Genomic DNA, 57,671 nt, shown 5'->3' on the forward strand with positions numbered 1-57,671 from the left:
CGCAGGGCACCGGCGATGTCACCTGGGAAGACCCGTCGACCAGCAGCGCGTTTCCCGACGGCAGCAACCGGTAGCGCTGATCCAGCCGGTTGCAGTTCTTCCCCTCGGCACCGTGCGCATCCGACGAGAACAACGTCACGTAGTTGATCCGGACGTTCACCCCACCGGCGGACTGCGTGATCTCGGTGATGACCGCACCGAAGAAGTACGTCGTCAGGTGCGCCCGCCGGTCCGTGTCCATCGGGAGTGCCTTGGCCAGCCGCGGTGTGTAGTACTTCCGGACCCCGGCGAAATCGTGCCGGTTCTGCAAGGTCAGGTAGTTGGTCAGCGTGCGCTGGGCCTGCAATGCCAGCGGCGTCGCGGCGACCTGCAGCACCGGTGTCATCGCACTCTGCGGACCGCGCGACTCCGTGCAGGTGCCACCGGAGTTCGGGGTCACGCTGGCCGCGTTCCGGACGGCGAGCGGTCGCAGCGTGGCGGCCGGAACGATCCGGCTGGCCGCGAGGCTGTCGCCGGTCACCATCCCGATCACCTGGTTGGACTTGTCGAACACCGGCCCGCCGAGCTTCGCGGCGTTCATCACCTCGCCGAGCGGGCGTGGACGATGGATCGAGCCGACGGTCTGCCCGGTCAGGTTGCCGGAGGCGGTGTAGCCGAGCAGCGCGCGGCCGGCCTCCGCATCCGGTTCGTGGGTGGCGATCTGGAGGGCCGGCACCTGCAGTTGGCCGACCACCTGCAGTACGGCGACGCCGTCCGGTCCGGTCCCCAGCACGTTCGCGCGGCGGATCACCCCGTCGCGGGTGACGACCGCAGCAGCCAACGGCTCCCGTACGGCGATGTCCGCGGTCAGCACGAGTCCGTCGCCGACGTACACGCCGGTGCCTTCACGGGTCCCGGCACAGGCGGTCGAGAGGACCCGGACCACGCTCGACCCGGCAGCGGCCAGCACCTTGACCGAGTCGATCGACGTCCGGTCCTGGCGGATGAACCAGCCCGCGGTGGCACCACCGGCAACGACGAGCAGGAACGCCATCAGGCCGGCCAGGAAGCGGCCGTAGAGCCAGGGACGGCGCTGGGGCGGCGGAGTACGTCGTACCGGGGGTTGTAACTGGGTCAGCGGCGGCGCGCCGGCGGGCACCCGTCGGGGCGGCCTCGGCCCCGGCCTGCCGTCGTGCACCACCGCATTGCCTCCTCGTCACGCACCGGAACCGATCGCTGCCGATTGTGCCAGTTCGGACGGGCGAGGGCCCGGAACCATCCACCTGAACGGTTCCGGGCCCTCGTGACTACCGGGTCAGCGGGCGGCCGAGCCCTCGACGTAGTCGTCGTCGTGCGACTTGACCCACGCCATCAGGCCGCGCAGTTCCTTGCCCACGGCCTCGATCGGGTGCTCCTGGCTCTTCTTGCGGAACTCCGCGAACTCCGGCGCACCGGCGTCCTGGTCGGCGATGAAGCGGGCCGCGAAGGTGCCGTCGGTGATGTCGTTGAGGACATCCTTCATCCGCGCCTTCACCGACGCGTCGATGATCCGCGGGCCGGAGACGTAGTCGCCGTACTCGGCGGTGTCGGAGACCGACCAGCGCTGCTTGGCGATGCCGCCTTCGTAGATCAGGTCGACGATCAGCTTGAGCTCGTGCAGGCACTCGAAGTACGCGACCTCCGGCTGGTAGCCGGCCTCGGTCAGCGTCTCGAACCCGGCCTGGATCAGCGCGGAGACGCCACCACACAGGACGGCCTGCTCACCGAACAGGTCGGTCTCGGTCTCCTCGGTGAAGGTGGTCTTGATACCGCCGGCGCGCAGGCCGCCGATGCCCTTGGCGTACGACAGCGCCAGGTCCCAGGCCTTGCCGGAGGCGTCCTGCTCGACCGCGACGAGCACCGGGACGCCACGGCCCTCGGTGTACTCGCGCCGGACCAGGTGTCCGGGGCCCTTCGGAGCGACCATGAAGACGTCGACACCGGCCGGGGGCTTGATGTAGCCGAAGCGGATGTTGAAGCCGTGCCCGAAGACGAGCGCGTCGCCGTCGGCCAGGTTCGGCTCGATCGCCTCGGCGTACAGCTTGCGCTGCGCGGGGTCCGGCGCCAGGACGACGATGACGTTGGCCTCTTCGACGGCCTCGGCCGGGGTGACGACGCGCAGGCCCTCGGCCTCGGCCTTGGCGCGGCTCTTCGAGCCCTCGAGCAGGCCGACGCGGACGTCGACGCCGGAGTCACGCAGCGAGAGCGCGTGCGCGTGGCCCTGCGAGCCGTAGCCGAGCACGGCCACGCTCTTGCCCTGGATCACCGACAGGTCGGCGTTGTCGTCGTAGAACATTTCTGCTGCCACTTGGAGCGTTCTCCTCTTGATGGTTGGTACGGCGTCAGCCGTGTCGGGCCGGAGCCACGGGGCGGCCCGGCGGCGGCGCCGGCACCGGGTGATGACGTTCGGGGGGCTGGGCCTGGATCGTCGGGGTTCCCGACTGCACGTGCGGCGGGGGCACCGGGACCGGCCGGAGCGTGCGGTCGGAGATGGAGCGGCTGCCCCGTCCGATCGCCACCATGCCGGACTGCACCAGCTCGCGGACGCCGAAGGGTTCCAGCACCCGGAGCATGGCCTCGAGTTTCTCGGGATTGCCGGTCGCCTCGATCGTGATCGCGTCCGGTGCCACGTCCACCACCTTCGCACGGAACAGCTGGACGGTCTCCAGCACCTGTCCCCTGGTCAGGGTGTCGGCCTTCACCTTCACCAGCAGCAGTTCGCGCTGAACCGTCTGCGTGGGCTCGAGTTCGACGATCTTGATCACGTTCACCAGCTTGTTCAGCTGCTTGGTGATCTGCTCCAAAGGCTGCTCGTCCACGCTGACCGCGATGGTCATCCGGGACACCTCCGGGTGCTCGGTCGGGCCGACCGCGAGGGAGTCGATGTTGAAGCCCCGCCGCGAGATCAGCGCCGCCACCCGGGCCAGCACACCATGCTTGTTCTCGACCAGGATGCTCAACGTGTGCTTCGACATCACAGCTCCTCCGTGTCCCACTTGGGCGCCATGTCACGCGCGATCCGGATCTCGTCGTTGCTGACGCCGGCGGCGACCATCGGCCAGACCATCGCGTCGCGGTGCACGACGAAGTCGACGACTACCGGCTGGTCGGTCACCGACATCGCCTTGTCGATGGTTGCGTCCACCGACGCCTTGTCGGAGCAGCGCAGCCCGACCCCGCCCATCGCCTCGGCCAGCTTGGCGAAGTCCGGGATCCGGTTCGAGTGCAGGTCGGTGTTGGAGTACCGCTTGTCGTAGAACAGCGTCTGCCACTGCCGGACCATGCCCAGCGACTGGTTGTTGATCACGGCAACCTTGATCGGGATGCCCTCGAGCGCACAGGTGACCAGCTCCTGGTTGGTCATCTGGAAGCAGCCGTCACCGTCGATCGCCCACACGGTCTTGTCCGGCCGGGCCACCTTGGCGCCCATCGCGGCCGGCACCGAGTAGCCCATGGTGCCGAGGCCGCCGGAGTTCAGCCAGTGCCGCGGCTTCTCGAACGGCAGGTAGTGCGCGGACCACATCTGGTGCTGCCCGACACCCGCGGTGTAGATCGTGTCCGGGCCGGCGATCTGGCCGATCCGCTGGATCACGTACTGCGGGGACAGGCTGCCGTCCTCAGGCTCGTCGTACCCGAGCGGGTACTTCTCCCGCACCGACACCAGCTGGTTGCGCCAGGTGTCGTACGACGGGGTCCGGCCACTGTTCGCGATCTCGGTCCGCAGGGCGGCGAGCAGGTCGGTGATGACCTCCTTGCAGTCGCCCACGATCGGCACGTCGGCGGCGCGGTTCTTGCCGATCTCGGCCGGGTCGATGTCGGCGTGGATGACCTTCGCCTCAGGCGCGAACGAGTCCAGCTTGCCGGTCACCCGGTCGTCGAAGCGCGCGCCCAGCGTGATCAGCAGATCGGAACGCTGCAGAGCGCCGACCGCGGAGACCGAACCGTGCATACCCGGCATGCCGAAGTGCAGCTCGTGGGTGTCGGGCAGTGCGCCGCGGGCCATCAGCGTGGTGACGACCGGGATGCCGAGCAGCTCGGCGAGCTCCTTCAGCTCCACCTCCGCCTGCGCGCGGATCACCCCGCCACCGACGTACAGGACCGGCTTCTCGGCGGCGACGATCAGCCGCGCCGCCTCACGCACCTGCTTGGGGTGCGGGCGGGTGACCGGGCGGTACCCGGGCAGCGACAGCTCGGTCGGCCACTGGAAGTCGACCTTGGCCTGCATCGCGTCCTTGGTCACGTCCACCAGGACCGGACCGGGCCGGCCGGTGGAGGCGATGTGGAACGCCTCGGCGATCGTGGTCGCGATGTCGTTCGGGTCGTTGACCAGGAAGTTGTGCTTGGTGATCGGCATCGTGATGCCGCGGATGTCGGCCTCCTGGAAAGCGTCCGTCCCGATCGCGGCACTGGCCACCTGACCGGTGATCGCGACCAGCGGGACCGAGTCCATGTAGGCGTCGGCGATCGGCGTGACCAGGTTGGTCGCGCCCGGGCCGGAGGTCGCCATACAGACCCCCACCTTGCCCGACGCGGCGGCGTACCCCTGCGCGGCGTGGCCGGCGCCCTGCTCGTGACGTACCAGGATGTGGCGGATCTGGGTCGAGTCGAGCATCGGGTCGTACGCCGGGAGGATCGCCCCGCCCGGGATGCCGAAGACGGTGTCCACTCCGGCATGTTCCAGTGCGCGGATCAGAGCCTGTGCCCCGGTCAGCTGCTCACTCATGAGTGCCTTCCCTCAATCCAGTCACGTTGATTGGCCTTGCTTTTCGCGACCGATCCATCCTCGCTCGTGGCCGCTGTCCGGGCGCTACTGGGTCTCAGATAGTCGCCCTGGCAACAAAAAACCCCTTCCGCCGGGTTGGCTGAAGGGGCGCGCTCGACTCGGAGGTCGCGTCAGTCGGCGCGCCGCACAAGTACGAGGAGAATCGATCGCATGTAGGCATTATTCGCCCGCCGACAACCCCCAGGTCAAGTTCAGCCCCGGTCCATCCCACCATCCGAGACGTCCGTCCCATCCCCTGGCACCTCGCCGCCCGGCCCTCGGCGCGGCGCATGTGAACGGATATCCCCTGAAATGGTCCCTTCTCCCCTGAAATAACGAGCAGAGAAGGGGCACTTTGAAGGGTTATCCCCTCAAATTGCCGTGGGGCGGGCAGGGCGGGAGCGGTGGCAGGGCGGGAGCGGGGCGGAGCGGTGGCAGGGCGGGAGCGGGGCGGAGCGGTGGCAGGGCGGGAGCGGGGCGGAGCGGTGGCAGGGCGGTGCGGGGCGGGGTTCGGTCAGCCGCAGGTGGCGCCCTGGGAGGCCGAACCGACCAGGCGGACGTACTTGCCGAGGACGCCCTTGGTGATCGCGGGCTGCTGGGGCGACCAGCCTTCGGTACGGCGGGTCAGTTCGTCGGCGTCGACGTGGAGTTCGAGCGTGCGGTTGGCGACGTCGAGGGTGATCCGGTCGCCGTCGCGGACGAACGCGATCGGCCCGCCGTCGACGGCTTCGGGCGCGACATGGCCGACGCACAACCCCGTCGTACCGCCGGAGAACCGGCCGTCGGTGAGCAGCAGCACGTCCTTGCCGAGGCCGGCGCCCTTGATCGCGCCGGTGACCGCGAGCATCTCGCGCATCCCCGGCCCGCCCTTCGGGCCTTCGTAGCGGATCACGACGACGTCGCCCGGGTTCAGTTCCGGTACGGCGTCCATCGCGGCCCGCTCGCCGTCGAAGACGCGCGCCGTACCCTCGAACACGTCGGAGTCGAACCCGGCGCTCTTCACGACCGCACCTTCGGGCGCGAGCGAGCCGTGCAGGATCGTGATCCCGCCGGTCGGGTGGATCGGCTTGTCCAGCGCGCGGATGATCGCCCCGTCGACGTCCGGCGGCGCGATGTCGGCGAGGTTCTCCGCCATCGTCCTGCCGGTCACGGTGAGGCAGTCGCCGTGCAGGAGACCCGCGTCGAGCAGCGCCCGCATGATCACCGGGATCCCGCCGACGCGGTCGACGTCCGTCATCACATAGCGGCCGAACGGCTTCAGGTCACCCAGGTGCGGGACCTTCTCGCCGACCCGGTTGAAGTCGGCCAGGGTCAGCTCGACCTCGGCCTCGCGCGCGATCGCGAGCAGGTGCAGTACGGCGTTGGTCGAGCCACCGAGCGCCATCACGACGGCGATCGCGTTCTCGAAGGCTTCCTTGGTGAGGATCTGCCGGGCCGTGATCCCCTTCTGCAGAAGGCCGACCACGGCCTCGCCGGACTTGCGCGCGTACCCGTCACGCCGGCGATCCACCGCGGGCGGCGCGGCCGATCCGGGCAGCGACATCCCGAGAGCCTCGGCGGATGCGGCCATCGTGTTGGCGGTGTACATACCACCGCACGCACCTTCACCCGGGCAGATCGCCCGCTCGACCGCGTCGACCTCCTCGCGAGTGATCAGCCCGCGAACACACGCACCGACCGCCTCGAAGGCGTCGATGATCGTCACGTCCTTGTCGCCCAAACGGCCAGGCATGATCGAACCGGCGTACAGGAAGACGGACGCCAGGTCGAGCCGGGCCGCGGCCATCAGCATGCCGGGCAAGGATTTGTCGCAGCCGGCCAGCAGGACCGAGCCGTCGAGACGCTCGGCCTCCATCACGGTCTCGACCGAGTCGGCGATGATCTCGCGGCTGACGAGTGAGTAGTGCATGCCGACATGGCCCATCGAGATGCCGTCGGAGACGCTGATCGTGCCGAACTCCAGCGGGTACCCACCGGCCGCGTGCACGCCCTCCTTGACCGCCTTCGCGAGCCGGTCCAGCGAGAGGTTGCACGGGGTGATCTCGTTCCAGCTCGACGCGACCCCGACCTGTGGCTTCACCCAGTCGTCGTCCCCCATGCCGACCGCTCGGAGCATCCCTCGGCTCGCGGTAGCTTCCAGTCCATCGGTGACAGTGCGGCTGCGGGGCTTCACATCAACCATGGGCCCCACTGTAAACACTTTGCGCCCACGCTTTGGCCTCTCTAGCGTTCGCCGGGTGGATGATCCTTACGGTGACGAGCAACTGGTCGAGCTGTACGACCTCGACAACCCTCCCGGCGACGACACGGGCTACTTCCATGCGGTGGCCGACTCGCTGAAGGCCGCGAAGATCATCGATCTCGGCTGCGGTACCGGGCTGCTCGCGCGCGCACTGGCGGTGGAGGGGCGCGAGGTGATCGGCATCGATCCGAGCCCGACGATGCTCAACTACGCCCGCCGTACGCCGTCGTCCGTCACCTGGATCGACGGTGACGCCGGCGTGATCGAGCCGACCGGCGATGTCGATGTCGTGTTCTGCACCGGGAACACGCTGATGCACATCCCGTCACTCGCCCCGACGTTCGCCGCGATCGCGGGCGCGCTCCGCAAGGGCGGCGTACTGGTCTTCGAGTCGCGGAACCCCGCGGCCCGGGCGTGGGAGTCGTGGACCCGCGAAGCGACGTACGGGGATCGCGACACCCCGATCGGGCACCTCACCGAATGGCTCGACCTCATCGAGGTCAGTGACGACGGGCGCGTCGTCTTCGACGCACACAACCTGTACGACGACGGCCGCGACGACGTCTATCGCAGCGAGCTGTTCTTCCGGTCGGTCGAGGAGATCTCGAAGGCGCTGGAGGAGGCCGGGTTCACCGTCAATGTGTATGCCGGCTGGCACGAGCAGCCGTTCGAGCCGGACTCCCGCCTGATGGTCTTCCGCGCCGAGAAGGCCTAGTCCATCTGCCTCGTGAGGGCGTCGGCGAAACCCGTCAGGCCGCCGACGTAACCCCACGGGACACTCTCGATCCGGCCCTCGGTGCGGGTGGCGTGCTCCATCGCCTCCCGCTTCGCACTCGCCCACTTGAGCGCGAACGCCATCGCCCCGTTGGCCGAGACGTCCGCGGGGTCCGGCGTACGGCCGTCGTTCCACCACTTGCCGCGGGCGGCGAGCAACTGCGGTCGCCGAGCGGTGACGCCGCTCGCGTAGCGCTTCATTCGCTCGACTTTCGTCCGCTCCTTGTCGGAAGCGATCTCGAGCCAGACCTCGTTGAACACGTTGGCCGCGATCGTGCACAGCACGCTGCCCGGCCGCGCCCGCTCGACGACACCGTCGCCGAACTCGATCAGCTCAGCCAACTCGAGACCGGACCACTTCTTCGCCAGCACCTGAACCCGACCGGTGTGCGCTGCGTAGCTGCCTGGGTGACGGACGAGAGCGGCGTGAAAGATCTCCGCCTTGTCCTCCAACTCCGCTTGCAGTCCCAAGGCCGCCCACTGCAGCACCTCCCACGGGACCGCGTCGTCGGCCGCCGAGACGATCGCGCCCTGCAACACCTCGGCCGCCGTACGGAGAATGTCGTGGAACATCGTGAACCGCTGCGCCGACACGTCCTTGGCCCGCTGCGCGGTCCGCACCGCCCACGCCTCGAAGACCAGCGTCTGCCCGTACCAGAGCAGCAGATCCGGATCCTTCGGGTAGGCCTCCAGCCGCAGCTCCAACTGTTCGCTCCGCCCCACCGCCGCCTTGGCGAGGCCGGTGGCGCGGATCGACCGCAGGTTCGTGTTGGCCGGCGTGACCTTGAGCAACGCCAGTCCGGTGGACAGATCTCCCCGCCGTACCGCCGCGTACGCCGCGTCGAGGTCAGCGTCGAGCCAGGCCTGGTCCAGCGTCAGGCCGGACACGTCGACGCCCGGCGCCGCCTTCCGCGAGAAGATCCCCATTCGCGGATGGTAAGACCGTTCCGGCGGCTCTGGACCCCAATTGCACGTTCCTGCAATAAGCTTGACCTACCGCGACTGGCGCGGGTGGGTCACCACCGGGGAGCGGCCGACTACGTGGCGTCGACCGCCTGGGCGCCTCCAGCTTCTGGAGGCCCCTCATGCGCTACGGAATGAACCCCCACCAGCCCGCCACGCTCGCCGTGATCGGAGCCCGCGCTCCGTTCACGGTCGTCGCCGGAAACCCGTCGTACCTCAACGTTCTCGACGCCCTGACCGGCTGGCAACTCGTCCGCGAAGCCGCTGCCGCTTTCGGGGTGCCGGCAGCGGCGTCGTACAAGCACGTCTCCCCCGCCGGCGCCGCCCTCGGTACGTCGGTCGCCGACGCGTACCGCCGCGCCCGCGACGCCGACCCCAAGTCGTCGTACGGCGATTTCGTCGCGGTCTCGCACCCGGTGGATCTTGAACTGGCTGGGGTGCTGCGTCGTGTCGTGAGCGACGGGATCATCGCGCCGGGCTTCGAGCCCGGTGTGGTGGAGATCCTGGCCGCGAAGAAGCGCGGCACGTATCTGGTCCTGGAAGCGGACCCTGCCTTCGAGCCGCCGTTTGAGGAGGTGCGCGAGCTTTACGGTCTCCGGCTGACTCAGCACCGCGACGACCTCCCGCTGACTCGAGACCTCCTGAGCCCAGAGGTCCCATCGGCGGCTGCCGACGACCTCCTGCTCGGCCTGATCGTCGTCCGCTACGCCCAGTCCAACACCGTCGCCCTCTTGAAGGACGGCATGGCCATCGGCATCGGCGCCGGTCAACAATCCCGCGTCGACTGCACCCACCTAGCCGGCCTCAAAGCCGCCTCCTGGCAGTCCCGCCACTCAACCGAGCCCTTGACCGGCGTCTCCATGGTCTCCGACGGCGCCCTCCCCTTCCCCGACAACGTGGAAGAAGCGGCCCACTTCGGCGTAGCCCACATCGCCGAACCCGCCAACTCCATCCGCTCCGACGAAATCGCCGCCGCCTGCCGTGCAGCCAGCATCACCTGGTCTCCCACGGGAGTCCGCCTCTTCCGCCACTGACACGTTCCACTGCGGACCGCCACCACTCACTAACCTTCCCGGCACCTGGTCCCGCACGCTCACGCAGCAGGCGAGAACTCCCCGTCAGAGGCACTTGATGAGTGGGGGCGGTCCGCCTCCGCGCGGCTCAGCCGCCGGCGACGCTGGGGAGGATCAGGAGGTGGTCGCCGTCGGTGAGGGGGGTGTCGGGGCCGGCTAGGTCGCGGACGTTGTCCTGGCCGAGGAAGAGGTTGACGTGCCGCCGGACGGCGCCTTGCTCGTCGATGAGGCGGCGGCGCAGTGGGGCGTCGAGGGCGGTGAGGACGCTGCGGACTGTTGGGTCCGGGCCGGGGTCGACGGTGACGCGCTCGGCGCCGGCCGCGAACGGGCGCAGTACGGGTGGGAGGTCGAGGGTGATCACAGGACCGCGGCCCGCAGGGTGAGTACGTCGGGGAGGTGGCGAGCGACCTCGGTCCAGGTGTCGCCCGCGTCGGCGCTGGCGTAGACGCAGCCGTCGCGGGTGCCGACGTACACGCCGGCCGGGTCGGCGGTGTCGGTGGTCAGCGCGTCGCGCAGGACGGGGACGTAGGAGACGTCGGGCAGGCCGTTGGCCAACGGCTCCCAGGTTGCACCCGCGTCGCGCGAGCGGTAGACGCGGCAGGTGGCGTCGGGAGGAATTCGGTTGCCGTCAGCAACCAGCGGGAACACGTACACGGTGTCGGGTTCGTGCGGGTGCACGGCGATCGGGAAGCCGAAGTCCGACGGCAGTCCGTCCGCGATCGACTTCCAGATCTGACCACCGTCGTCGGACCGGTAGACCCCGTGATGGTTCTGCGCGAACAGCCGCTCCGGTACGGCGGGGTGCCCCGCGAGCTTGTGGACACACTGACCGAACTCCGGATCCGGGTCGGGCAGGAAGTACGCCTTGATCCCGTGATTGGCCGGCGACCACGTCGTACCGCCGTCGGTCGTCTGATAGACCCCGCCGGTCGACATCGCGACGCTCATCCGCGCGGGGTCGGTCGGATGCGGCAGCACCGTGTGGACAGCCTGACCGCCGAAGCCCGCACCCCACTGCTCACGATGCGGGTGGTCCCACAGCCCGCGGACAAGCTCGAACCTCACTCCCCCGTCGGTCGACTTCCACAACGCCGACGGCTGGCTCCCGGCGTACACGACACCAGGCTCGACGCCCGGCTGGATCTGCCACACCCGCTCCAGCGACGCATCCGTCCCCTCGGGGAACCCGATCGCGCCCTCCGGCGGTTCGTCCCAGGTCGCACCGAGGTCGTCGGAGTGGAAGACCGCCGGCCCCCAGTGTTCGCTCGTCCCACCCACGAACAGCCGCGGCCGTTCACCGCGAATGTCGATGCCCACGGCGTACACGCCCTGCATCTCGAACGCGGGCCCGTCGAGCCGCCACTCCCGGCGCGCAGCGTCGCTGCGGCCGATCCAGAGCCCCTTCTTGGTCCCGATCAGCAGTACCGCCTCGGACATCCTTGTCCTCCTACCGTGGCGGCCCGGCCACCACATTGACGAGTGCTTCGCCGCGCACGTAGCGCTCCAGCTGCGCCCGCACCAACCGGGCGACCCGCGGCTCGAACGCCGTCGAGGCACCCCCACGATGCGGGTTGATCAGCACATTCGGAGCAGACCACAGCGGATGCCCCGACGGCAACGGCTCGGGGTCGGTGACGTCGAGCGCCGCGGAGATGCGGCCCGTCGCGAGCTCGGCGATGAGCGCCTCGGTGTTGACGATGACTCCGCGGGCCACGTTCACCAGCAGCGCACCGTCCTTCAGCTGGCTGAGGAACTTCGCGTCGACCATGCCACGCGTCTCGTCAGTCGCCGGAGTCAGCAGTACGACGACATCCGCGCGCGGCAGCAGGTCCGGGAGCTCGCTCACCGGGTGCACGCCCTCACGGGGTCGCCGCGCGACCCGAACCACCTCACACTCGAACCCGGCCAGCCGCCGTTCCAGCGCCTCACCGATCGACCCGTACCCGACGATCAGCACGGTCCGGTCCGCCAGCGAGTCATCCATCTCGCCGTAGTTGTCACCGGGCCACACCCCAAGGTCCTGGTTGCGCACCGCGCGCGGGATCCGCCGGTACGACGCCAGGATCAGCCCGACCGCCAGTTCGGCCGTCGACGCGTCGTGCACACCCCGCGCGTTGCACAAGGTGACGCCCTCCGGCAGATGCGGCAGCACCCCCTCGAACCCGGCGGTCTGCAACTGCACCACCTTCAAGGCCGGCATCGTCGCGAACACCGCAGGGAAGTCCACCGTGCCCATGTACTCGGGCACATAGAACTCAGCCCCATCAGCCTGCGCCGCCACCCCCTCAGGCACCCCACGCAGCACCCGCTCCGGATCCGCCCACGGCAACGACGCCTTCACCACATCACCCATGGGTCCGAACCTACCCCGGCCCACCGGCCGTGACAGAAGTCCCATGCGCCCTCCGAATCACCGTCGTACTCTGATTAGGTGCCTTCGACATCGGAAGCGGCCGCCACGCTCGATCACGATCAGGCGGTAGGGCGGCTGCGGGCGTCGTACCAGCGCATCCCCGTGGGCGAACCGGTCCGGCTGGCGAAGAAGAGTTCGAACCTGTTCCGCCCCCGTACGGCGGTGGAGCGACCGGGGCTGGACGTGTCCGGGCTGACCGGCGTGATCAATGTCGACCCGGTTGCGCGGACGGCCGACGTACAGGGCATGTGCACGTATGAGGACCTGGTCGCGGCGACCCTGCCGCACGGGCTCACGCCGATGGTGGTCCCGCAACTCAAGACGATCACGCTGGGCGGAGCCGTGACAGGGCTCGGGATCGAGTCCTCGTCGTTCCGCGCCGGGCTCCCGCACGAGTCGGTGCTCGAGATGGACATCCTGACCGGCGCTGGTGACGTGGTGACCGCACGGCCTTCCGGTGAGCATGCCGATCTGTTCCGGATGTTCCCGAACTCTTACGGCACGCTCGGGTACGCCACCCGGTTGCGGATCTCCCTCGACCGCATCTCGCCGTACGTCGCCCTGCGCCATGTGCGGGTCGGCCTGGACGAGCTGGCCGGCGCGATCGCGGAGATCGTTGCTAGCGGCACCTACGACGGCGAACCGGTGCACTTCGTCGACGGGGTCGCGTTCAGTCCTTCCGAGGCTTATCTGACGCTCGGCCGCAACAGCGACGCGGTGGCCCCGACGAGTGACTACACCGGCCAGCAGATCTACTACCGCTCCATCCAGCACCGGCAGACCGACGTCCTCACCGCGCACGACTACCTGTGGCGCTGGGACACCGACTGGTTCTGGTGCTCGGCCGCCTTCGGTGCCCAGAACCCTTGGGTACGGCGGTTCTGGCCGCGCCGGTGGCGTCGCAGCGACGTGTTCCACAAGCTCGTCGGCTTCGAGAACCGTCATCACGTCGCGGCCCGGATCAGCGCCCGTCGCGGTCAGCCGCCGCGCGAGCGCGTCGTACAGGATGTCGAGATCCCAGCGGCTTCGTTGGCCGCGTTCCTGCGCTGGTTCGATGCCGAGGTCGGGATGCGGCCGGTGTGGCTGTGCCCGCTCCGCCTGCGTGGGTCCGCTGCGTGGCCGCTGTACCCGCTCGCACCTGGCGAGACCTACGTGAACGTCGGATTCTGGGGCACCGTCCCGATCGCTCCCGATGCCGAGGACGGCGACGTGAACCGCGCGATCGAGGACGCGGTCGCCCGCTTCGGCGGCCACAAGTCGCTCTACTCCGACGCCTACTACGACAGAGACACCTTCGACCGGCTCTACAACGTCCCGGCCCTGACTGAGGTGAAACAACGCTACGACCCGGACGCCCGGCTCACCGGGCTCTACGAAAAGGCGGTGACGCGCCGATGACGACGCTCGCAACCCAGGTATCCATCGCAGACGCCCTCACAACCGTGACCCCGGACGGCCTCCCGTTCCGCTTCACGGCGTACGACGGCAGCGCCACCGGCCCGGTGGACTCGCCCATCCACATGCATCTGGCGACCGAACGCGGCCTGTCCTACGTACTCACAGCCCCCGGCGACCTCGGCCTCGTCCGCGCCTACGTCATGGGCGACCTCGAGATCACCGGCATCCACCCGGCGAACCCGTACGAGTTCATGCGGATGATGCTCAATCAGGTCCACTTCGAACGCCCCACCCCCGCCGAAGCCCTCCGCATCGTCCGCGGCCTCGGCTGGTCCCACCTGAAGCCGCCCCCGCCCCCACCCCAGGAACACCTCCCCAAGTGGCGCCGTACCTTCGAGGGTCTTCGCCACTCCAGGCTGCGTGACAAGGCCGCCATCCACCACCACTACGACGTCTCCAACACGTTCTACGAGTGGATCCTCGGCCCCTCGATGACCTACACCTGCGCCGTTTATCCCACTGCGGATGCATCGCTGGAGGAAGCGCAGTACGAGAAATACGACCTGGTCGCGCGGAAATTGGATCTGCGTCCTGGCATGCGGTTGCTCGACGTCGGCTGCGGCTGGGGCGGCATGGTCCGCCACGCCGCCCGCGAGTACGGCGTACAGGCCCTAGGCGTCACGCTGTCCGCCGAACAAGCCCACTGGGCCAACGAGGCCATCAAACGCGAAGGCCTCGAAGACCTCGCCGAAGTCCGCTTCCTCGACTACCGCGACGTCCCCGAACGCGACTTCGACGCCATCAGCTCCATCGGCCTCACCGAACACATCGGCGTCCGCAACTATCCCTCCTACTTCGGCTTCCTCCTGGACCGCCTCAAGCCCGGCGGCCGCCTCCTCAACCACTCCATCACCCGCCCCGACAACCGCTTCCGCTCCACCGGCGCCTTCATCGACCGCTACATCTTTCCCGACGGCGAGCTCATCGGCTCCGGCCGCATCATCGCCGAAGCCCAGGACGCCGGCTTCGAAGTCCGGCACTCCGAAAACCTCCGCGAACACTACGCACTCACCTTGGGCGCCTGGTCCGAAAACCTCCAAGCCCACTGGGACGACGCGGTGGCCGAGGTCGGCCCCGCCACAGCCAAAATCTGGGGCCTCTACCTAGCGGCCTGCCGCGTCGGCTTCGAACGCAACAACACCCAACTCCACCAATTCCTAGCCGTAAAACTAGACGGCGCCAACGCCCACTTCCCCCTCCGCCCCACCTGGCTCAGCTAGTAGAACGGCCTCGCTTTCTGCTCCGGCACGGCAGCCGGAGCAGAAAGCGAGAGGCTGTCAGTTGCTGTACCTGGCTGATGGGGGCCAAGGCTTCGCGCCCGGAGCAAGGACCTTCAGGCATTCGAGAGGATGCGACGCCATCACAGCGAACTCAATCGCATCGTCAACACCCCTGCCCAGCTCCCAGATCCATCCCACTCCGGTCGCCACCACCCAACCCTCATCACGCACGAACACACTCGAGTAGCTGAGCCATTCGCCAAACGGATACCAGTTGCCACCCAGCTCCCGCTCCAACTCCTCGGCGAGCGCCCGGTGACCCGATCCTGCCAAAACCGGATCAACCGTCAGCGGCTCATCGTTCGAGAAGTTCGGCCCCTCAATCACCGCCGGCCCCACCGAGAGTCCGCCGAACGAGCTCAGAGCCTGCGCGGCAACCTCACTGACTCGGTACCCCTGCGCATCAAGCTCGGCCACCCACGCCGAGATATCGATCGAACGATCCTGACGCCATCCAGCGCCAACCAACTCATCGAACACGCGGGCAGAAAACCTTGACCCATCAGTCACCACAGCCACCTACGATCCCCGAGTCGACCCCGAACACAAGAACACGCGACCGAGGCAGGCATCTTACAACACCTCAGAGAACTAGAATCGCCACAGTGCTCCTGAAAATCAGATGCTGATAACCACTCGATGAATTCAGCAACGCCGTCGTCATCGAGCCGAAATTCTTCACCCACCAGCCAGAGGCCTATATCAACTCGGGCGGCGCTGGCCAATAGCTAGACGATTCAAGTCGCCGACGCTTCCTGCTCGACCACACCAAGCCATCGCTCGGCTGCAGAGCGAGTACCGTCATCACCACTGGCCGTTTCGACAATTCGCCGAGCTCGCCTGAGAAGCGTAGGTGCACGACGAGCGTCAGGAACAACGCTGAAGTCGATCGAAACCTCTCCTACGTCGCACCGCAGGACGACATTGCCATCGACCGAAATCATCACAAACGCTGGACGATTCTCCCGGTAACCAAAGAGTTGCGATGCGGCACCGGCGCCCACAATATCCCAGACATCCCGCAACTCGACCACAGCCCACCACAGCCCACGACCTTCATCATCGGATTTGATTGCGGTCAGGAATCGCTTGTCAACCGAATCGAAAAGTCGTGCACGGCTCGCCAATTGATACCAGGTCGCGTTCGCCTTAGCTCGCAACTCCGGGTCATCCAAGGCAACCGCATCCCCATATGCGTCGTCTTCCGACGAACTGCTTCCGGCAAAGGTAGCCAGTCGGGGAGGAATCAGAGGGGTAGCCGGGTCAATCCACCCAACAAAGCGAAGTCCCACCTCCGCCAGCAACCCCGCGAGAACAAACTCATCCATATTCAACGATTCTCAATCGCTACCCGGAGGGTTGGAGCCTGCAATCGGCGCACTATACATCGATCCCCTACGCTACAGTCCCCGAAAACCAAAGAGCTATCTCCAAAGAGCTATCTCCAAGGGGGATCACCTGATTATAGTTATGCGATCCATCGCCAAGCCGCCAGAAGTAGGCGATATTCCCGCCGCGGTCTACTGTGATGCGGGCCTGACGGCGATAGCAGCGAACTCCAAGACATCTCAGCAATTCCATTCATGCTCAGACGGTCCCACGCACCGTCACGCATTGCGGGGCACTCAAGACCAGGACCCAACGAACACCCCGCATGCATTCACGACACTCGCGAACTCAATCCACTATTCGCCTTTGGAAACTTCTTTTGCATATGCAATCGCCTCGGCGACAACCTCAGCATCCGCCTCCCAGGACGCTGGCAGCAGACGGAGTCCGCCGCTCGCGTCGATCCTCAACTCACACACAATGTCACCGGTGTCCAATGCTCGACACTCCACGTAATCATTCTCTTCATGAATGCTCGCGACGACAAAGATCCGATATTGACGTCCCGCAAACTCAACTATCTTCATCCAAGGAACCCTTCAAAGGTGAGGCCTCCGCCACGCATGCTCCAACGCGCGCCGTAACTGCCGTCGGGATGCCAAATATCTCGGACTGTCCCACCGTAGTGCGCACGTGCACTCCGCACAGTATCTGTGCTGCCCGGGTTGGTCAGCAGTTCCAAGACCATGTCGTCGCCGTTCTTGGTCCTCGCCGCATCGTTGGTATCCGACGGGAACTTCGAGGCGTGGGCAGGCCCCCTGCTGGGGTCAGCATGCTTCTGGAGAGCACGCCCAGCGTTACTCTGACCACGCACAATCTGTCCGGTGTCCGGGTCAACTCGGGCGCTCTTAAACGGCCCTGTCGCAGCGGCTGCCAACTCATCCAAAGAGGCCGAGCCACAGTTATGCACCAGGACCGGGGTCTCGCCTGCCAGTACGTAGTACGTATGGACGCCCGCAACAGTCAGGTTGTAGACCCGAGCGGCCTGGCTGTAAGCCCGGGTCGCCGCGATGGTCGCCTGCCTGTCAGCACTACCGGTGAAGAGGCTTTCGCCGACATCGAGATGACCTGCGTCGATCCAGCGGCCGGTCGCCGGAAGGTAGAACGGGTGACCAACGGTCGCCGTGATCGTCTCGAATCGCTGGGGAACGCCAGTCCCGGAGCTCCGAATAGTAACGTCGACCAGATCCTTCCTTCCTTGACCGACGATCGTTCGCGCGACACGCTCGGCCGACGTGATACCAGTCTTGGAGTCGGTGGCTAGCACCTTGTCACCCAGGCGCAGTTCTTCGATCGGTTTTCGTGACCCATCGGCCATGAGCACACGTGTACCCGGCACAAACGAGTTACTTATGTCGCATTTCTGCAACGCCTTGAGGGCCTTTCGAGAGCCAACCCAGCCCTGTATAGCTTCGCTAGCCTGGTCTACGAGATTCCAGATGTTGCCGACGAGTTTTCGGGCCTTGTTGAACTTGAAGAGGTATTTCGTGACAATTTTTCCCGCAAGTCCACCAACGAAAGAGCTGAGAATAGTTACCCCAGTAGCGACGCAGCCGCCGATGTCGCCTTCGGTGAAGCAGTTGAGGGCGTCGGTGATGCCGAGTTCGTCGGCGGCGATCTTAACGAGCGCCTTGACGACCTCCTTGATGACCTTCTTGGCCTTCTCCTGCCTGTCCCACTCGGCCATGATCTTGTGGGCGTGCTCATACTTCTGCTGACGCGCTTTTTGTTCCTCCGGATCCGCGACGGGTGTGTTATCCGGAGTGGCGTTGTAGCCGTCCTCTTCGGAAATCGGCCGGAGACCATCGGGGTCGCTGAAGGTCCCGGGGCTGTTGTTGCCGTAGGCGTAGGCGTTCATCGTCATGGGATCGTTGAAATCAACGAGCGGGTCGACACTCATGAAACGGCCTAGCTTCGGGTCGTACTCGCGCGCGCCGAGATGGGTCAGGCCGGTTGATTCGTCTTCAACGCCGTTGACGAAGCCTCTGGCGTTTGGCTCCCAGGTGGGTGATGGAGTGCCCCTCGGGTTGCCGAAGGGGTCCATGAAGCGGCGGGAGATCGTGGCGGCGACGCCGTCGAACGAAACCGTTGAGGTTCCCTGCGCGTCGGGCATGAGGTACTCGACCGAGGACGAGTTGGTGCGCATCGCGATCGTCTTGCCGTTGAAGTCGTAGTACCGGGTCGAGGCAAGAGTCTCGGCCGTCCCGCTCTTCTCCCAGCGGACCTCGGTTGAAGCGAGGTAGAGAGTGGCACCCTTCGGGTCACGACGGATCAGCCGAGTGCCGTCAGCGTCGTAGATGTAACTGGTGTCACCGGACGGGCTGGAGACCTTCGCCAGATGGCCTTCGGCGTCCCACGTGAAGTTGTCGGTGTCACCGCCAACCTCTCGCGTGGACATGTTGCCCGACGCGTCGTAGCCGTAGCTGTCGGCGGAGGTGCCGCCTGGGCCTGAGGAGGAGACACCGGTGACTGCGTGCGGCCGGTCGGCTGCCGCGGCCGGGTAAGCGTAGGTCGACGTGGTGTCGCCGTTAGCCTTGTGGTCGGTGATCGTCCGGCGGTTGCCGGCGACATCGAACGTGTAGGACTGCCAGTACGGCGCGGGCCCGCCGAGGGTGGCTGCAGACTTCGGGTCGGTGCAGTTGGTGCCTGGCGTCCATGCCTCGGTGGTGCGACGGAGGTAGTCCGTGGTGAAGCACTGGAGGTCGACGGTGGCACCGAACTTGTGCGAGACGGACTTCACGTTCGCCGACGCGTCGTAGGAGTAGGTGAAGGTGTCGTCCGGCTGGGCGATGCCTTCCCGGTTGACCTCCATCTCTGTCAAACGCCGCGTGCCTCGCTGGTAGGTGAACTGCTGGTACGCCGTCTTACCGGTCTGCTGACCCACGTGATAGAGCCCGGGCGAACCGTAGACGTCATAGGTGACACCGCTGACGTACGACTGCCAGCCACCCATCTTGTCCAGGTTGCCGTTCTCGTCGTACACGAGGTCGATCGACTCGTCGGGCAGTCCGGGCACCTTCGGCAGGCCGGCCTTCTTGATGCTGCCGTCAGGGTTGTACGACGTGGTCGTTGTGTAGGTACCGGCCAGTCCCTTCACCGACTCCGAGTCCGGGATGACGACCTTGCTTCCTGTCGGTCGGCCCAAGGCGTCGTAGCCGGTGACGGCGGAGACGTAGTTGGCTCCGTCGATCGTCCGGGTCGAGGAGGTCAGGAGACCCTTGGCCAGAGTGTCGTACGTCCAGCTGGTGACCACAGGACCATCAGCTGATCCAGTGCGTACGGCGGTCTTTCGGTCGAGCTCGTCGTAGGAGTAGAACAACTGCTGACCGCGAGCATCCTTGGTGGAGGTCACCCGGTCCGTAGCGTCGTACGTCGTCGTAGTCGTGCCCTTGTCGGGGTCGTCAGTGCGCACCTGGCGGCCGCGGATGTCGTAGCCGAAGCCCCACACACTGCCGGCGGCATTGGTGACCGTCGCGACCTGGTCGTCAGGCGTGTAGGTGTACTTCGTCGAATCGAACGCGCCGGTCGCGGCACGGCCCTTGTACTGCCTCAGCTCGGTCGTCTTGCCCCGGGCGTCGAACAGCGTGGTCGTCGTCGTGCTTCCTTCCGGCGGTACGACGGTTGTCGAGTCGCCGGTGTAGGTGGTCGTCGTGCGCCACTGCTCGTTGTTGTCGACCAGGAACTGCGACAGGATCGCGCGGTTGGCGCCGTCGTAGGTGGTCTTGGTCCGGGCCGGCAGGTTCTCCTCGCTCGGAACGAACAGAACATTGGACGGCTGCGAGTTGCTGTCGTGGTACGGACCGTTCGACGAGATCACATTGCCACGTTCGTCGTACCGCGTGTCGACGAGGATTCTTCCGAGGCCGGTGGCCGAAGGCGACTGGACTTGCCGCGGACGCAGCATTCCGTCCAGCAGGGTCTTGCTGGTCTTGTAGGTTCCGTCCGGCTTCAACTGCTGCGTGGTAATGACGTTCGGCGCGTTGTTGGGCACCAGGTAGCTGAAGATCATCGACGCGCTGACGTTGTTGGCCTTCGAACGGTCCGGGAGCCAGACACTGGTCAGACGGCCGAGCGCGTCGTACGCCAGATCGGTGCGGCGGTTGTTGGCATCGATCTCGGCGACCGATGCTCCCCAGGCAGGCGCGATGACGCTCGTACTCGTGTAGCCCTTCGCATCGGTTGTCACCGTCTGCGTGACCGGGCCGGTCGTCGCCGGGGTGAACTCGACCTTGCTCGTCAGGGCGTCGAGCGCGTCGCGCGTCTCGATGACCCGACCGCGGGCGTCGTACACGGTACGGACACGCTGCTCGTAGACAGGTCCGGTCGTCCAGCGGCTCATCGTGTCGACCTTCGTCAGAAGGCCGCGAGTCGGCGCTGCGGTCAGGCTGCTCGAACTGTCGTAGTAGCTCCGCTCATCCGAGATCACGTCCGCCGGCCGATTCGGAGTCGCGTCGCACTTGGCTGAGACCTTCTCCTCACGACTGACCGGACCCCAGATCCACAGGTCGGAGTTCGAGTTGTAGGTGTAGCGCGTACACCGGTCGTCCGCTGCGGTGGCCACGTCGCCCAGATCGTCCGAGGTGACCGGCAGCCCATGCCCGTCGAACGTCGTGTCGACCTGCGTCGTTCGATCAGCTCCGGTGCTCAACCGGGTCCGAGTGACCGCCGATTGCGTTCGCAGGAGCAGTGCGGTGTAGCCGCCCGCCGAGCCGGTCGAGCTCGTCCACGGCGTCGAGATCGTGCCGCTGACAACCGCACCACCGGAGCCGTTGTACGTGATCTGCTCCCGCACGAACCCGTTGAACCGGTCGGTGTCCTCGACAGACTTGTTCTGGCTGTCCGTGACCGCGGCGGTCCGGCGTGTAGTGCCTTCGCGATCGAGATAGTCGTCGTGCATGCCACGGAAGTAGGTGTATTTCGTCTGGGTCTTGGCACCGTCGGCAGCGCCGTTGCGAACATAGACGTTCTCGTAGCCTCGCCATTCGCCCCACGTTCGCTGCTTCGGCACGGTGAACTGGCTGTTGTCGAAGTGCCAGGCCGGCGAACCGACGTACTCGTAGAAGGTCTGCAGGTCGGGCTCGTTGGTCACCCGGTCGTCAACGGTGACCGACGCGACGACGTACTTGTGGAAGAAGTGCATCGTCGGGTCTTCGGCGCCTTCGACCGTCCAATAGACGGGGAAGCAGCGCTTGGCATTGTTCTGTAGCGCGTTCGGGTTCGGCTTCGAGGTCGGCGAGCAGTCCGGCGGGCTGTACTTGACGTTGGTCGTCTGGCCGGACTCGGAGTTGACCGCGGTGACGCGGTACTTGTTCATCGCCGGCGCCGCGTCACCCGTGGCGTCGACCCGGTTGGGCATCGACTGACCGAGGAAGGTGACGGTGGGGTTCGCGATCGCCGTACCCGCCATGCCCTTGTGGGTGATTGAACTCAGCCACAACGCAGGGGTGTCCGCGTTCGGGAACGACTGGGTCAGTGTCCAGGTGTCCACATCCGAATACCGGTTGCTGCTGTTCAGGACGCCGGTGCTGATGGACGTCAGGCGCTTGCGGGTGAAGAACGACGGCGAGGTCCGGTCCGGACACGTGGTCGATGAGGTACAGATCTGGTCGAAGGGAGTGTCCGGCCATTTCGACGCGTTCGCCTCGGTCAACTGAGCCGGGTCGCACGTCACCGTCCCGGAGGGGATACAGCGCTCGGAAACCTGGAACGAGACCTGAGCCGGGGCGGCCGCCGTCGTCTCGGTGGCGTCAGCGACCTTCCCGTAGCTGATCTTGTCCAGGTAGCTGGCGCGTTGGTAGAGCGATGCGCCTTCGTTCTTGTTGCGTCCGTAGTAGTTGGCCTCCTGGACGTACTGATACGTCATCAGGTTCTTGTTCAGGTCGACGACCTTGTCGACGTTCCAGCGCCACGCCTGCTGGCAGTACGACGTTTTGTACGCCGTCTCGTAGCAGGGATCACCTTCGTGGTTGCCGAAGACCGGCACGGTGCTGACGGAGTTGGACTTGTCATCGTTGGTCAGCGTCGGGTTGAGGCCGAAGGAGTACTTGGTGCCGTCGGTTGTGGTGACCTGCCAGTACTCGCCGTTCCTGCTCCCGTCCTTGCTCCCCTGCGCACCGTTGGCGGCGCCGTAGCGACGCTCGATCCGCGAGCCGTCGTCGTTCTTCAACCGGAACGTGTCGATCTTGTTCTCGGTGTCCGAACTGAGCTTGAACAGCTCACCGGAGTGACTGCCGAGCGACAGGAACGCGTTGTCGGACTTCCAGCACAGGTCGCCGGTCTTCACCTTGTTGTTGCTTTGCGGCGTCATGTCCTCGGAGCACGAGACATACTTCCGCTCGATGAAGCCGGCGTCCAGGCTGTGGCCCTGACCGACCCATGACGCCTGGTTGTTGGTCGAGGCAACCTGGCCGTCGACGGAGGCCGAGCTGTACCCGATCGACAGGTCCGGCCGCGGTCCCGCCACACCCGGAGGAACTCGCAGCGGGTAGTTCCAGGTGAAGTCGCCCGTCTGAGTTCCGACGTTCCACGACGAGGAGGGAGACAACGTGGTGGCGGCGTACGAGCCGGTCGAGCCAGACGCTGCAGCTGCAACTGCCAGGGTGGTGAACTGAGTCGGCGCCGGCTGTGCCTGCGGTACGGGTGCGAGATCGACCTCGCCGCTGACCACCTTGGCTGCCGTGTCGTTCTTGGCTGCGGACACAACCTGCTTCTGGACGCATGCGCCGCCGTCGGAGCAGCTCAGTTCGACCAGGCGCAACCGCGATGCCCAGTCACCGCCGTACGCATCCTTGAACTTCGAGTAGTCGACCGACACCTTCATCCGGGTGGCTGCCGCCTGCGCGTCGCTCCGGGAGAGCCGCAGTACGACGCCTTGAACGCCGAGGCGGCTGCTGTCGGCCTGGCTCAAGACCTCGAGCTTGGCGCCGGTAGCCGGCGCCGATTTCGCAAGTGACTTGACCGATACCGACACGGGCGAGTCGGCGGCAATACCCGCCAGACCGCCGAGCGGCAGAGCCGCAGTCCCTACGGCGGCGACAGTGGGAGTGGGCCAGGCCGGCTCGGCTGGAACATAAGCAGGCATGTCCGCCTGCTTATGCGCGGCCGGAAGGAAGTTCTTCCCAGGCGTGGACTTCTCCGGCTGGACAGCCGGAGCGGGGACCTTCGGCCCCTTGGCCTGTGCTTCGGGAACATACGACGCGACGCCAGCGACAAGGCTGATGCCGAGAAGCGTTACGAGAGCAGCCGTCCTCGGACGGGATTTGTGCAGACGCATGATTGTCCTCGGTCAGTTGGGCGAACTGTCGCGGTCGTCTTGGAAGATGGCGTCGTCATCGATGAGCCCGGGATAGGTGCGGACGTCGTCGATCTGACCGTCCAGCGGATACGTGGTGCCGGAGACTGAACCGACTCCGAGCCGGAGAACACCAGCACGGTCAACAGGCGCGGATGGCGCGGTCTTGGCATAGAACGTGTGCGCCAAAGAATCGATGACGTCGAGCTTCATCGAGCGGTTCCGCTCGTCGTAGCGGCCAACCAGGTAGACCCAGTCTCCGGCGACATAGGGCGACACGTCCGAACGAACGATCGCTGTCTCTGTCCCGTCGGCACCTGGGAGCGAGAAACCCCAGACCACTGTTCTGTTGTCGGGATCGGACAAGTCCTGGCTGATCGCACCGAGCGTGAAACCACTCGTGCCTGCGCCATCCTCACTGAACGCGATCCGTCGGCCGCCTTGGTCGGAGAGCTTGACCCGCGCGCTCACGGTGAAGCTGTGGCTCGTGTCCAGCATGTTCGTCATCGCGGAGGCAGCCGAATCGGTAGGTGGCAGCCGCACCGACCAGTCCTTCTTCAGATCCGCCTCCTGCCAGTGGTCGCCCGGGAGCCAGCTCGCACCTGCGCTGAGAGTCATCGGCCGCCTGAGGCCACTCGAGTCGGCAAGAGTCGACCCATCCCCCTCGTCGATCCGCCAACCGCCTTCCGAGTCGGCCGTCTTGACGGTGATCTCCAGCTCGGCGACGCCACTCTGGTTGCCGCTGCGGTCGTAGGCCCAGGCTCTGAAGACCGTCGGACCGGTCTTGGTCAGATCACGTCTGAACGACGCCTCATGGTTCTCGTTCGGCAGGTTGACACTGGTCGGCTCATCACCATCAACGGTGTACCGGAAGTAGTTCTGATCGACCTGCGTCTCCTTGATGTAGACGCTGACCCGATCATTCAGCAGGAACACCGGGTCCTCACCGGTATCGGCGATTTCGAGCCGCGGTGCCGGCGGGGCGGCGACGTCCACGATGAACCAGCACATACCTGAGTAGGCGGACCAGGTCACGCCGTCGTACGCCCGACCTCGCCATCCCACGACCTCGTTGACCCGAACCGGATTCATTCGTGGAGAGGGCGTGTAGTCGACCGTGCTCGTAGCAACCTTGGTGCTGCTCTTGACCGTTTGGCTGGGGGCGTCCTTGCCATTCCGCCAAATCTCGAACTGAACAAATGATGACTGTCGGTCGGGGTCGACGATTTGGAGATGGAGAACCGGCTGCGTGTTGTTGAGCCGCGACGGCTTGGTCGCGTCGGTCGAGCACGCGGCCGTCGGCTCGGTGAAGCGTGCGCTGGCGAGCTTCGGGACGGTGTTGTAGATCACCTGGAGCTTGACGTCCTTGCGGAAGCGCTTCCACGCCATGTCATCGGATTCACTCGCGGCCCGCAAACCAAGGTAGACGTACGACTTGCTCGCGGCCGCTTCCTCGGCGACCGCGGCCTTGACGTCGAACTCGAGCCACTTGCCGCCTTGCGTGCATTCGGGCCGACCGACGGCATCCACCGCAGAGTCCAGCATCCGCTTCCAGACCCCGGCCTGCGTTCCGTTGCTCCAGTTGACGCCGGTACCAATGGGCGTCAGCTGCCATGCTTGGACCTCTTTCGCCGTGCAACTCGCGGCCCAGGTCTCGAACGCGCTGAAGGTCGCACTGGTGATCTGGGCACCGGTCAGCGACCCCAGACGCATTTTGTAGATCAGCCGCTTGCGGCTCCAGGGCTCGAACGACTGGAACCCGACCCCCTCCGGGCCTGCCCAGTTCCAGGACGACGTCGTCGGGTAGCGCTCGTTGATCATCGCCCGGCCCTCTTGCGCAAAGCTCAGAGTGGGGTCGATGTGCAGCGGGTACTCCGTGGCGGGGTCGTTGACGAGCGCCGGCGCCGGGCTGATCGTCAAGGCATCCTGGGTGACGGCTACTGGCAACTGGGCAACCTTGTCGCCCTCAAGCGGTGCCTCCGCGCGATCGTCGTCGGTCGGTGCCTTCGCCTCGCCCCGCGAGTCCCAGGCGATCGGCTGCGGCCCTGTGAAGACAAGGGCACCAAGATCGTCCCGGGCTTCGATCACACCGCCGGCGACCTTGGCAACGGTCAGCCCTGGAGCGTCCATCGCAAGCTCGAGCCGCTGCAGTTGCGGCAGGCGCGCGGCCTCTGGCGTCTTCACGACCAGAACTTCGCTGTAGGAGTCGGCGGATGCCGTGACCTTCAGATCCACGTCCGGGAAGACGTTGCTGTAGAGGGCGCTGTCCTCCTCGAGAGTCGGCGTCGGCAGCGAGCCCGGCAGGCTCAGCTTGAGCTCGTAGCCCTGGGACTTCACCGAAATCAGTGGTCCGCTCCCACCACCCGAGAACGTCATGTCCATCGCGGTCGCACGGGGGCGCACCCGGCCGTCGGCAGCCCGCTCGAGGGTGGTGTCGATGTCGACCCAGTCGGCGCCTCGCTGGACACGAACCGGGATGCTGTGCTGTTCGATCGTGAACGTACCGTCCGGGTTAGCGAAGGTCTGGGAAGACTCTGTGCGCTTCTCCGGAACCTCGACTCGCTGACCACTTGTCTTCGCCTGCTTCGATGGCGAGTCCTGCTGCGGCGACGCGGCACTGGTCGCCGCCGGTTGCGCCAGAGCTGGCTCGACTACCACCGCTCCGAACAGCCCCACCGCCAACGCACACAGGCCCGCCACCGCACGTCGAGATCCAGCCTTCTGCCCCTTGGACAGACTCCACCCGTTCATTGCCCCACCGCTCCTAAGACTCCCCCGAGCCACAGATGCGTACCGAATCCTAGAGGTCGCTGAGCGTCACCGACACATACAACCCATACAAACGACCCATACAAACAGCCGTTGCCCCTCCAACCGCGGTGATCTGCCTCACCTCGGCGAGATGTTCTTGCCTCCTTACGACATGCGTGTCAGCGACCCGCCCCCGGTGACGCCAACCGACGTCTTCACGCCGTCCACCGTGAGGTCGATCACGAACGTCGTACCGGACATCCGGGTCGTGTATCCGACTTGGCCGTTCAGGCGCACCGGGATGACCAGCGACACCATGCTGACCGACTTGCCGATGCGCGCGAACATCACCGTCGGGGCGGCCTTGCGGGTGTTGATATTCGGAAAGACCCAGCCTTGTTTCGGGGCGGTCTGGGCTTGCTTGACCAACGTGGAGCCGGCCGGTACGGCAGTTCCTCGATACGGAACCTGCAGCAGCACAGTGCGGGTGTTCTCACCGGTCTTCTTCGCCACCGCCGCGGTACGCGACGTGACCGTCGCGGTCTGGTCCGAGGGAAGGTGCCAGAGCGTCTGGAACTGCTGGGACGTCTTGGCCGAGGCTCGATCCAGCGTCACGATCACATCCGGCTTCCGCAGCACCAGCACGGCACGCACTCGGTTGACCCCGGCTGCAGGTGAGTCCTTGAGCTCGAAGAAGTCCGCTGTCGGCTTCGCCGAGTACTGCGTCAGCGTGGTGGCCGGATTCGCATCTGCCAACTGCGGCGTGGTCAAGGTGCTGTGCGCGTACGGACCCATCACCCACGGCCGCCAGCCGTCGTTCACATAGCCCGAGTAGCCGCTGTCGACGACGATGTCGCGCCCGCGGGCCTGGTAGGTGAGCGACGTGTGGTCGACGTGGCCGTGGAGCGCGCGACGACCACCGAATCGCAGGCTGTACGCCGACTCGGACGGGAACGGGACCGTCGATCCCCAGCCCGACCTGCCGAAGACGTAGCCGGCCTTGTAGACCGCGACCCGATCCACCGGCGCCGTACCGGACTTGCCCTGGCTGGCCGCGTACTCCATCGGCGTACCAGCGATGTTGTACGTCTTCACCGTCTCGGTGTCACCGATCTGATGGAGCAGGCCCTGCGGCGTCGTAGCGTGCGCGATGAACCTGGCCAGCAACTCTCGCCGGGTCGTGATGGTCGCGCCCGGATCGACACCACAACCCTCGAGAGCAGTCGCCGCACGACCCCACAGCGAATAATTGAACTGGGCATAGTTGGTGGACTGCTCGTTGGTCGCGCCCTGGTCATCGATCGCCGTCGTGATCGCCTGCCCCAGCCGGGTCTGGGCCGTGGTCATGTAGTCGTCGCGGTTCAGGGTGCATCCGACACCGAAGAGCGCGATGCTCTCGTCCGTGCCGTGATTTCCGGCGCCGCCCCAGTTGTTGATCATGAAGGTGGCGTGGTCCACCAGTGCCTTGTCGATCCAGGAGTACGCCTCCGGGAGGGTCTCCACGCCCAGATTCGCCAGCACCGCCTGTCGGGTGCAGATGATCACGTTGGTCCGGTGCATCGTCGCCTCATGGGCGCCGGCGTCGGCCTTCCAGGAGTACGGATTGTCAGTCACCCAGTCGTGCACGACCGTGGTCACATGGTCCAGCGCAGCTCTGTCACCGTTCGCCGCCGCGCCGATCCCTTGCCCGAGCCAACGCAACGAATGCAGCCACATGTACCAGCTGGGGTTGTTGTACGGGTTCGACTTCCAGTTCACGTTGCCGTGGCCGTCGCCGACCTTGTACGGCGCGAACGTGCTCCAGATGAAGGTGTCATCCATGACGGCGCTCAGCGGGACGGCGTCGTCGATCGTGCTGAAACCTGGACAGACGTAAGTCCCGCCCGCCGCCTTCGCCGTCGTTTGCCTGCGCTGCTTGATGTCGGTCGCTGCTCTACCGGTCACCGGCACGTAGTTCGCCGTACCTGGCACGTACTGCGACTCGCTCGGCTCCGGAATGTCCGGCAGCACCGCGATCCCGGGACCGCTTGCAGCGAATGTCGGCGCAGTGGGTCCGATCAGCGCGATCCCACCCACTCCGGCCATGACGACAGCAGCCGAAAATACGCGTCTGAACACCACGAAGTTCCCCCACTATGAAGCTGCCCGTAGGCAGCACCCCAGATCCCCTTGTCGCCCCCGACGCTTCATAGTGTGCACGCCCGATTACGGTTTAGGCCAATCAACTCGAACCGCGAGAGAACGGCACCGACCACGCCATCGACGCGATCCTGTGTCTGTCAGGGGGCTACGGAGATTCTTTGTTCGGTGTAGGTGGGGCTGAGGTTTCCGGCTCGGTCGTAGGACCAGGCTCGGATGGGGGTGGGGCCGGAGTCGGTGAGCTTGAGGGTGACTTTGCCGGGGCAGGCGGGGAGTGGGGAACCGGGGGCGGTGGTGCCGACGGCGTAGGCGTACTGGGTGACGTCGGTGGAGCCGGCGTTGCCGAAGGTGAGAGTGATCTTCTGGCCTACTTTGTAGGGACCGGGGCTCAGGGTGAGGGTGGGCGCGTTGGGGCGGACTGTGTCGATGCTGAGTTCGCAGCCGGCGGACCACGGGGATGCGGCGCCTGTGCTGTCGACTACGCGGGCTTGCCAGGAGTAGGTGGTCGCGTCGGCGAGGGTGGGCTCGCTGCCGGCTTCGAACCAGGCATCGACGACCTTGGTGAAGCTCTCGCTGGTGAGGACCTCGGTACCGTCGGCGAGGTTCTTGAGCCGGAACTCGGCCTTGACCGAACGCCCGTCGTTCTCATCGGCGGCTGGCACGAAAGCTTCCAGACGTGGGCTCGTCTGATTGACGAGCGGTCGGTTGACACCGCGGACGCAACTGGTCGCGGGATTTGTCGTCCGCAGGTTCTCGTCGGTGGGAGCCGACGGGGCGGCGTACGCCGTGGTGGGGATGATGAGGGCGGCCAGGGTGCTGGCGGCGAAGAGGCGTGCGCGCATGCGGAGTCCTTCGGTGAGAGGGCGGCCCCGAGCCTTCGAGTCGTGAGCGGGTGGGCTCAGTGCGATTGATGCAATCCCCTGAGTGAAAGTTGTGGTGTACCGAAGGACGGGTAGTGGTCGGTGGCTTGGGGGCATCAGGGCGGACCGGCGTCTCTCGAAGGGCGGCTGGCGAGGACCACTACCCGTTGGTTGGTACGCGGCCGATCGTGAGTTGATGCCGGCTGAGCATGAATGGCGGGGTGCATCGGCATTGGACTGCGGGTCGGCCGGCGGCGACGGTGGGTGGGTGACTGTCGAGTTCGGGGTGTTGGTGGATGTTCGGGACGACCGGTACGGCGATGTGGGTGACGAGGTGGTCCGAGCTGAGCGGTTGGGGTTTGCCAGTGCTTGGTTGTCGGAGCATCACTTGGCGCGGGATGGGGCTTTGCCGTCGCCTTTGGTGATGGCGGGCGTGTTACTGGGACGCACTCGGCAGATTCGGGTGGGGACGAATGTGCTGGTGTTGCCGTTTCGGCATCCCGTGCAGGTGGCGGAGGAGGCCGCCGTACTCGATCTGGTGTCGGGCGGGCGGTTTGTGTTGGGGGTGGGCCAGGGGTATTCGGAGCGCGAGTTCGAGCTGTTCGGGGTCGATCGGCGGCAGCGGGGGCGATCGCTCGGGGAGGGGGTGGGGGTGATCCGGCGGGCCTGGGCGGGCGAGTCGGGGGTGACGCCTCGGCCGGCACACGACCTTCCGATTTATGTGGCCGGCGTGACGGCGGCCGGACTGAAGCGGGCCGCGCGAGTCGGCGACGGGCTCCTGGTGTACTCGCTACGCCGAAGGATTTCGTGGCGCGACGGCGATTGATGGACGAGGTACTGACCGACGTGCCGCCCTTGATCTGCACGGGGATCATGCATGTCGACGAGGATGCGGATCGCGCGTGGGCCGAGGCCGCGCCGGGGATTGCGTATCTCGAGGGCGAGATCGCGTCGTACGGCGGGAACGAGCCACCGGTGCTGCGCCGGGAGGACTACTTGGTCGGTACGCCGGACGAGGTCGCGCGACGGTTGATCCAGTTGCAGGCTCAGACCGGGTTCGTCGAGTTCGCGCACTGGATGCGGTTGCCGGGGATGGCGCAGGACGTAGCGATGCGGTCTCTCGAGTTGATTGCGAGCCGGGTTGTTCCGGCCGTTCGGGCTGGGGGTGGGCGATAGCTTGGGGGGATCGGCTAGCTGAGGAGACGGCGTGGCGCGGATGTGGGCGGCGGGGTTGGCGGCGGTTGCGGTGCTGGCGGGGTGTTCGGAGGCGGGTGGCGGGGCGGTGCCGAGTGGCGGCGCTGGTACGACGGGGGCTGCGCCGAGCGCTGGTGGGCAGATCCGGTTGACGGTGGCGTCGACGGTGGTGACGGGGATCGACGTGCCTTGGGGGTTGGCGTTCTTGCCGGACAAGAGTGCGTTGGTGGCTGAGCGGGACAGCGGCAAGGTGAAGCGGGTGGTCGATGGGAAGGTGACCGAGGTCGGGACGGTTACGGGGGTGGATCCGTCGTCCGAGGGTGGGTTGCTGGGGTTGGCGGTCGACTCGAAGGGGTCGAACGTTTATGTGTACTACTCGGCGTCGGGTGACAACCGGATTGCTCGGTTGAGCTATGCGGACGGGCGGTTGTCGGGGCAGACGGACATTCTGAGCGGGATCCCGCAGGCGGCGATTCACAACGGGGGGCGGTTGCGGTTCGGGCCGGACGGGTTCCTGTACGTCGGGACGGGTGACGGCGGTGATCGGCCGAACTCGCAGAACGACGACTCGCTGGGTGGGAAGATCCTGCGGATCACGACCGAGGGAAAGGCCGCGCCCGGGAATCCTGGCGGCAGGCTGTGGATCACCAAGGGGCATCGCAATGTACAGGGGCTCACGTTCGACGGGACTCAGCTGTACGCCGCTGAGTTCGGGCAGAACACGTGGGACGAGCTGAACGCGATCACGCCCGGGTCGAACTACGGGTGGCCGGCGGCGGAGGGGGCCGAGGGGCTGGACGGGATGGTGGACCCGATCGCTCAGTGGAAGACGAGTGATGCGTCGCCGAGTGGGGCGGCGTTCGCAAAGGGGCATGCGTTCATGGCGTCGTTGCGGGGTGAGCGGTTGTGGGCGGTGCCGGTCGCGGGCGGGAAGCGGGTTGGTGAGCCGCAGGCTTTCTTCGTGGGGAAGTACGGGCGGTTGCGAACCGTGGAGGTCGCGCCGGACGGGTCGTTGTGGGTCACGACGTCCAACACCGATGGGCGTGGTGAGAGTCGAGAGGGCGACGATCGGATCCTGCGGGTGACGATCGGATGATGAACGGCTGAAGGAAATCTGTTGTGTGACTGACATCTGAGCCGTCAACCGTTTGGGCATTTCGGCCGTCTGGTACTAGTGGGGAGGAACCCCTTACACAGAACATTTTTCGGAGGAGTTGGTAATGCGGCCCGATCAGGCGTCAGTCGTCCCCAGCAGTGTCGTCGCCTCGGCGAGCACCTTCACGGATGCTCAGCAGACAGTCGACTATCTGCGCAGTTACGGGATGGACTCACGAAGCCTGGAGGTGGTCGGCGCCGAGCTGCGGCTGTCCCGCAGACAGGCCGCGGTGCCGGTGGTCCGCCGGACTCTGGCGAGTGCGGGCGCGGGAGCACTGCTCGGCGTACTGAGTGGGGTGTTCGTGACGCTGGTCGCGGAGACCACGCTGACCGCGTTCTCCGTGCTGCTGTGGGGTTTCGTGTACGGCGTACTGGTCGGAGCGATGTGGGGGCTGTTCCAGGGGCTCGTGCGGAACCGGCCTGACGCACCCGCGGTCGAGGTGATCGTGCCGTCGTACTACGAGGTCCGATGCGCGCTGGAGGATGTCTCGGTGGCGCTCACCCTGCTAGGCACCGAGCCCGAGCCAGTAGTCGAGCCCGAGCCGGAGCCCGCGCTCAGTTCACGCCTCCTGGTCCAGCCGCCGCAGCGCCTGGTCGCTCCTGAGCCTGAGCCGGAGCCTGTGCTCGCGCCAGAGGCTGTGATCGAGCCCGCGCCTGAGCCCGTCGTGAAGCCCAACTACCTGGTCGAGCCTCCCCAGCGCGTCACACCCTCCGAGCCGGAACCCGTCGTCGAGCCGCAGCCCGAGCCTGCCCCGGAGCCAGTCGCCGAGTCGAAGCCTGTCGTGGACGAGAAGCCTCCGGTACGACGCCAGCCGTCGCAGACCACCCGCAAGGCCCGCGCGAAGAAGAAGACGGCCCGCACCAACGCCGCCTGACCACGTGGATCACGCCCAGTTCCGCCGTACGGCGGTAGCTCCCGTCCTGGCCGCGTATGCCGCAACTCCCGGCGTGGACGCAGTCATGCTGGGCGGGTCCACGGCTCGCGGCGACGCGGACCGCTGGTCAGACGTCGAGGTCGGCGTCTTCTGGACCCGACCGCCGACCCTCGCCGAACGCACTGCGCCAGCAGCAAGCGTCCGTCCAGGCACGCCCGCGGACGACGACTCACCCTGGTACGACTATCTCGAGCTGGACGGCTTGGCGATCGACGTCGAACACGCGTTGTCGAGCAAGGTCGAGGAGACTCTCGACCTCGTCCTCGGTGCAGGCGTCCCCGATCCGGACGGCCTCACCTTGCTCAAGGGACTGGTCGACGGACGCGACATCGACGGTCCCCGCCCGGAGCTGGTTCACGCATGGCAGCGGCGTGCATCGACGTACCCACGCAGACTCGCGATCGCAATCGTCGAGCGCGACGGGGCGATCGACAAGTTCTGGCGCTGCCAGATGCTCGCTGAGCGAGACAACCCGGTCCTCCTCGCGCGCGAGTTTCTCCGCGTGACAAACCAGCTGCTCACAGTCCTGCACGCCATCAACAAGCGCTACTCCGGCCACGTGCTCGCCTTCAAACGCCTCGGCGCGATGGAGGCCGAGCTAACCCACGCCCCCACCGACCTCGCCCACCGCTTGCGCACCGTCTTCACCGCTCCCCCACCGGAGGCCACCGAGGTCCTGCGCCAATTGGTCGAGGACACCTACGACGTGATCGAGGCGCAACTACCCGAGGTCGAAACCGCCCGCCTGCGAGCCCGCTTCCGCACAACCCGCAGACCCATCGGGTAGGTGGTGGGGCGCGACCGCCCCACCACCTGTCCGAACTAGATGCCTAGCTTGGCGTTCAGGAGTTCGCGGACCTTGGCGGCGTCTGCTTGACCGCGCATGTCCTTCATGACGGCGCCGATGAGGGCGCCGGCGGCGGCGGGCTTGCCGGAGTTGACCTTCTCGACGACGTCGGGGTTGGCGGCGATGGCTCGGTCGATGGCCTCGAGGAGGGGGCCGTCGTCGGAGACCAGGGCCAGGCCGCGTTTGTCGATGACCTCGGCCGGGGTGCCTTCGCCGGCGAGGAGGCCTTCGAAGACCTGGCGGGCCAGCTTGTCGTTGAGGGTGCCCTCGTCGACGAGCTTCTGGACCTCGGCGACCTGGGGCGGGCCGACCGGCAACGCGTCGAGGTCGGTGCCCTGCTCGTTGGCGAAGCGAGCGAGCTCGCCCAGCCACCACTTCTTGGCGGCTGCAGCCGCAACGCCGAGCTCAACGGTGGCGACGATCGACTCCAACGCGCCGCTGTTGATGACGTCGCGCATCTCGGGGTCGGTGAAACCCCAGTCCGTCTGCAGCCGGGCGCGGCGCAGCGAGGGGGCCTCGGGCAGAGTCGCCCGCAGCTCCTCGACCCATTCGCGGGACGGCGCGACCGGTACCAGGTCCGGCTCGGGGAAGTAGCGGTAGTCGTCGGCGTCCGACTTCTCGCGGCCCGAGGTCGTGACTCCGGTGTCCTCGTGCCAGTGGCGCGTCTCCTGCAGGATCTTCCCGCCGGCATTCAGTACGGCGGCCTGTCGCGTGATCTCGTAGGTGATCGCACGCTCGACCGAGCGGAACGAGTTCACGTTCTTGGTCTCGGTGCGGGTGCCCAACGCGGAGCTACCGGAAGGCTTCAACGACACGTTGGCGTCGCAGCGCAGCGAGCCCTGGTCCATCCGCACGTCCGAGACGTCGAGCGCGAGCAGCAGGTCGCGCAGCTGGCTCACGAACGCGCGGGCGACCGCGGCGGCCTTGGCCGGCGGGACCTCGATCGTCTTGGTGACGATCTCGATCAGCGGGATGCCGGCCCGGTTGTAGTCGACCAGCGAGTGCGAGGCGCCCTGGATGCGGCCGGTCGCGCCACCCACGTGGGTGGACTTGCCGGTGTCCTCCTCCATGTGGGCGCGCTCGATCTCGATCCGGTACGTCTCACCGTCGACCACGACCTCGGTCCACCCGTTGAAGGCGATCGGCTCGTCGTACTGGGAGGTCTGGAAGTTCTTCGGCATGTCCGGGTAGAAGTAGTTCTTCCGGGCGAACCGGCACCACTCGGCGATCTCGCAGTTCAGCGCGAGGCCGATCTTGATCGCGGACTCGACGCCGCGCGCGTTCACCACCGGCAGCGCGCCGGGCAGGCCGAGGCAGACCGGGCAGGTCTGCGTGTTCGGCGGGGCGCCGAACTCGGTCGGGCAGCCGCAGAACATCTTCGACTTGGTGTTCAGCTCGACGTGCACCTCGAGACCCATGACCGGGTCGTACTGCGCGAGGGCATCGTCGATTGCTACAACTTCCGCGGTCATCGGGTCACCTCCAGCTCCGGAGCCTTCGACATCAGTACGCCGCCCCACTGCTCGGCCAGCGCGGACTCGAGCGCGGCACCGACCGTGTACAGCAGGTCGTCGCGCATCACCGGCGCCATCACGTGGAAGCCGACCGGCAGCCCGTCCTCGTCGGCCAGGCCGCACGGGAAGGAGGCCGCCGCGTTGCCCGCCAGGTTCGACGGGATCGTGCAGAGGTCGTTCTTGTACATGGCGATCGGGTCGTTGATCCGGTCACCGATCGCGAACGCGGTCGTCGGCGTGGCCGGCGAGACCAGGACGTCGACCTGCTCGTAGGCCTTGGTGAAGTCGCGGGCGATCAGCGTCCGCACCTTCTGCGCCTGGCCGTAGTACGCGTCGTAGTAACCGCTCGACAGCGCGTGCGTGCCGAGGATGATGCGGCGCTTGACCTCGTCACCGAAGCCGGCCTCGCGGCTCAGCCCCGTCACCTTCTCCGCGCTGTTCGTGCCGTCGTCGCCGACGCGCAGTCCGTACCGCATGGCGTCGAACTTGGCCAGGTTGGACGAGGCCTCGCTCGGCAGGATCAGGTAGTACGCCGGGAGCGCGTACTCGAAGTGCGGGCACGAGACCTCGACGACCTCGGCACCCAGCTTGGTGAGCAGCTCGACCGCCTCGTGGAAGCGTGCCTCGACACCCGGCTGGTAGCCCTCGCCACCGAGCTCCTTGACGACACCGATCCGCAGACCGGAGACATCACCGTTGCGCGCGGCCGCAACCACCGGCGGCACGTCTTGGTTGATCGAGGTGGAGTCCATCGGGTCCCACCCGGCGATCGCCTCGTGCAGCAGCGCCGCATCCAGCGTCGTCCGGGCACACGGCCCAGGAGTGTCCAGCGAGGACGCGAGCGCGATCAGGCCGTACCGCGAGGTTCCGCCGTACGTCGGCTTGACCCCGACCGTGCCCGTGAACGCGCCCGGCTGGCGGATCGAGCCGCCGGTGTCGGTCCCGATCGCGAGCGGTGCCTCGTACGCCGAGATCGCGGCGGACGACCCACCGCCGGAACCGCCGGGGATCCGGGCGAGGTCCCACGGGTTGTGCGTGGTCCCGTACGCAGAGTTCTCGGTGGAGGAGCCCATCGCGAACTCGTCCATGTTGGTCTTGCCGAGGATCACGATGCCGGCGGCCTTCAGCCGCTTCACCACCGTCGAGTCGTACGGCGGCTTCCAGCCCTCGAGGATCTTCGAGCCGGCCGTGGTCGGCACGCCCTCCTGGGTCAGCACGTCCTTGAGCGCCAGCGGGACGCCGGCCAGCGGGCCGAGCTCCTCGCCGGCCGCACGCTTGGCATCGACGGCGGCGGCCTGCGCCAGCGCACCCTCGGTGTCGACGTGCAGGAACGCGTGCACGCTGCCGTCGACGGCAGCGATCCGGTCCAGATGCGCCTGGGTCACCTCGACCGAGCTGGCCTGCTTGGACGCCATCAGCTCCGACAGCTCAGCGGCGGTCTTCCTGGTGAGGTCGCTCATATCAGTCCTCCTCCAGGATCCGCGGCACCCGGAATCGCTGCGCCTCGGCTGCCGGGGCGCCGGACAGCGCCTGCTCCGGGGTGAGGCACGGGACGTTCTCGTCGGCGCGCATCACGTTCGTCAGCGGCAGGGCGTGCGAGGTCGGCGGAATGTCGTCCGCCGCGACCTGGCTGACCTGCCCGACCAGGGTGATGATCTGGTCGAGCTGTGGCGCGAGGTGATCGAGCTCGGCATCGCTGAGCTCGATCCGCGCCAGTCGCGCCAGGTGCGCAACCTCTTCGCGGGTAATCGATGGCATGAACCGATCCAATGTGTGTCTGCAGTTGCTGGAGGTAACACAGGAAGACTTCCCCCGTTACCCCGGCCATCCTAGAGGGCGGCTGTGACAGGTTTATTTCCTCGTCCCCGTTCGCGCTTCGAGAGGGCTCGGGCGTGTTGCGGGTTCCGCTCTGTAACATGGGCGGCGACAGGGCGTTATGTGCAAGGTGATCGGCTGGGAGATGATCGTTCGGTGTTCCTGCTGCGATTGATCATCCCGGACCGGCCCGGTTCGCTCGGCACCGTCGCCACCGCCCTCGGCGAGGTCAATGCCGACATCCACGCCATCGAGATCGTCGAGCACCGCCGGGAGAACGGCACGGCCGTCGACGACATCGTCGTCGACCTCCCGCCCGGCGTCCTGCCCGACCGGCTCGTCTCGGCCTGCAACAGCGTGGACGACGTCGAGGTGATCTGGTTCTCCCGGTACGGCGCCGGCGGCGGACTGCACATGGACCTCGAAGCGGTTGAGCAGATGACGTCGGCCCCGGCCGACGCGATCGACCTCCTGATCGAGCAGAGTCCCGCCGTCCTGCACGCCGACTGGGCCGTCCTGCTGGACGGGACCGGCTCGGAGGTGAAGGTCGCGCTCGAGACCAGCGCCACGCCCGAGTTCGGTGACGTGGCGGCTGCCTGGCTGCCGCTGGGGAAGGCCACCACGCTGGACGCGCCGGACCACAAGGGTCTGTCCGAGTCCGTGCTGGTCGCCGCACCGCTGGAGAACGACCGCCGGATCATCGTGGTCGGCCGTCGCGGCGGACCGGAGTTCCTCGGCTCCGAGGTCGCTCGGCTGAGCTACCTCGCCTCACTCGCAGTCACCATCCGCGCCACCGCCTGACCAGCAGACGTACCTACTTCCAGCTATCCCAGCTGGAAGTAGGTGAACGTCCAGAGCCCGGCGATGACCAGCAGCACCAGGATCCCGATCAGCGACACGATCAGGATCGCCTGGCTGTTGCTGCCGCTGCGCTCCGGGAGCTCGAACTGGGTGGGGCCCCAGGCCCCACCCCCCTCGACACGCTGCACGGCCTCAGGCGGTGGTGCGACCACCGCCTGCTCGTCCCGCTTCTCCCGGGGCAGCTTCATCAGGTCTCCGTCGATCGGCTCACACGTAATACGACTCTGCGTTGATGCTAATCGTCCGGGACAAGTAGTCGTCACGGTCGTTGTTGTCGATCTCGACCCGCCAGCCGGCGACGTAGGCCGCAGCCGGCTTGCCGTCGTTGTGCTTGTCGATGAACTCCTTCAGTGCCGCGGCGTCGGTTCCCTTCAGCGTGCCGAAGGCATCGCCCACCGCTGCCGGCCACGCGGCCTCGGCGTCGTTCTTGCGGCCGGAGACGCTGATCTCCAGTCGCTTGATGCCGCCGCCGGAGGACCCGAAGCCGTAGATGCGCTGCGAGCCGAAGTCGCCGATCTTCTTGGTGCAGATGCTCTTGCAGTCGTAGCCCTTGGCCTTCAGGCCGGCCATCAGCTGCGCCTCCGTCGTCTGCCAGGTCTTCTCCGGGATGTCGAACGACTCCTCACCGGACTTCCGGCCGGCCAGCACGACCGAACTGTCGTTGTTCAGCCGGAACTCGCCCCACGTCGTCCCGACCTTGTCCGACTTCTGACCGGTCTTGATCGCGTCCTGGATCTTCTTGACCTCGCTGCCGCCGAAGGTGTCGTTGCCGAGCGCCTGCAGCGCGGCGTCGAAGCTGACCGCGGCGTTGTTCCGGTTGTCGTCGTCGCGCGACGTCAGCTGGACGCTGATGATCGTCCCGTCCTTGGTGAACTGGAAGATCGCGTCGACCTGGGTCGGCCCGTCGTACTTGAAGCAGCCGCGGTGCCCGCCGGCGTCGTTGTTGAACAGGTCACTGCACTGGTAACCGATGGCCTGGAGCTTCTTCGACGCGTTGTCGGCCTGGCCGGCCGCGTTGGCCGGACCGCTGGTGTCACTGGTCGGCTGCGAGGTGCCACCGGTCGGGTCGGCGGTCGGCTTGTCGTCGCCACCGAGCCCGCGAACGACCAGCACGATGATCAGGCCGATCAGCAGAATGCCGACCACGCCACCACCGATCACCAGCGGCATCTTGTCCTTGCCGATGCCACCAGGTCCCTTGGAGCCACCGGGGCCGGCGGGACCTTGCTGCCACGGCTGCTGGCCACCCTGCTGCTGGTGCCAACCGCCCTGCTGCTGGTTGCCCTGCTGTCCCCAGGCCTGCTGCTGGTAGGGCTGCTCACCCTGCTGCGGACGCTGGCCCCAGCCCTGCGCGGGCTGACCCTGCTGCGGGGGCTGGCCCTGAGGAGGCTGGCCCTGAGGGGGCTGGCCCTGCGGCTGACCGGGCTGCGGCCGTCCAGGCTGCTGTCCCCATCCGCCACCACCCTGCTGCGGAGGTTGGCCCTGCGGCTGCTGAGGCTGCTGAGGCTGTCCCCAGCCGCCACCGCCCTGGGCAGGTGGCTGTTGACCCCAGCCGCCCTGACCTCCTTGGCCCCCCTGCTGTCCGCCCGGCTGGCCCCCCGGCTGCCCGGAACCCCACGGTCCCTGTGGCGGCGTCGTCATATTCGCTCCTTTGACCCATGCATGGACGTGCAAAACTAACAGTCCGACGGCTCAGATCCTCCGCCGGATCCATTGAGTCCGCAGGTTGTTCAGGACTAGGCCGGCTCCGGTCTGCTCGCGACCGCGGCCGCCGCCTCCGCGCCGTCGTCCAGCAGCACCTGGAATCCCGCCGCATCCAGAACCGGTACGCCGAGCTGAACCGCCTTGTCGTACTTGGATCCCGGCGAGTCACCGACGACCACGAACGACGTCTTCTTCGACACCGAGCCCGCAACCTTGCCACCGCGGGACACGATCGCCTCGGTGGCCTCGTCGCGGCTGAAGCCCTCGACCGTCCCAGTGACCACGACCGACACACCGGTCAGCGTCTGCTCGACCGTCGGGCCGGTCCGCTCCTGGCGCATCACGACGCCCGCGGCCTTCCACTTGTCCACGATCGCCTGGTGCCAGTCCACCGCGAACCACTCGATCATGGCCTGCGCGATCGTCGGACCGACCCCCTCGATCTCGGCCAACTGCTCCTCACTCGCCGCGCGGATGTCCTCGATGTCGTCGTACACCTCGGTCAGCGCTGCCGCCGCGGTCGGACCGACGTGCCGGATCGACAACGCCACGAGCACTCGGTTGAGCTGTTGACCCTTGGCCGCCTCGAGATTCGCGATCAGCTTGCGGGCGTTGGCCGACAGCGCACCGGCCTTGGTGGTGAAGAAACCACTCTCGGCCAACCGCTCCTCGGTCAGCGCGAACAGATCGCCCTCATCAGCGACCAGCCCGTCCCGGACCAGCGCCTCGGCAGCCTGATAGCCGAGCCCCTCGATATCGAACGACGATCGCCCGGCCAGGTAGAACAACCGCTCCTTGACCTGACCCGGGCAGAACTGCGAGTTGGGGCAGCGGATGTCGACGTCGGACTCCTTGGCCGGCGCCAGCAACGTGTCGCACTCCGGACAATGCGTCGGCATCACCCAGGCCGGCAGGTCCTTCGGCCGCAGCTCGACGACCGGGCCGAGGATCTCCGGAATCACGTCGCCCGCCTTCCGCAGTACGACGGTGTCCCCCGGCCGAACGTCCTTCCGGGCGACTTCCTTGGCGTTGTGGAGCGTCGAGTACTCGACTGTCGATCCGGCGACCCGGACCGGCTCCATGTGCCCGAACGGCGTGACCCGGCCGGTGCGGCCGACGTTCACCTCGATGTCGATCAGCTTGGTGGTGACCTCTTCCGGCGGGTACTTGTACGCGATCGCCCAGCGCGGCGCACTCGACGTGGAACCGAGCGCCCGCTGCAGGTCGATCTCGTCGACCTTGACCACCACACCGTCGATCTCGTGATCGACCGAGTGCCGGTTCTCGCCGTAGTACGCGATGAACTCGTTGACCTCGGCCAGCGTCTCGACCCGCCGCGCGCGGTCGCTCACCGGCAGCCCCCAGGCCTTGAGCTGTTCGTACGCCGAGGAGAGCCGTCCGAACCGATGTCCCTCGACCTTGCCCAGGCCGTGCACCACGAACCGCAGTGGCCGGTTCGCCGACACGCGCGGATCCTTCTGCCGTAGCGATCCGGCCGCACTGTTCCGCGGATTCGAGAAGACATCCTTGCCGGCCTCGGCCAGCTGCGCGTTCAGCTCGGTGAAGTCCTCGACCCGGAAGTAGACCTCGCCCCGAACCTCCAGGAAGGCCGGTATGTCGTCGCCCTGCAACCGCTCCGGGATGCTCTTGATCGTCCGGACGTTCGGCGTCACGTCCTCGCCGGTCCGCCCGTCGCCGCGCGTCCCACCGCTGACGAGGCGACCGTTCTCGTAGACGAGATCGAGCGCGAGTCCGTCGACCTTCAGCTCACACAGGAACCCCGAGTCGTGGATCTGCTGGACGGTCACCTCCCGCTCGAGCCGCTTCGCCCAGGCCTCCATCTGCTCGGCCGAGAACGCGTTCCCGAGGCTCTCCATCCGCATCGGGTGCTCGATCGGCGCGAACAACGTCGAGATCGGGACGCCGACCTTCTGCGTCGGTGAATCCGGCGTCCGCAGCTCGTTGTACTGCTCCTCGATCGCCTGCAGCTCATGCATCAGCGCGTCGAAGTCGGCATCGGAGATGATCGAACTGCCCAGGTAGTACTTCGCCCGGTGCTCCTCGATCTCGTTGCTCAGGGCAGCATGCCGCTCACGCACTTCAGGCGGTGCTTCCGGAATCTCCTCGCTCATAACCAGAATCTACCGCCGCCCTCCGACAAAAACTGTCAGGCGTCGGCGGCTTCGCCTACGACGTCGACGATCTTGCGGAGAAGGGCGAGCCGGGCTTGGGCGTCGCGGGGTGAGGGGGACGCGGCGAGGCCGCAGGCCGGGGTGATGACGACCTTCTTCATCAGCTCGGGATCGAGGCCGAGTTCGCGCCACCGGCGGATGAGCGGAGCGGCGGCCTGCTCCTGGTTCGGCAGCGCGCCGGTCGTCGGGACCAGGCCGGCGTAGACCGTCGTACCAGCCTCGACTGCGATTCCCAGCTGATCCCAACCCGATGCGTTGAGCAACGAGATGTCCACAGCGAGCCCAGAAGCACCAGACTTCGTGAAGACCTCGATCGGCGGCCGCTCCGCGCAGCAGTGGACCACAGTGGGTCCGAAGCCAGTGAACAGACTCAGAAGCTCCACTGCGCCCGGACCGTCGATGGACCGGTGCTTGCTCCACCCAGACGCAGTCGGAATAGCTCCAGCCAGTACGGCGGGCAGCGCCGGCTCGTCAACCTGCAGTACGACGTCCGCCCCGGGTACGCGTTTCCGCACCTCAGCCAGGTGGTGTTCAACGCCGTATGCCAGCGCCTGCGCCAGATCACGCCGAGCACCGTGGTCAGCCAGGACCTTGTCACCGCGCGGCCGTTCCACTGTCGCGGCCAGCGTCCATGGACCGGTGACCTGCACCTTCAGCGGACCGACGTAGCCGTCGGCGTACTCCTCCAGCACGTCCAGGTCTTCACGCAGCAGTCCACGCGCCCTGCGCTGATCCAGACTCGCAGTCGCGTCACCACCACCTGTGAGCCGCCACCCGGCCGGCTGCAGGTCTGCGGCGAGCTCCGTGACCAGTGCGATCGCCCGGCTGAGCATGTCGCCGTACGGGCGGGCGGGGAGCTCAGCCAGGAACGGGATGTCGACCGCCTCGAGCAGGACCTTGGTCCACTCGCGGATGTCGTCGCCCGGCAGTGAGCCGAGCCCGGTCGTCGTCACGCGTGCTGCGCTGCGACGCGGTTGACCGCGTCGATGGTGGCGGACCCGATGACGCGGGTGCCGTCGTACAGGACAACGGCCTGTCCGGGGGCTACTGCGGAGGCCGGCTCGGTGAAGTCGACCAGGACCTGGTCTCCCTCGAGGCGTGCGGTCACCGCGATCTCCTCGCCGTGCGCACGCAGCTGCGCGCGGACGTGCAGCTCTGAGGTGGGCACCGGGCCGCACCAGCGCGGCTTCGACGCGGTGAGCCCAGTCACTGCGAGCTCAGCGCGCGAGCCGACCGTGACTGTGCGCTCCACCGGGCTGATGTCCAGGACGAACCGCGGCTTGCCGTCGGCGGCCGGCGTACCGATCCGCAGGCCCTTGCGCTGGCCGACGGTGAAGCCGTGCGTGCCACTGTGCTCACCGAGCTTGTTGCCCTGCGCATCGACGATGTCGCCCGGCGCCTCCCCCAGGTGCTTGCTGAGGAAGCCCGGAGTGTTGCCGTCGGCAATGAAACAGATGTCGTGGCTGTCCGGCTTGTCCGCCACGGACAGCCCGCTGCGGGCCGCCTCTTCGCGGATCTCGGTCTTGACCGTGTCCCCGAGCGGGAAGAACGCATGCGCCAACTGCTCCTGCGTCAGGACGCCCAGCACGTAGGACTGGTCCTTCGCGTGGTCGACAGCGCGGTGCAGCTCACGGCCGTCCGGAGTGTCGACGATGCGCGCGTAGTGACCCGTCACGACCGCATCGAAGTCCAGCGCGAGCGCCCGCTCGAGAACGGCGCTGAACTTGACCTTCTCGTTGCAGCGCAGGCAGGGGTTCGGGGTGCGGCCCGCGGCGTACTCGGCGACGAAGTCCTCGACCACGTCGGCGTGGAAACGCTCAGCCAGGTCCCACACGTAGAACGGGATGCCGATCACGTCCGCGGCCCGCCGTGCGTCCCGCGAGTCCTCGATGGTGCAGCACCCGCGCGCACCGGTCCGGTACGACTGCGGGTTGCGGCTCAGCGCCAGGTGCACCCCGACGACGTCGTGCCCGGCTTCGACCATCCGCGCCGCCGCGACGGCGGAGTCCACTCCGCCGGACATGGCTGCGAGTACCCGCATCAGTTGTTCCTTCCCACGTTCTGCAGACCGGCGGACTGCGCCCGCTCCACAACCGGTCCGATGTTCTCCAGTACGGCGTCGATGTCGGCCTGACTCGACGTGTGTCCCAAGGTGAAGCGCAGCGACCCGCGTGCGCGCTGGTCGTCGTACCCCATCGCCAGCAGCACGTGGCTCGGCTCGGCGACCCCGGCGTTGCATGCGGACCCGGTGGAGACCTCGATCCCGCGTGCGTCGAGCAGCAGCAAGAGCGAGTCGCCCTCACAGCCGCTGAAAGACAAGTGTGCGTTGTTCGGCAAGCGATCGACCGGGTCACCCGACAGATGCGCGCCGTCGACGGTCTCCAGCACGCCCTTGATCAGCGTGTCCCGCAGACCGGTGAGCCGGACCGACTCCACCGGCTGGTCGGCGATCGAGTGCTCCACAGCGACTGCGAAGCCGGCGATGGCCGGCGCATCCAGCGTGCCGGAGCGTACGTCGCGCTCCTGGCCGCCACCGTGCTGCACGGGCGTCAGCTTGGTCTCCTTGTGCACGACCAGCGCCCCCACGCCGTACGGGCCGCCCAGCTTGTGCGCAGAGACCGTCAGAGCGTCGACACCGAGCGCAGCGAAGTCAACCGGCACCTGCCCGATCGCCTGGACGGCGTCGGTGTGCACGGGGATGCCGTACTCGGCGGCGAGCGCAGCGATCTCCTGGATGGGCTGCAGCGTGCCCACCTCGTTGTTGGCCATCATCACCGTGACGAAGGACACCGTCTCCGGTGCGCATTCGATCGCCCGCCGTACGTCGTCCGGCCGGACCCGACCGAGCTCGTCGACCGGCAGCCACTCGATCTCCGCCCCCTCGTGCTGACCGAGCCAGACTGCTGGGTCCAGGACTGCGTGGTGCTCGATGCCGCTGAGCAGGATGCGGCGCCGGCGCGGGTCCTCGGCCAGGCGTGCCCACCACAGCCCCTTCAGGGCCAGGTTGTCCGCCTCGGTACCCCCGGAGGTGAAGACCACCTCGCTCGGCTGCGCTCCCAGAGCGGCGGCGATGGTCTCCCGCGACTCTTCGACCGTACGGCGCGCAGCGCGTCCGGCGCCGTGCAGTGACGACGCGTTACCGGTGCGCCCCAGGTGCGCAGCCATCGCCTCGATCGCTGCGGGGAGCATCGGTGTCGTCGCAGCGTGATCGAGGTAGACCGCACGAGGGCGCAAGGAGGTCATAACACCCTCAAGGGTAAGTCCTGCCGGGATGTTCCCGATCCGCACCGATATTCCGGACTCAGCGGAGCCCTTCGTCCGGGTGGACGAAGCGGGGTCGAACACTTGTCCGATCCGACAAGTACATCCCTGGGCGCCGCCACCTAGCATCGCCTGAGGCAGCAGCCTGCATCTGAGGAGGACTTGGTGACCCGACGTCTGCGCATCGACGACCTGGCCGAGCTCGCCGTCCCGGAGGAGCCCGCGCTGTCACCAGACGGCAGCCAGCTCGTCTACGTCCTGCGGACCACCGATCTGAAGGCTGACCGTGACCTGCGGAACCTCTGGCGGGTCCCAGCTACCGGTGGCGAGCCCCGGCAGCTCACCCGATCCGACGGAGATAGATCACCGGTCTGGTCACCGGATGGCAGCCAGCTCGCGTTCCTGCGGGCCAAGGACGGACCTGCGCAGCTCTGGGTGCTCCCCAGCGACGGTGGTGAGCCTGAACAGCTCACGACGCTGCCGCTGGGCGCAGGGGCTCCGAAGTGGAGCCCGGATGGGACGCAGATCGCCTTCAGCGCACCTGTCGACACCGTTCCCGGCAGCACGGAGGCACCCATCGCCACTGAGCGGCTGGACTACCAGGCCGACGGCGTGGGCTGGTTCGGGACGGTTCGCAAGCACCTCCACGTCCTCGAGGTGGCGACGAAGAAGTGCAGGCAGGCCACTGAGGGTGACTGGCACGCCGGTAACCCGGCCTGGTCCCCCGACGGCACCAAGCTCGCCTTCGGCGCGGCCACTGACCCAGACGCCGACCTGACTGCGAAGGCCCCTGCCTACGTGCTGGACGCGGCCGACAGCAAGGCCACGCCGCGGCTGGTCGCCCTAGCCGACGGACAGGTCTCCGCATCTGGCTGGACGGCGGATGGTGAGTCACTCCTTCTGGTCGGCACTGTGACCACGCAGGTCGGTCACAGCCGGCTCCTGCGGGTCGCACTGGAGTCCGGTGCAGTGACTGACCTGACCGAGTCCCTCGATCGCAACGTGATGGTCGGTGGACCGGCGTACCCGGGTGGTCTCCCGGTTCTGATCGACGACGGCGCCACCGTCCTGTTCTGCGCGCGTGACCGCGGCTGCACCCACCTGTACTCCGTACCGGTCGACGGCGGCACACCCGAACGTGTGCTGGGCCAGCCCGGTCACAACCTCTCCGGCCTCAGCGCGGCGGGTGGAGTCGCCACGACCACGCGTACCACCGAGACGTCGTACGGCGAAGCGATCACCGTCGACCTGAAGACCGGTACGGCGACCACCCTGACGTCGTACGGCGAGAAGCTCGCAGACGTGGAGCACTTCATCCGGGTGGAACGCGAGTTCACCATCTCTGACGGGACTGTGGTCGCGGCCTGGCTGCTCCGGGACCCGATGGCCACGGGTGCGCAGCCGCTGCTGCTGGACATCCATGGTGGTCCGCACGGCGCCTGGAGTGCCGGAGCCGATGAGGTGCACGCGTATCACCAGGAGCTGGTCGCACGCGGCTGGAGCGTGCTGCTGGTCAACCCGCGAGGCAGTGACGGGTACGGCGAGGAGTTCTTCACCGGGGTGATCGACGGCTGGGGCACGTCCGACGGCAAGGACTTCCTGGCGCCGATCGACCAGTTGGTTGCCGAAGGCATCGCTGACCCGAACCGTCTCGCCGTCGCCGGCTACAGCTACGGCGGCTTCATGACGTGCTACCTGACCAGCAGGGACAACAGGTTCGCGGCTGCCGTCACCGGTGGCGTGATTAGCGACCTGACGAGCATGACGGGCACCTCTGATCTCGCGCGCTACCTGACGGCCTTCGAACTGTCCGGTGGCGATCTGGCCGCCATGTCGCCGATGACACAGATCGACCAGGTGCAGACGCCGACGCTGGTGATCCATGGCGATGCAGACCGGCGCTGCCCGCTCGGCCAAGCACAGCAATGGCACACAGCACTCCGTGAACGCGGTGTGCCCACGCAGCTGGTGCTGTACCCCGAGGCGGACCACCTCTTCATCCTTCAGGGCAAGCCGTCGTACCGCGTCGACTTCAACCGCCGCATCCTCGACTGGGTCGAGCAGTACGCCGGTAGCGCGACCGGTCCGCGTCGTCCGCGGATCGATGCGGCGCACTGGCAGCGTCGGCTGACCACACTGGCCGCCAAGCACGGTGTTCCGGGCGCCACACTCGGAGTCCTGCGCGGAGACGAGCTGGTGCAGGCAGCGACCGGCGTACTGAACAAGAAGACCGGCGTGGAGGTCACTACCGACTCGCTGTTCCAGATCGGGTCGATCACGAAGGTCTGGACGACCACTCTGGTGATGCAGCTCGTCGACGAAGGTCTACTCGACCTGGACGCGCCACTGATCGCCGTACTGCCCGAGCTGCAGTTGAGCGATCCGGATGTGGCCAAGCAGGTCACCATGCGGCACCTGCTCACGCACACGAGTGGTGTCGACGGTGACGTGTTCGATGACACCGGTCGCGGTGACGACTGTCTGGAGAAGTACGTCGGGGTGCTGGCCGGTGTCGGCCAGAGCCATCCGCTGGGCGCCACCTGGTCCTACTGCAACTCCGGCTTCTCCCTGGCCGGACGGGTGATCGAGAAGCTCACTGGCAAGACCTGGGACGCAGTACTACGAGAGCGGCTCGTCACACCGCTCGGACTGGAGCACACGGTCACGCTGCCTGAGGAGGCACTGCTGCGCCGAGCAGCGGTCGGCCATGTCGACGGAGACCAGGTGGCTCCCGTCTGGGGCCTGCCGCGTTCCGCAGGTCCGGCCGGACTGATCTCGTCAACGGTCGCTGACGTACTGGCCTTCGCTCGGCTGCATCTGGACGGCGGACTGGCGCCGGACGGCAAGCGCCTGATTCCGGAAGCCGCAGTGGCTGAGATGGCCGCGAAACACGCCGAGGTGCCCGACCAGACCACCGTTGACTCGTGGGGGCTCGGCTGGATGCGCTTCGCGTGGGGCGGGCAGGAGGTGATCGGCCACGACGGCGGAACGATCGGCCAGGCCGCGATGCTGCGGATCCTGCCCACCGAGGGCCTTGCTGTCGCGCTGCTGACGAACGGCGGCAACGCCGGCGATCTGTACAACGACCTGTTCCGGGAGATCTTCGCGGAGCTCGCCGACGTCACTCCGCCGGCACCGCTGACGCCACCGGCCGAACCGGTCACTGTCGATCTGGACCGGCACACGGGCCGCTATGAGCGCGCCGGGACGACGCATGAGGTACTGGTCGCCGACGGCGAGGCGACGCTGCGCACCACCGTCACTGGGCCGCTGGCCACGCTGATACCCGACCCCGTGCAAGAGCGCAGGCTGGTTCCGGTCGACGACAGCGGTGACCTGTTCGCGGTCAAACCGGCCGACGGTGCGCTGGCTTGGAGTGCAGTGCGGTTCTACTCGCTGCCGACCGGTGAGAAGTACCTGCACCTCGGCTCCCGCGCGACCCCGAAGGTGGTGGCCTGATGGATCTGCTCAAGGACATTGAGACCCTGGTGACCTGTGAGTCGCCGTCGGCCGACAAGTGCGCCGTCAAGACCAGCGCGGACGTCGTTGCCCAGCTGGGGACTGAGCGACTCGGCAAAGCGCCGGAGAACGTCGTCGTCGACGGCTGGACGCATCTGCGCTGGAAGTTCGGCGACGGCCCGACACAGGTGCTGGTGGTCGGCCACCACGACACCGTCTGGCCGCTGGGTTCGCTAGCGACGCATCCGTTCCAGATCGAGGACGGCGTCATGCGCGGGCCGGGCTGCTTCGACATGAAGACCGGTGTGGTGATGGCGATGCACGCGATCGCCGCCCAGGCTGACCCCAGTGGCATCACGCTGTTAGTGACCGGTGACGAGGAGCTGGGCTCACCGTCATCCCGTGCGCTGATCGAGGCCGAGGCAGCCGGCTGTGTGGCCGCACTGGTGCTGGAGGCATCAGCAGAAGGCGCCCTCAAGCTGGAGCGCAAGGGCGTCTCCAACTACGAGCTCCGCATCACCGGCCGCGCCTCCCACGCCGGACTGGAGCCAGAGCTCGGTGTGAACGCCAGCATCGAGGCAGCCCACCAGATCCTCGCCATCAGCCAGCTAGGCAACCCAGAACTCGGTACGACGGTCACTCCGACCAAGCTCGTCTCCGGCACGACGCGCAACACCGTCCCGGCTGCAGCGAGCTTCCTGGTCGATGTGAGGGCGCGGACTGTCGCAGAGCAGCTCCGAGTGGACGAAGCGATGCGAGCGCTCCAGCCGGTACTCCCCGAGGCAGTACTGGAGCTGATCGGTGGTCCGAACCGGCCGCCGTTCGAACGCAAGATGGCCGAAGACCTGTACGAACAGGCCTCCCGACTGGCCGCAGAACTCGGCCAACCGCCGCTGCGCCAGATCTCGGTAGGTGGCGCGTCCGACGGCAACTTCACTGCCGGAGTCGGTACGCCGACTCTCGACGGGCTCGGCGCGGTTGGTGGCGGCGCACACGCCGACGACGAGCACGTGATCGTCGACGAGATCGCACCTCGGACAGCTCTGCTCACCACTCTGATCACCCACCTGCTGGGGCGACGATGACCGAGACAGTCACCGGCGTCCAGGTGCGCGAGTTGAAGGAGCTCGCCGACCTGGAGGCGGTCTACCAGCTGTTCGACACCATCTGGCGCCCGGACCCGCACAACCCGCCGGTGACGACCGAACTGCTCCGGGCGATGTCCAAGGCCGGCAGCTACGTCAGTGGCGCCTATGACGACGGCCAGCTGGTCGGAGCGTGTGTCGGATTCTTCGGTGCGCCGTCTGAGCGGACACTGCACAGTCACGTGGCCGGTGTGTCCCGGCAGGCGCGTGGACGGAGCGTCGGGTTCGCTCTCAAGCTGCACCAGCGCGAGTGGTCGCTGCAGCGTGGTCTCACGGCGATCGAGTGGACCTTCGACCCGCTGATCCGGCGCAACGCGTACTTCAACCTCGTCAAGCTCGGTGCGCGGCCGACGCAGTACCTGACCAACTTCTACGGGCAGATGCGCGACGAGATCAACGGCGAGGACGAGAGTGATCGGCTGATCGTCCGTTGGCAGCTGGACGAGCCGGTCGGTGGTACTGAGTTGTCGGCGGCAACTATCGCCTTGGGACGTGGTGAGGACGGCCGCCCGATCAGGGGTGAGCTGACAGCGGCGGGTCCCGTCGCGGTCGCCGTACCGGCTGATGTGGAGGCCTTGCGGGCAACGGACTTCGCTGCGGCGCGGGAGTGGCGGCTGGCGGTCCGCGAGGTGCTCGGTGACCTGCTGGCGGACGGTGGCCGGGTGACCGGCTTCGATCGGACCGGAGCGTACGTAGTCGAACGAGAGGCAGTCGCATGAAGCTGACCGGAGTCGAGTTGCGGCGGGTATCGCTGCCGCTGGTGTCACCGTTCCGGACGTCGTTCGGGACCGAGGTCACCCGGGACGCGCTGCTGGTCCGGGCCGTCGGCACTGAGGCCGAGGGCTGGGGCGAGTGCGTCGCCATGGCCGCACCGCTGTACTCGGAGGAGTACGTCGACGGTGCGATCGACGTCCTGCGTCGGTACTTCGTGCCGGCGATGGCTGGCGTGGACCGGGCTACTCAGGTGGCGCCGGCGCTGGCGAAGTTCCACGGGCACCGGATGGCGAAGGCTGCACTGGAGACCGCCGTACTGGATGCCGAACTGCGGACCGAAGGTCGATCGCTCGGCCGCGAGTTGGGTGCTGTCCATGATCGGGTGCCGTGTGGAGTATCCGTGGGCATCATGGACTCGATTGATCAACTGTTGACTGCAGTTGATCAATATCTCGACGAGGGATATCTACGGATCAAGTTGAAGATCGAGCCCGGCTGGGACATCAAGCCGGTGGCCGCCGTGCGGGAGCGGTTCGGCGACATCCTGCTGCAGGTGGACGCCAACACGGCGTACGCGGTCTCGGACGCCAGGCACCTCGCCCAGCTCGACGCCTTCGACCTGCTCCTGATCGAGCAGCCGCTTGACGAGGAGGACATCCTCGGACACGCAGAGCTGGCCAAGCAGCTCAAGACCCCGGTCTGCCTGGACGAGTCGATCACCTCAGCCCGCGCGGCCGCGGCGGCGATCTCCCTCGGCGCGTGCTCGATCATCAACGTGAAGCCCGGCCGGGTCGGTGGCTACCTGGAGTCTCGCCGTATCCACGACGTCTGCGTGGCGAACGGCATCCCGGTCTGGTGCGGCGGCATGCTCGAAACCGGTCTCGGCCGCGCGGCCAACGTGGCGCTCGCCGCCCTGCCCGGATTCACGCTGCCGGGCGACACCTCCGGCTCATCGCGGTACTACAAGACCGACCTCACGACGCCGTTCACGCTGGCGGACGGCCACCTCGCCGTACCGACTGGTCCTGGGATCGGTGTAGAGCCGCTGCCTGACGAACTGGAAGTGTTCACCACGTCGACCGAGTGGCTGCTGCTGTAGGAATCGACCAATCCAGGGGCCAAAGCTGTCCGGATGCACAATGGCTGAGTGACGCAGCGACCCCGGGCCAGCCTCGGCCGAGTACTCGACGATCTCGGCGCGACCCTGCTCGAGCTGGTCGCCGGCGACCCGGACCGGCCCATCGGTGGGGTCGCCATCTACGACCCGCTCGACGATCCGCTCCTCCCCCAGCACGCCCTGGTCCTCGGGGTCGGCCTACGCGACCCCGAGGAGATCACCCAGGTACTGCGTGATCTCAGCCGCCAGCACGCCGCAGGACTGGTACTGCGCAGTCCGGTCACCGTGGACGCCAATGAATCAGATGTGGCCGTGCTTGCGTTGACGCGCGGGGCGACCTGGGACCAGCTGGGCATTCTGCTGCGGTCGGTGCTCGATGTTGGGGTCGCGGAGTCCGAGACGCTCGCTGGGATGCCGTCTGGCGACCTGTTCGCGCTGGCCAACGCCACAGCCGCACTCCTGGACGCACCGGTCACCATTGAGGACCGCAGCTCGCGAGTGCTCGCCTTCTCCGGCCGGCAGGACGAGGCCGACACTGCCCGCGTCGAGACCGTCCTCGGTCGACAGGTCCCCGAGCGCTACTCCCGTTTACTGTCCGAGCGCGGAGTCTTCCGAGAGCTCTACCGAACCGACCAGCCGGTCTACGTGGCCCCGATGCCGGCCATCAGTCCTGAGGTGGCTATTCCGCGAGTGGCTGTTGCGGTGCGAGCCGGCGACGAGATCCTCGGCTCCATCTGGGTCGCGGTGCGGGAGCGGTTGACGGACGAGCGTTCTGAGGCCCTCCGTGATGCGGCCAAAGTCGTTGCCCTGCACATGTTGCGCATCCGCGCCGATGCGGACGTCGAACGCCGCCTGCGCGCCGACCTGGTCAGTACAGCACTCGAGGGTGGGCGTGAGGCGCTCGATCGGCTCGGGCTGGCCGACCACGCGCTCGTCGTACTGGCTCTCGCCGTACCGGCGGCTGCTGAGAGGCAGCGGCTGGCGGATGCGTTCGCGATGCACCTTGGCGCAGTCCAGCCGCGGTCAGCGGCCGCACTGGTGGGTGACGTGACCTACGGGCTGATGCCAGTGGACAGCGAGGAGCGCGCGGCTCGCATCGCCCAGGACTTCCTGGACCGAGTCGGTGATCGCTTCGGCGCGACCATCGGCGTGGCAACGGCAGTGCGTCTACCGCAGGCCCGGGCGAGTGCGGATCGCGCCTTGCGAGTGCTGCGGAGTGGGCGGCGTACACAGCGCGTGGCCCGGCTGGCCGACGTACAGGTTGAGGCGTTGCTGCTGGAGCTACGCGACCTCGTTGAGGCCCGCGGTGAGCAACCGACCGGACCGATTGCTCGCCTGGTGGCGTACGACCGGGAGCACAACTCCACGCTCGTCGAGACACTGCGGGCTTGGCTGGACGCCTTCGGTGACGTGACTGCCGCAGCGGCCGCCGTCTACGTACATCCGAACACCTTCCGGTACCGGCTGCGGCGGCTCGCCGAGGTTGGCGCTCTCGACCTTGCTGACCCGGAGGCACGGTTCGCCGCGATGCTGCAGTTGCGGGTACTTGCAGCTGACCTTGCAGCTGACACGGTGTCAGGCGGTTCGCTGGACGAACCATGTTGAGTATCGGAGACCTCGCCCGCCACACGCGCATCTCGGTGCGGATGCTGCGGCACTACGACGCACTAGGACTCGTCGTGCCCGAACGCGTCGACCCGCACACCGGCCATCGCTGGTACGCCCTGTCGCAGATCTGGCGCGTCGACAGTCTGGTCGCGCTCAAGGAGCTCGGGTTCACGCTCGAGCAGTGCGGCGCACTCCTCGACGAACAACTACCCGTCGACGAACTACGCGGAATGCTCCGCCTCCGCCGCGCCCAACTAGAGCAACGCCTCACCGCAGACGCCAATCGCCTGACAGAGGTCGAGCGCCGCCTCCGATCAATCGAAAGAGGCCTAACCATGACGAACCGCACCCTCAAGCTCGGCCCCCTCCCAGCCCTCCACCTGCTGAACCTCCACACCGACGTCAACGACGAAACCGAGATCGGCGGCGCCGTACACACCCTGACCGAACAACTCGACGCACTGCACCTGCCCGGCCAACGTGTCCACATCTACGACGGCCGCACCAACAAGATCAGAGTCTCCGTCGGCGTCGCAGTGGCCGACGGCACGACCGCACCCGCCGGCCTGGACCTCACCGTCGTACCAGCCGAACCTCAGGGTGCCTCCGTCACCTACCGAGGCCCGGCCGAAGGCATCGCCGACACCTGGCGCACCCTCGACGTTGCCCTCGACGAACAAGGCCTCGAGTCCTACGGCATCTACCGCGACCTCCGCCTCAACACCGAGGACCCCACCAACGTCACCGTAGAACTACAAGCCACCGTCCGCCCGACCCGCATCTGTTAGCTCGCCCCGTACGACGCTCCGCCCAGCGTGGTCCCGACGCCTACGGTCGGCGCGTGGACAGCCGCATTGGGGAGGATCCAGGACCGATCCGGGGGGTGAATCCTCCCCACAGTGGTTCGGCGAGGGCGCTCACGCTCCCCAAACCGGTTTGGGGAGGCATCGCGCAACGGGGTCAAGGGGTTATCGGAGGGGAACCACGCTACAGCGGGGCGTCCGCTAGCGGAGGCGGGCCGGCCAGGGGTGGCCGAGGTGGAGGTGGTCGATCATGTCGGCCAGCCAGCTGCGTTGGTCCGCGGAGAGCAGCGGGAGCGCGGCGGCGAAGTCCACCTCATCCTTGGGGCGGGCTTGTTTCGCCTTGTAGGCAAGGGCGATCTCGGGGTTGAGGTATCTGATGCCGTCGGGGGCGCGCCAGGTGATGTCGGCCAGGTCGTAGTCGAGGGTTGGGTCGCGGCGGAAGACCCAGCGGCCGTTGCGGTCCGGGTTGACGACGACGTCGAACTCCCAGGGGGACAGGGCGTGCCGACGGAGCCAGATCTGGTCCGCGTCGTCCGATTGGTCGGGTCGGTCGTCGGTGAGGGGCTGGAGGCGGCCGCCGGCGTTGGACCAGAGGTCGTAGGTGCCGCGGAGGAAGAGCCGGAGGTTCTCGATGTCGCGACGCCAGAGCGACACGTCGACATCCTCGTGTTCGCGGTGCACCCCGGTGAACGCGTCCAGCGCCCACCCACCGGCGATCCACCACTCACCGTCGTACCCGTTGAGCATCGCCAGGGCGTCCGCCGGGGTCGACTGTTTCCACGGACCGTACAAGCGCTGAAAAGCGAGTTCCTCGGGATCAAGGTCGTCGGGGTATCCGTCCATCGACCGATCGTCACACACAACGAAGCGCCCGGCTCGGCAATAAAGCCGAACCGGGCGCGATCGTGCACTGGATCAGGACTTGCGCTTGGTGACCTCTTCGGTGGCGGCCGGGAGGACCTTGTGCAGGTCGCCGACGACGCCGAAGTCGACGAGCTCGAAGATCGGGGCCTCGTTGTCCTTGTTGACGGCAACGATCGTCTTCGAGGTCTGCATGCCGGCGCGGTGCTGGATCGCGCCGGAGATGCCGGCGGCGACGTACAGCTGCGGGGACACGGTCTTGCCGGTCTGGCCGACCTGGTAGGCGTGCGGGTACCAACCCGAGTCGACCGCGGCGCGGGAAGCACCAACGGCAGCACCGAGCGAGTCGGCGAAGGCCTCGACCGGACCGAAGTCGCCGCCGGTACCGCGGCCACCCGACACGATGATCGCGGCCTCGGTCAGCTCCGGGCGACCGGTAGCTGCCCGCGGCTTCGAGTCGGTGATGCGAGCCGTCTTGGCGGCGTCCGAGATCGTGACGTCGAACTCCTCGACCTCCGGGGAGGTCTCCGCGGCCTCGGGGGTCGCGGCGTTCGGCTTCACGGTGATGATCGCGGTGCCCTTGGTGATCTTCGACTTGACGGTGAAGTTGCCCGCGAACACCGACTGCGTGGTGACCGGGCCCTCCTGGACGTCGACGGCGTCGGTGATCAGGCCGGACTCGAGCTTGACCGCGAGCCGGGCCGCGATCTCCTTGCCCTCGGCGTTCGACGAGATCAGGATCGCCGACGGCTCGATCTTGGCCGCGACCTGCTGCAGCGCCTCGGCCTTCGGGGCCACCAGGTACTGCGAGAGCTCCGGGTTGGTCAGCGCGATCACCTTGGTCGCGCCGTACTGGCCCAGGGCCGGCAGTGCGTCCGCGGCGTTGTCACCGATGAAGACGGCGACGGGCTCGCCGAGGCGGCGGGCGATGGTGAGGAGCTCGGCGGTCGTCTTGCGCACGACACCGGCGGTGTGGTCGACGAGAACCAGAACGTTGGACATCTCAGCCCCTCAGAGGAACTTGTTGGTGGACAGGAACTCGACGAGTTGACCCGCGCCGGAGCCGTCCTCGTCGGTGACGATGGTGCCCGCGGTCCGCGCCGGACGGGCGGTCACCTCGACCACCTCGGTCCACGCCGACGAGCCGCCGACCTGCTCGGCCGTCAGCTCCAGGTCGGCCAGCGACCAGGTCTCGACCGGCTTCTTCTTCGCGGCCATGATGCCCTTGAACGACGGGTACCGCGGCTCGTTGGCCTGGTCGGAGACGCTCAGCACCAGCGGCAGCGTGCCCTCGACGGTGTCGCTCGCGGTGTCACCGTCGCGACGGATCTTCACCGCCGTACCGTCGACGGTGACCTCGGAGCCGAGCGTGACGGCCGGCAGGCCGAGGCGCTCCGACACCATCGCCGGTACGACGCCCATGCCGCCGTCGGTCGAGCTCATCCCGAACACGACCAGGTCGGCCTCGAGCTTGGCCAGCGCCTTCGACAGCACCAGCGAGGTCGCGACCGCGTCGGACCCGTGGATGGCGTCATCGAGCACGTGGACACCGGCGTCGGCGCCCATCTGCAGACCCTTCTTCACCGCGTCCGCAGCCTGCTCGGGGCCGACGGTGAGGATGGTCACCTCGGCGTCGCCGGCCTCCTTCACGGTCAGCGCGGTCTCAACGGCATATTCGTCGAGCTCGGACAGCAACCCGTCCACACCGGCGCGGTCCACCGTGTTGTCTTCCGGGCGGAAGCGGCGGTCCGCCGTGGCATCCGGCACGAACTTCGCGCAGACGACGATCTTCATAGCGTGTTGGACCCCTTCTGGTTTTCGGTCTCTCCCAGCCTGCCACGGATGTTACTCGCGAGAAACATAAGCCACGTGCGAGTCCCATCACACCGCCGGCGCCTGATCAGGCTATCCCCTCGCCCCGGAGCCGGTCAGGGGCGGCGGCCGAGGCGTCCGACACACCCGATCCAGCAACGAACCGTGATCGAGGGTTTACCCATCGTGAGCGCGGGCACCGGCCTGTCGTTAGTTGCTGCACGCAAACAACCACACGGGGTTGATGAGAATGACCATGCAGGGAATCGAGAACGTTGTCGGCGAGACCGCGTACGACGCCTCCGGGGACAAGGTCGGATCGGTGGGCAATCTCTATGCCTCCGACACCACCGGCAAGCCCGAGTGGGTGACCGTCAACACGGGCCTGTTCGGCACGAAGCACACCTTCGTACCGCTCGACGGCGCGCACGTCGAGAAGGACGGGCTGCACCTGGCGCCGATGAAGTCGAAGATCAAGGACGCGCCGCGGATCGACGCCGGCGGGCATCTGTCCGAGCGCGAGGCCACCGAGCTCTACCGGTACTACGGCATGGGCGTCCCGAAGGCCGACGGCCGCGCCAACGCGGGGATGGCCGGACAGCCCGGGATGCAGAACGCCAAGATGGATGGTACGGCGGCCGACGGGTCGATGGTGCGTTCCGAGGAGCGGCTGCACGCCGGCACCGAGACGGTCGAGTCCGGCCGGGTCGGTCTGCGCAAGGTCGTCGTGACCGAGGAGCAGCAGGTCACCGTCCCGGTCAGCCACGAGGAGGTCCGCGTGGTCCGGGAGCCGATCGCCGAGGGCGAGACCGGCGGCCGGATCGGCGAGGACCAGCGCGAGGTCGTGCTGCACGAGGAGCGTCCGGTCGTGGCGAAGGAGACTGTCGCCGTGGAGCGGGTCGGCCTCGAGACCGAGACCGTGCGCGGCGAGGAGCAGATCACCGAGACCGTCCGGAAGGAGCAGGTCGAGGTGGACGGCCTCGACGACGACGGCACCGGGAAGCACAAGAAGCACTGATCTGATGCGTGAAAGGCGGTGTCCGGGCCGGGCGGGCCCGGACACCGCCTTTGTGCATAAGCTGACCGCGTGACCGAGACCGTGACAACCACGCTGTCCCTCACCGGCGAGAGAACGGCCCCCGGCATCTGGCACGAGAACTACTGGTTCGCCCGGCACGAAGCGGCGTACCGGTGGATCGTGGCCGAACTGCTGCCGCTCGCTGGGCGGGTGCTCGAGGCCGGCTGCGGCGAGGGGTACGGC

Annotated in this window: 45 protein-coding genes, 1 pseudogene and 1 riboswitch (2 of these 47 only partly in view); of the genes and pseudogenes, 18 read left to right on the forward strand and 28 right to left on the reverse strand. The window is 67.1% G+C overall.

The features are described 5' to 3' along the window. The 5 genes and pseudogenes from ACIA49_RS27510 to ilvD form a co-directional block, all read right to left on the reverse strand. Positions 1-1,177: the 5' portion of a serine protease gene (locus ACIA49_RS27510; protein ID WP_396380211.1), read on the reverse strand. 11 nt of this gene lie to the left of the window's left edge; the window shows 1,177 of its 1,188 coding nt (coding positions 1-1,177); its start codon is at positions 1,175-1,177; its stop codon lies beyond the left edge, outside the window. Positions 1,178-1,294: 117 nt separating this feature from the next. Continuing rightward, positions 1,295-2,314, reverse strand: coding sequence for a ketol-acid reductoisomerase (gene ilvC / locus ACIA49_RS27515; RefSeq protein WP_396380309.1), 1,020 nt, complete (start codon positions 2,312-2,314; stop codon positions 1,295-1,297). A gap of 175 nt (positions 2,315-2,489) precedes the next feature. Beyond that, positions 2,490-2,993: pseudogene (gene ilvN, locus ACIA49_RS27520) on the reverse strand (acetolactate synthase small subunit); the annotation flags it as partial. Continuing rightward, positions 2,993-4,741 (reverse strand): acetolactate synthase large subunit, encoded by a 1,749-nt coding sequence (locus ACIA49_RS27525; RefSeq protein ID WP_396380212.1) that lies wholly within the window; start codon positions 4,739-4,741, stop codon positions 2,993-2,995. The gene ACIA49_RS27525 and the pseudogene ilvN, both read right to left, overlap by 1 nt. 553 nt (positions 4,742-5,294) lie before the next feature. Further along, complete coding sequence (ilvD, locus tag ACIA49_RS27530) at positions 5,295-6,962, reverse strand: dihydroxy-acid dehydratase (RefSeq protein WP_396380213.1); 1,668 nt, start codon at positions 6,960-6,962, stop codon at positions 5,295-5,297. Positions 6,963-7,017: 55 nt separating this feature from the next. Between ilvD and ACIA49_RS27535 the strand changes: the two genes are divergently transcribed. Beyond that, positions 7,018-7,737: a class I SAM-dependent methyltransferase gene (locus tag ACIA49_RS27535; protein ID WP_396380214.1), complete on the forward strand. Its 720-nt coding sequence runs from the start codon at positions 7,018-7,020 to the stop codon at positions 7,735-7,737. Here ACIA49_RS27535 and ACIA49_RS27540 read toward each other — a convergent pair. Next, a complete protein-coding gene (locus tag ACIA49_RS27540; protein WP_396380215.1) occupies positions 7,734-8,723 on the reverse strand; it encodes a hypothetical protein in 990 nt (329 codons plus the stop codon). The genes ACIA49_RS27535 and ACIA49_RS27540 overlap by 4 nt on opposite strands. A gap of 61 nt (positions 8,724-8,784) precedes the next feature. Further along, a riboswitch (ZMP/ZTP riboswitch) is annotated at positions 8,785-8,864 on the forward strand. Between the two features lie 17 nt (positions 8,865-8,881). Here ACIA49_RS27540 and ACIA49_RS27545 point away from each other — a divergent pair. Beyond that, complete coding sequence (locus tag ACIA49_RS27545) at positions 8,882-9,793, forward strand: 5-aminoimidazole-4-carboxamide ribonucleotide transformylase (RefSeq protein ID WP_396380216.1); 912 nt, start codon at positions 8,882-8,884, stop codon at positions 9,791-9,793. A gap of 127 nt (positions 9,794-9,920) precedes the next feature. Here the strand turns inward: ACIA49_RS27545 and ACIA49_RS27550 are convergent, their stop codons facing one another. The 3 genes from ACIA49_RS27550 to ACIA49_RS27560 are packed head-to-tail and all read right to left on the reverse strand — an operon-like array spanning position 9,921 to position 12,185. Next, complete coding sequence (locus tag ACIA49_RS27550) at positions 9,921-10,193, reverse strand: MoaD/ThiS family protein (protein ID WP_396380217.1); 273 nt, start codon at positions 10,191-10,193, stop codon at positions 9,921-9,923. After that, positions 10,190-11,269 carry a WD40/YVTN/BNR-like repeat-containing protein gene (locus ACIA49_RS27555; protein ID WP_396380218.1) on the reverse strand — a complete coding sequence of 360 codons (1,080 nt, stop codon included), beginning with the start codon at positions 11,267-11,269 and terminating at the stop codon, positions 10,190-10,192. The genes ACIA49_RS27550 and ACIA49_RS27555 overlap by 4 nt, the downstream gene beginning before the upstream one ends. Positions 11,270-11,279: 10 nt before the next feature. Beyond that, positions 11,280-12,185 (reverse strand): 2-hydroxyacid dehydrogenase, encoded by a 906-nt coding sequence (locus tag ACIA49_RS27560; protein ID WP_396380219.1) that lies wholly within the window; start codon positions 12,183-12,185, stop codon positions 11,280-11,282. 78 nt (positions 12,186-12,263) lie between these two features. On the opposite strand from ACIA49_RS27560, the gene ACIA49_RS27565 reads away from it, so the two are divergent. Then, entirely contained in the window at positions 12,264-13,643 is a 1,380-nt protein-coding gene (locus tag ACIA49_RS27565) for an FAD-binding oxidoreductase (RefSeq protein WP_396380220.1), read from the forward strand. Next, positions 13,640-14,923, forward strand: coding sequence for a class I SAM-dependent methyltransferase (locus ACIA49_RS27570; protein ID WP_396380221.1), 1,284 nt, complete (start codon positions 13,640-13,642; stop codon positions 14,921-14,923). Before ACIA49_RS27565 ends, ACIA49_RS27570 begins: the two co-directional genes overlap by 4 nt. Positions 14,924-14,980: 57 nt before the next feature. Here ACIA49_RS27570 and ACIA49_RS27575 read toward each other — a convergent pair whose 3' ends face one another. From ACIA49_RS27575 to ACIA49_RS27605, 7 genes are all read right to left on the reverse strand, one after another. Beyond that, complete coding sequence (locus tag ACIA49_RS27575; protein ID WP_396380222.1) at positions 14,981-15,463, reverse strand: SUKH-3 domain-containing protein; 483 nt, start codon at positions 15,461-15,463, stop codon at positions 14,981-14,983. A 257-nt stretch (positions 15,464-15,720) separates the two neighbouring features. Beyond that, on the reverse strand, positions 15,721-16,311 hold the full coding sequence (locus tag ACIA49_RS27580) for a hypothetical protein (RefSeq protein WP_396380223.1): 591 nt from the start codon (positions 16,309-16,311) through the stop codon (positions 15,721-15,723). A 357-nt stretch (positions 16,312-16,668) separates the two neighbouring features. Further along, complete coding sequence (locus ACIA49_RS27585; protein WP_396380224.1) at positions 16,669-16,899, reverse strand: hypothetical protein; 231 nt, start codon at positions 16,897-16,899, stop codon at positions 16,669-16,671. Further along, positions 16,896-23,453, reverse strand: a complete 6,558-nt coding sequence (locus ACIA49_RS27590; protein WP_396380225.1) for a polymorphic toxin-type HINT domain-containing protein — start codon at positions 23,451-23,453, stop codon at positions 16,896-16,898. Before ACIA49_RS27590 ends, ACIA49_RS27585 begins: the two co-directional genes overlap by 4 nt. Positions 23,454-23,657: 204 nt before the next feature. After that, positions 23,658-26,414: a LamG-like jellyroll fold domain-containing protein gene (locus ACIA49_RS27595; protein WP_396380226.1), complete on the reverse strand. Its 2,757-nt coding sequence runs from the start codon at positions 26,412-26,414 to the stop codon at positions 23,658-23,660. 165 nt (positions 26,415-26,579) lie between these two features. Further along, positions 26,580-28,499 carry a heparinase II/III family protein gene (locus ACIA49_RS27600; protein WP_396380227.1) on the reverse strand — a complete coding sequence of 640 codons (1,920 nt, stop codon included), beginning with the start codon at positions 28,497-28,499 and terminating at the stop codon, positions 26,580-26,582. A 194-nt stretch (positions 28,500-28,693) separates the two neighbouring features. Continuing rightward, positions 28,694-29,395 (reverse strand): hypothetical protein, encoded by a 702-nt coding sequence (locus tag ACIA49_RS27605; protein WP_396380228.1) that lies wholly within the window; start codon positions 29,393-29,395, stop codon positions 28,694-28,696. A gap of 214 nt (positions 29,396-29,609) precedes the next feature. Between ACIA49_RS27605 and ACIA49_RS27610 the strand changes: the two genes are divergently transcribed. The 5 genes from ACIA49_RS27610 (at position 29,610) to ACIA49_RS27630 (ending at position 33,484) form a co-directional block, all read left to right on the forward strand. Then, complete coding sequence (locus ACIA49_RS27610) at positions 29,610-30,239, forward strand: LLM class flavin-dependent oxidoreductase (RefSeq protein ID WP_396380229.1); 630 nt, start codon at positions 29,610-29,612, stop codon at positions 30,237-30,239. Further along, entirely contained in the window at positions 30,239-30,589 is a 351-nt protein-coding gene (locus tag ACIA49_RS27615; protein ID WP_396380230.1) for a hypothetical protein, read from the forward strand. The genes ACIA49_RS27610 and ACIA49_RS27615 overlap by 1 nt, the downstream gene beginning before the upstream one ends. A 40-nt stretch (positions 30,590-30,629) precedes the next feature. Further along, positions 30,630-31,703, forward strand: a complete 1,074-nt coding sequence (locus ACIA49_RS27620; RefSeq protein ID WP_396380311.1) for a PQQ-dependent sugar dehydrogenase — start codon at positions 30,630-30,632, stop codon at positions 31,701-31,703. A 124-nt stretch (positions 31,704-31,827) separates the two neighbouring features. Continuing rightward, positions 31,828-32,637 (forward strand): general stress protein, encoded by an 810-nt coding sequence (locus tag ACIA49_RS27625; protein WP_396380231.1) that lies wholly within the window; start codon positions 31,828-31,830, stop codon positions 32,635-32,637. A 4-nt stretch (positions 32,638-32,641) separates the two neighbouring features. Beyond that, the gene (locus tag ACIA49_RS27630) at positions 32,642-33,484 is read left to right on the forward strand and encodes a hypothetical protein (RefSeq protein ID WP_396380232.1); all 843 of its coding nucleotides are present in this window, start codon (positions 32,642-32,644) and stop codon (positions 33,482-33,484) included. A gap of 35 nt (positions 33,485-33,519) precedes the next feature. Here the strand turns inward: ACIA49_RS27630 and gatB are convergent, their stop codons facing one another. Genes gatB through gatC form a run of 3 tightly spaced genes read right to left on the reverse strand, consistent with a single transcriptional unit; the run spans position 33,520 to position 36,816 of the window. Then, complete coding sequence (gene gatB, locus ACIA49_RS27635) at positions 33,520-35,016, reverse strand: Asp-tRNA(Asn)/Glu-tRNA(Gln) amidotransferase subunit GatB (protein ID WP_396380233.1); 1,497 nt, start codon at positions 35,014-35,016, stop codon at positions 33,520-33,522. After that, positions 35,013-36,518, reverse strand: a complete 1,506-nt coding sequence (gatA, locus tag ACIA49_RS27640) for an Asp-tRNA(Asn)/Glu-tRNA(Gln) amidotransferase subunit GatA (RefSeq protein ID WP_396380234.1) — start codon at positions 36,516-36,518, stop codon at positions 35,013-35,015. The genes gatB and gatA overlap by 4 nt, the downstream gene beginning before the upstream one ends. A 1-nt stretch (position 36,519) precedes the next feature. Next, positions 36,520-36,816 carry an Asp-tRNA(Asn)/Glu-tRNA(Gln) amidotransferase subunit GatC gene (gene gatC / locus ACIA49_RS27645; protein WP_344155145.1) on the reverse strand — a complete coding sequence of 99 codons (297 nt, stop codon included), beginning with the start codon at positions 36,814-36,816 and terminating at the stop codon, positions 36,520-36,522. Between the two features lie 213 nt (positions 36,817-37,029). Between gatC and ACIA49_RS27650 the strand changes: the two genes are divergently transcribed. After that, entirely contained in the window at positions 37,030-37,674 is a 645-nt protein-coding gene (locus tag ACIA49_RS27650) for an ACT domain-containing protein (RefSeq protein ID WP_396380235.1), read from the forward strand. Between the two features lie 23 nt (positions 37,675-37,697). On the opposite strand, the gene ACIA49_RS27655 is transcribed toward ACIA49_RS27650, so the two are convergent. The 6 genes from ACIA49_RS27655 to ACIA49_RS27680 all read right to left on the reverse strand — a co-directional run bounded on the left by ACIA49_RS27655 (position 37,698) and on the right by ACIA49_RS27680 (position 44,873). Beyond that, on the reverse strand, positions 37,698-37,922 hold the full coding sequence (locus ACIA49_RS27655) for a hypothetical protein (RefSeq protein WP_396380236.1): 225 nt from the start codon (positions 37,920-37,922) through the stop codon (positions 37,698-37,700). Positions 37,923-37,941: 19 nt separating this feature from the next. Further along, positions 37,942-39,375, reverse strand: coding sequence for a hypothetical protein (locus tag ACIA49_RS27660; protein ID WP_396380237.1), 1,434 nt, complete (start codon positions 39,373-39,375; stop codon positions 37,942-37,944). Positions 39,376-39,470: 95 nt separating this feature from the next. Then, the gene (ligA, locus tag ACIA49_RS27665) at positions 39,471-41,570 is read right to left on the reverse strand and encodes an NAD-dependent DNA ligase LigA (protein WP_396380238.1); all 2,100 of its coding nucleotides are present in this window, start codon (positions 41,568-41,570) and stop codon (positions 39,471-39,473) included. 35 nt (positions 41,571-41,605) lie between these two features. After that, positions 41,606-42,583, reverse strand: coding sequence for a methionine synthase vitamin-B12 independent (locus ACIA49_RS27670; RefSeq protein ID WP_396380239.1), 978 nt, complete (start codon positions 42,581-42,583; stop codon positions 41,606-41,608). Further along, complete coding sequence (gene mnmA / locus ACIA49_RS27675) at positions 42,580-43,671, reverse strand: tRNA 2-thiouridine(34) synthase MnmA (RefSeq protein ID WP_396380240.1); 1,092 nt, start codon at positions 43,669-43,671, stop codon at positions 42,580-42,582. Before mnmA ends, ACIA49_RS27670 begins: the two co-directional genes overlap by 4 nt. Next, positions 43,671-44,873, reverse strand: a complete 1,203-nt coding sequence (locus ACIA49_RS27680; RefSeq protein ID WP_396380241.1) for a cysteine desulfurase family protein — start codon at positions 44,871-44,873, stop codon at positions 43,671-43,673. The genes mnmA and ACIA49_RS27680 overlap by 1 nt, the downstream gene beginning before the upstream one ends. 183 nt (positions 44,874-45,056) lie before the next feature. On the opposite strand from ACIA49_RS27680, the gene ACIA49_RS27685 reads away from it, so the two are divergent. The 6 genes from ACIA49_RS27685 to ACIA49_RS27710 are packed head-to-tail and all read left to right on the forward strand — an operon-like array spanning position 45,057 to position 53,722. Further along, on the forward strand, positions 45,057-48,350 hold the full coding sequence (locus ACIA49_RS27685; RefSeq protein ID WP_396380242.1) for a serine hydrolase: 3,294 nt from the start codon (positions 45,057-45,059) through the stop codon (positions 48,348-48,350). Beyond that, on the forward strand, positions 48,350-49,435 hold the full coding sequence (locus ACIA49_RS27690) for a M20 family metallopeptidase (protein WP_396380243.1): 1,086 nt from the start codon (positions 48,350-48,352) through the stop codon (positions 49,433-49,435). The genes ACIA49_RS27685 and ACIA49_RS27690 overlap by 1 nt, the downstream gene beginning before the upstream one ends. Then, positions 49,432-50,214, forward strand: coding sequence for a GNAT family N-acetyltransferase (locus tag ACIA49_RS27695; RefSeq protein WP_396380244.1), 783 nt, complete (start codon positions 49,432-49,434; stop codon positions 50,212-50,214). The genes ACIA49_RS27690 and ACIA49_RS27695 overlap by 4 nt, the downstream gene beginning before the upstream one ends. Further along, the gene (gene menC, locus ACIA49_RS27700; protein ID WP_396380245.1) at positions 50,211-51,308 is read left to right on the forward strand and encodes an o-succinylbenzoate synthase; all 1,098 of its coding nucleotides are present in this window, start codon (positions 50,211-50,213) and stop codon (positions 51,306-51,308) included. The genes ACIA49_RS27695 and menC overlap by 4 nt, the downstream gene beginning before the upstream one ends. A 48-nt stretch (positions 51,309-51,356) precedes the next feature. Then, complete coding sequence (locus ACIA49_RS27705; RefSeq protein WP_396380246.1) at positions 51,357-52,931, forward strand: PucR family transcriptional regulator; 1,575 nt, start codon at positions 51,357-51,359, stop codon at positions 52,929-52,931. Then, on the forward strand, positions 52,925-53,722 hold the full coding sequence (locus ACIA49_RS27710) for a MerR family transcriptional regulator (RefSeq protein ID WP_396380247.1): 798 nt from the start codon (positions 52,925-52,927) through the stop codon (positions 53,720-53,722). The genes ACIA49_RS27705 and ACIA49_RS27710 overlap by 7 nt, the downstream gene beginning before the upstream one ends. Positions 53,723-53,938: 216 nt before the next feature. Here the strand turns inward: ACIA49_RS27710 and ACIA49_RS27715 are convergent, their stop codons facing one another. From ACIA49_RS27715 to ACIA49_RS27725, 3 genes are all read right to left on the reverse strand, one after another. Further along, entirely contained in the window at positions 53,939-54,580 is a 642-nt protein-coding gene (locus ACIA49_RS27715) for a nucleotidyltransferase domain-containing protein (RefSeq protein ID WP_396380248.1), read from the reverse strand. Positions 54,581-54,652: 72 nt separating this feature from the next. Continuing rightward, entirely contained in the window at positions 54,653-55,600 is a 948-nt protein-coding gene (locus ACIA49_RS27720; protein WP_396380249.1) for an electron transfer flavoprotein subunit alpha/FixB family protein, read from the reverse strand. Positions 55,601-55,609: 9 nt separating this feature from the next. Next, entirely contained in the window at positions 55,610-56,392 is a 783-nt protein-coding gene (locus ACIA49_RS27725; RefSeq protein ID WP_396380250.1) for an electron transfer flavoprotein subunit beta/FixA family protein, read from the reverse strand. 268 nt (positions 56,393-56,660) lie between these two features. Here ACIA49_RS27725 and ACIA49_RS27730 point away from each other — a divergent pair, with 268 nt between their 5' ends. Beyond that, a complete protein-coding gene (locus ACIA49_RS27730; protein WP_396380251.1) occupies positions 56,661-57,428 on the forward strand; it encodes a DUF2382 domain-containing protein in 768 nt (255 codons plus the stop codon). Between the two features lie 69 nt (positions 57,429-57,497). Then, positions 57,498-57,671 carry the start of a class I SAM-dependent methyltransferase gene (locus ACIA49_RS27735; protein ID WP_396380252.1) on the forward strand. Its footprint extends 573 nt past the window's final position, so only the first 174 of its 747 coding nucleotides appear in the window; it begins with the start codon at positions 57,498-57,500; its stop codon lies off the right edge, out of view.

Origin of the sequence: Kribbella sp. NPDC051587 (genome assembly GCF_044453945.1) — a bacterium.
Classification (GTDB): domain Bacteria; phylum Actinomycetota; class Actinomycetes; order Propionibacteriales; family Kribbellaceae; genus Kribbella.

Excerpts from the sequence above, each read along its gene's own strand:
- ACIA49_RS27655 (WP_396380236.1), bottom strand. The coding sequence starts at position 37,922 with ATGAAGCTGCCCCGGGAGAAGCGGGACGAGCAGGCGGTGGTCGCACCA.
- ACIA49_RS27605 (WP_396380228.1), bottom strand. The coding sequence starts at position 29,395 with ATGCGCGCACGCCTCTTCGCCGCCAGCACCCTGGCCGCCCTCATCATC.
- ACIA49_RS27585 (WP_396380224.1), bottom strand. The coding sequence starts at position 16,899 with ATGAAGATAGTTGAGTTTGCGGGACGTCAATATCGGATCTTTGTCGTC.
- ACIA49_RS27710 (WP_396380247.1), top strand. The coding sequence starts at position 52,925 with ATGTTGAGTATCGGAGACCTCGCCCGCCACACGCGCATCTCGGTGCGG.
- ACIA49_RS27560 (WP_396380219.1), bottom strand. The coding sequence starts at position 12,185 with ATGGGTGATGTGGTGAAGGCGTCGTTGCCGTGGGCGGATCCGGAGCGG.
- ACIA49_RS27725 (WP_396380250.1), bottom strand. The coding sequence starts at position 56,392 with ATGAAGATCGTCGTCTGCGCGAAGTTCGTGCCGGATGCCACGGCGGAC.
- gatC (WP_344155145.1), bottom strand. The coding sequence starts at position 36,816 with ATGCCATCGATTACCCGCGAAGAGGTTGCGCACCTGGCGCGACTGGCG.
- ACIA49_RS27730 (WP_396380251.1), top strand. The coding sequence starts at position 56,661 with ATGACCATGCAGGGAATCGAGAACGTTGTCGGCGAGACCGCGTACGAC.
- ACIA49_RS27720 (WP_396380249.1), bottom strand. The coding sequence starts at position 55,600 with ATGTCCAACGTTCTGGTTCTCGTCGACCACACCGCCGGTGTCGTGCGC.
- ilvC (WP_396380309.1), bottom strand. The coding sequence starts at position 2,314 with ATGTTCTACGACGACAACGCCGACCTGTCGGTGATCCAGGGCAAGAGC.
- mnmA (WP_396380240.1), bottom strand. The coding sequence starts at position 43,671 with ATGCGGGTACTCGCAGCCATGTCCGGCGGAGTGGACTCCGCCGTCGCG.
- ACIA49_RS27580 (WP_396380223.1), bottom strand. The coding sequence starts at position 16,311 with ATGGATGAGTTTGTTCTCGCGGGGTTGCTGGCGGAGGTGGGACTTCGC.
- ilvD (WP_396380213.1), bottom strand. The coding sequence starts at position 6,962 with ATGGTTGATGTGAAGCCCCGCAGCCGCACTGTCACCGATGGACTGGAA.
- ACIA49_RS27600 (WP_396380227.1), bottom strand. The coding sequence starts at position 28,499 with ATGGCCGGAGTGGGTGGGATCGCGCTGATCGGACCCACTGCGCCGACA.
- ACIA49_RS27625 (WP_396380231.1), top strand. The coding sequence starts at position 31,828 with ATGCGGCCCGATCAGGCGTCAGTCGTCCCCAGCAGTGTCGTCGCCTCG.
- menC (WP_396380245.1), top strand. The coding sequence starts at position 50,211 with ATGAAGCTGACCGGAGTCGAGTTGCGGCGGGTATCGCTGCCGCTGGTG.
- ACIA49_RS27680 (WP_396380241.1), bottom strand. The coding sequence starts at position 44,873 with ATGACCTCCTTGCGCCCTCGTGCGGTCTACCTCGATCACGCTGCGACG.
- ACIA49_RS27545 (WP_396380216.1), top strand. The coding sequence starts at position 8,882 with ATGCGCTACGGAATGAACCCCCACCAGCCCGCCACGCTCGCCGTGATC.
- ACIA49_RS27525 (WP_396380212.1), bottom strand. The coding sequence starts at position 4,741 with ATGAGTGAGCAGCTGACCGGGGCACAGGCTCTGATCCGCGCACTGGAA.
- ACIA49_RS27590 (WP_396380225.1), bottom strand. The coding sequence starts at position 23,453 with ATGCCTGCTTATGTTCCAGCCGAGCCGGCCTGGCCCACTCCCACTGTC.
- ACIA49_RS27620 (WP_396380311.1), top strand. The coding sequence starts at position 30,630 with ATGTGGGCGGCGGGGTTGGCGGCGGTTGCGGTGCTGGCGGGGTGTTCG.
- ACIA49_RS27615 (WP_396380230.1), top strand. The coding sequence starts at position 30,239 with ATGGACGAGGTACTGACCGACGTGCCGCCCTTGATCTGCACGGGGATC.
- ACIA49_RS27610 (WP_396380229.1), top strand. The coding sequence starts at position 29,610 with ATGCCGGCTGAGCATGAATGGCGGGGTGCATCGGCATTGGACTGCGGG.
- ACIA49_RS27695 (WP_396380244.1), top strand. The coding sequence starts at position 49,432 with ATGACCGAGACAGTCACCGGCGTCCAGGTGCGCGAGTTGAAGGAGCTC.
- ACIA49_RS27690 (WP_396380243.1), top strand. The coding sequence starts at position 48,350 with ATGGATCTGCTCAAGGACATTGAGACCCTGGTGACCTGTGAGTCGCCG.
- ACIA49_RS27540 (WP_396380215.1), bottom strand. The coding sequence starts at position 8,723 with ATGGGGATCTTCTCGCGGAAGGCGGCGCCGGGCGTCGACGTGTCCGGC.
- gatA (WP_396380234.1), bottom strand. The coding sequence starts at position 36,518 with ATGAGCGACCTCACCAGGAAGACCGCCGCTGAGCTGTCGGAGCTGATG.
- ACIA49_RS27555 (WP_396380218.1), bottom strand. The coding sequence starts at position 11,269 with ATGTCCGAGGCGGTACTGCTGATCGGGACCAAGAAGGGGCTCTGGATC.
- ACIA49_RS27570 (WP_396380221.1), top strand. The coding sequence starts at position 13,640 with ATGACGACGCTCGCAACCCAGGTATCCATCGCAGACGCCCTCACAACC.
- ACIA49_RS27715 (WP_396380248.1), bottom strand. The coding sequence starts at position 54,580 with ATGGACGGATACCCCGACGACCTTGATCCCGAGGAACTCGCTTTTCAG.
- ACIA49_RS27595 (WP_396380226.1), bottom strand. The coding sequence starts at position 26,414 with ATGAACGGGTGGAGTCTGTCCAAGGGGCAGAAGGCTGGATCTCGACGT.
- ligA (WP_396380238.1), bottom strand. The coding sequence starts at position 41,570 with ATGAGCGAGGAGATTCCGGAAGCACCGCCTGAAGTGCGTGAGCGGCAT.
- ACIA49_RS27660 (WP_396380237.1), bottom strand. The coding sequence starts at position 39,375 with ATGACGACGCCGCCACAGGGACCGTGGGGTTCCGGGCAGCCGGGGGGC.
- gatB (WP_396380233.1), bottom strand. The coding sequence starts at position 35,016 with ATGACCGCGGAAGTTGTAGCAATCGACGATGCCCTCGCGCAGTACGAC.